Genomic DNA, 55,244 nt, shown 5'->3' with positions numbered 1-55,244 from the left:
AGCTGTCCCGGCAGGAGCTGGACAACCTGCGCCAGCCCTCCGCCGACAGCGAGACCGGCAAGCGCGACGCGCGCGACTTCGCCATGTGGAAGGCCGCCAAGCCCGGCGAGCCGACCTGGCCCACGCCGTGGGGCGAGGGGCGGCCGGGCTGGCACCTGGAGTGCTCGGCCATGGCGCACAAGTACCTGGGCAGCGCCTTCGACATCCACGGCGGCGGCCTGGACCTGATCTTCCCGCACCACGAGAACGAGATCGCCCAGTCCAAGGCCTACGGCGACGACTTCGCCCGGTACTGGGTGCACAACGCCTGGGTCACCATGAGCGGCGAGAAGATGTCGAAGTCGCTCGGCAACTCCGTGCTGGTCTCGGAGATGGTCAAGCAGTGGCGGCCGATCGTGCTCCGGTACTACCTCGGCACTCCGCACTACCGCTCGACCATCGAGTACAGCGAGGAGGCCCTGCGCGAGGCCGAGTCGGGGTTCGCCCGGATCGAGGGCTTCATCCAGCGCGTGGTGGAGAAGGCCGGCCCGGTGGAGCCCTCCGCCGAGGTGCCGCCCGCCTTCGCCGAGGCGATGGACGACGACCTCGGCGTCCCGCAGGCGCTGGCCGTCGTCCACACCACCGTCCGGCAGGGCAACAGCGCGCTCGCCGCCGACGACAAGGAGGCCGCCGTCGCCCGGCTCGCCGAGGTGCGGGCCATGCTCGGCGTCCTCGGCCTCGACCCGCTCGACGAGCACTGGGCGGGCGAGGGCGACGACCGCGGCGAAGACCTCCACGGTGTCGTGGACACCCTGGTCCGCATGGTCCTCGACCAGCGCGAGGCCGCCCGCGCCCGCAAGGACTGGGCCACCGCGGACGCCCTGCGCGACCAGCTCGGACAGTCCGGTCTGGTCATCGAGGACAGCCCCCAGGGTCCGCGCTGGAGCCTCGGCCCCCGCTGACCCGCCCCCCGGCGGCCCGGACCACGCTCCGGTCACCGGGGGCCCGCTGTGCCGTCCGGGCGTCCGGGCGGCACACTTCATAGACGTAACTTCATAGACGTAGGAGACGTACGCGGCAGGCGTACGCCGACGCTCTCGACAGAACAGACAGGTAGGTCATGGCCGCTAACAACCGCCGCATGTCCGGCAAGAAGGGCGCGCAGGTCGGCAGCGGCGGCAAGCGGCGCCGCGGCCTGGAGGGCAAGGGCCCCACGCCCCCCGCCGAGATGCGCAAGGGACACGTCAAGCAGCGCGCCGCCCAGGCGAAGGACCGCCGCTCGCAGGGCCGTCCGCCGCAGCGCCGCGGATCGGGCCGCTCCGCCTCCGAGCTGGTCGTCGGCCGCAACCCGGTCGTCGAGGCGCTGCGCGAGGGCGTGCCCGCCACCACGCTCTACGTCCAGCAGTTCATCGACAACGACGAGCGGGTCCGCGAGGCGCTCCAGCTCGCGGCCGAGCGCGGCCAGATCAACCTCATGGAGGCCCCGCGCCCCGAGCTGGACCGCATGACCAACGGCCTCAACCACCAGGGCCTGGTCCTCCAGGTCCCGCCGTACGAGTACGCGCACCCCGAGGACCTGGCCGACGCCGCCGCCGACGCGGGCGAGGACCCGCTGATCGTCGCCCTCGACGGGGTCACCGACCCGCGCAACCTCGGCGCCGTCGTCCGTTCCGTCTCCGCCTTCGGCGGGCACGGCGTGGTCGTCCCCGAGCGGCGCGCGGCCGGCATGACCGCCGGCGCCTGGAAGACGTCCGCGGGTACGGCGGCCCGTACGCCGGTCGCCCGCGCCACCAACCTGACGCGCGCCCTGGAGACGTACCAGAAGGCGGGCATCACCGTCGTCGGGCTGGCCGCGGACGGCGAGGCGGAACTCGGCGACCTGGACGCCCTGGAGGGGCCGGTCGTGATCGTCGTCGGCAGCGAGGGCAAGGGCCTGTCCCGGCTCGTCGGCGAGACCTGCGACGTCCGGGTGCGGATCCCGATGCCCGGCGGCGCGGAGTCGCTGAACGCCGGTGTCGCGGCCGGGATCGTCCTCTACGAGGCGGCGCGCAGGCGCGGGTGAGACGCCACCCGTCCGGCGGCGAGTGATCGTACGACTGTACGTACGGTCACTCGCTCGGGCAATTCCGGACGCCCGGCGCATCCTTGACGCTGTCCGGACAGATCCGACGGGTCAAGGCAGTGTCCTAACTCGCCGTCACTCGGTTAGATGAGTGTGGACACCAGAACACCCCGCACACCCACGGGGGACCGCTCGTCGGGATACGACGACGCTCCCGCGCTGAGCATGGTGAAGGTGCCGAGCGATCCGGCGCAGGTCATCGTCACGCACGCGAGTTTCCGCGTGCAGTTGGGCGCCGCCTCGCGGCGCACCCTGTCCCCGCGGGTCGCCCGTCATCCGAGCGTCACCGACCCCGCCCTCCGCGTGCCCGCGGGCACGGCGGGCAGGGCCGGAGCCGCAGCCCACCGCCGGCCGGTCGTCTGGAGCGGCCGGTCCGCCCCCGACGACACCGGCGCCCACCGGCTCCTCCAGGCCGTACGCAGCGGCAGCGTGCGCCACACCGAGGAACCGTCCGCCGACGCCGGGGCCACCCAGGTCCTCCCGCGCATCGACGCCCCCCCGGGGTACGGCGCGGCCGGCTACCACGACCTCGACCAGACCGTCGAGACGCCCGTCGTCGGCGCCCAGCGCACCCCGGAGCCCGGCGAGACCCGGCTGCTGCCGCAGATGCGCACCGCGGGCAGCGCCTACGAGGAGTCCGCGTACGACGACCGGGTGTACGGCGGCCACCCGCCCTACGGACGCACCGGACCCGCCCACGGCGGCTACGCCTACGACGACCACGCCTACGACGACCACGCCTACGACGACGACCCCGACGCACGCGACGTCACCGCACCCGGCGCCCGGCGCCGCCGGGGCAGGCGGCACGGCGAGGACCCGGCCCGCCACGCCTACTACCCGGGCCGCCGGATGAACCTCGGCGTCGTCCTCCTCCCGCTGCGCATCTTCCTCGGCTTCATCTCCCTCTACGCCGGGATGGGCAAGCTCTGCGACCCGCTCTACTTCGACGGCGGCAAGCGCGGCTCCATGGTCAAGTGGCTCAGCGCGCTGCACCCCTGGGAAGTCGCCGAGCCACTGCGCCAGTTCGCCCTCCAGCACCCGGTCGGCTCCGGCCTCTTCATCGCCTTCCTCCAGGTCATCGTCGGGGTCCTGACCGTCCTCGGCTGCTGGCAGCGCGTCGCCGCGGTCGTCGGCGGACTGCTGTCGGCCGCGCTGATCGTCACCGTCAGCTGGCGGACCGTCCCCGTCTACGACGCGCCGGACATCATCTACCTCGCCGCATGGTCCCCGCTGGTCATCGCCGGCGCCCCCGTCTACTCCGTCGACGGCCGGCTCGCGGCCTCCGCCTGGCGGCGGCTCGGCCCGCGCTCCGACATCTGGGCCCTGCGCCGGTACGTGCTGCGCCGCGGCGCGCTCCTCACCGTCGTCGTCACCGGCCTCACCCTGCTCGTCGGCTCGCTGCTGGGCGGCGCGGTGCGCGGCGCAGGCAACGTGGTCGTACCCGGCCCCGGCGAGGCCCCGCGCAACCAGCTGCCCGGCACGCCGCTCCCGCAGCGGTCCGGCACCGCCGAGCACCGCAGGTCCCCGTCGGCCTCCACCTCGCCCAGCCACCACGGCACGACCGCCGGCCCCACCGGCGGCCCCGCCACCACACCGGGCACCGCACGCGAGAGCGGAGCCGTCACCGGCGGGTCGCCCAGCCAGACCCAGGGCGCCGGCGGCCGGGTCCCGCCGCGCCACTCCGCCCCGGCCCAGCACGCGCCCAGCACCAGCTCGGGACCGACCTCCGGCGGGACCGCCACCGGCGGTACGGGCTCCGGCGGCTCGGGCTCCGGTGGCTCCGGCGGGGACACCCAGCCGTCCGGCTCCGGCGGCGGCAGCTCCTCCACCGGCCAGCCCGGGCTGGTGGGCGGCCTGCTGGGCTAGGACCGGGCGCCCCGGGACATCACCCGTACGCGCACACAGAAGGGCCCCGCACCACGCACGGTGCGGGGCCCTTCGGCGCGGGTGTCACCTGCCCGGTCCGGCCAGCTCCTTGGCGGCCTCCGTCAGGTCCTTCGCCGTGTCGATGGCACGCCAGTAGGACCCCTGCGGGAGCGGGAAGCCGGCCAGCCGCCGCTCCCGGGCCAGCCGCGGGAACGTGGTGCGCTCGTGGTCGCCGCGCTCGGGGAGCAGGGAGGCGAACTCGGGTGAGAAGACGTAGACGCCCGCGTTGATCTCGAAGGTCGAAGGCGGCGCCTCGATGAAGTCGGTGATGTGGCCGAAGCCGTCCGTCTGCACGGCACCCCACGGGATGCGCGGGCGGGCCAGCGCGAGGGTCGCGACCGCGTCCCGCTCGGTGTGGAAGTCCGCCATGTCGCGCAGCGAGAAACGGGTCCAGATGTCGCCGTTGGTGGCGTACCAGGACCGGTCGGGGTGGGGGAGGTGCGCGGCGGCGAACTTCAGGCCGCCGCCCCGGCCGAGGGGCTCCGACTCCACGACCGTGGTCACCTTGACGGGCAGCGCCGCCGACTTCAGCCACTCCTGGAGGACCTCGGCGAGGTGGCCGCAGGAGACCACCACGTCGGTGACGCCTTCCTCGGCGAGCCAGGCGAGCTGATGGCCGATGATCGGGGTGCCCGTGCCGGGGATCTCGACCATCGGCTTGGGCCGGTCGTCGGTGTAGGGGCGCAGCCGGGAGCCCTGGCCACCGGCCAGGACCACGGCTTGAGTGGGGCGGGACGCCGCATTCGGATGGGTCATGCCCGAACTGTACGTGGGACGCCGGCGGGGGCCGTGCGGCCGCGGCTGCGGTGGGCGCGGCCCGGCCCCGGCCCGGCCCGCCCGGTTCCGGCCCCAGGTCCTCTCAGGCGCTCAGGCGCTCGGCCTGCGGCGCCTGAGAGGACCTGGGGCACACCTGGGGTACCTGCGGCGGCGGGAGGCGGCGCGCTCAGCTGTGCGCCGCGAGGACCCCGGAGGCGAAGGACGTGTCGCAGACGGGGCGGGAGTAGGACTGGGCGCGGGCGGGACCGTAGATACGGACCGCGGCGCGGCCCAGGGTGCGGGCGATCGAGGCGCAGTGCCCGGCCAGCGACGGGCGGTCGTCGACCGCCTCCTGGAGATGGGTGAGCGCGACGCCCGGGTCCTTCTCCTGCAGCTCCGTCAGCAGCTGGTCGCGCAGCACGTCCTGCGGGGCGCGATGGCGGGCGGAGGCCCTGGGCGCGGACATGTCGGACGCGGTGAGCACCGAGTTCGAGGGGTTCCCCGACCAGTTGACTCGGGTGACCGCGAGGGTCCCGGAGAGCACCAGGACGACGGGCAGGACGAGGGCGAGGGAGCGGCCGATCCGGCGGGCGGGGCCCCGGCCGCGTCGCGTGGGTTGCGTGGTGGAGTGCTTCACGCGAGTGAGGGTAGCGCCCGGTGATGATTTGGCGACATTTAGTCACCTGATCGGGGGATGCGGCAGGGCCGTTCTCCGGGCGCCGTGTTGACGCACACGGCTCGAAATGTCCCCTGTGTCAGGGTGATGCCGAGAGCGGGCGGAGACGCCGAGAAGGGCCCCGCAGCAGTTCGCGGGGCCCTTCTCGTCAACTCGGGTGAATCTCCCGGGCCATGCCCGGGGTTTCAGCCGTAAGGCGTCAGGCGGTCAGCCCGCTAGGCGGTCAGCCCGTCAGGCGGTCAGCCCGTCAGGCGGTCAGTCCGTCAGGCGGTCAGCCCGTCAGGCGGTCAGTCCGTCAGGCGCTCGCCAGTCGAGGTGGAGAACACGTGGGTCTCGCCCGGCCGCGGCACGACGTGCACGGTGGCGCCCTTCTCCGGGACCGAACGGCTGCTGACGCGGACGACGAGGTCCTTCTTCTCGCCGCCGACCTCGACGGTGCCGTAGATGTAGCCGTCCGCGCCGGTCTCCTCCACCACGTTCACGGAGACGGCGAGACCGGCCGGGGCGTCGGCGCTGTCCTTGGACAGGGAGGCCGCCGCACCGCCGTCGTGCTCGACCACGTCGAAGTGCTCGGGCCGGACACCCACCGTGACCGTGCGGTCGCCCTTGTCGGCGGCGGCCTTGAGCGCGTCGCGGTTGACGGGCACGACGCTGTTGCCGAACTTCACACCGCCGTCCGTGATCGGCACCTCGACCAGGTTCATGGCGGGGGAGCCGATGAAGCCGGCGACGAAGAGGTTGGCGGGCTTGTCGTACATGTTGCGCGGCGAGTCGACCTGCTGGAGCAGACCGTCCTTGAGGACCGCGACCCGGTCGCCCATCGTCATGGCCTCGACCTGGTCGTGGGTGACGTAGACGGTGGTGATGCCCAGGCGGCGCTGGAGGGAGGCGATCTGCGTACGGGTGGACACACGCAGCTTGGCGTCCAGGTTGGACAGCGGCTCGTCCATGAGGAACACCTGCGGCTCACGCACGATCGCGCGGCCCATGGCGACACGCTGGCGCTGACCACCGGAGAGCGCCTTCGGCTTGCGGTCCAGGTACTCGGACAGGTCGAGGATCTTCGCGGCCTCCTCGACCTTCTGCCGGATCTCCGCCTTGTTGACACCGGCGATCTTGAGCGCGAAGCCCATGTTGTCGGCGACCGTCATGTGCGGGTACAGCGCGTAGTTCTGGAACACCATGGCGATGTCCCGGTCCTTCGGCGGCAGGTGGGTGACGTCACGGTCACCGATGCGGATGGCACCGCCGTTGACGTCCTCCAGCCCCGCGAGCATGCGCAGCGAGGTGGACTTGCCGCAGCCGGACGGGCCGACCAGGACGAGGAACTCGCCGTCCGCGATGTCGATCTCCAGGGCGTCGACGGCGGGCTTCTCGGAACCCGGGTAGATCCGGGTCGCCTTGTCGAACTGCACAGTGGCCATGGTGAATGGGCCCCCTTCTACCGGCAGGAACGTGCCGGACGATCCGAGTAGGAAGGCGGTTGCCACGACGGGGCCCCGCCGGGGGGAATACCCCACCGAACGGCCCGCCCTGGTGCTCGCGTGGTCCACAAGAGTGAACTGGCACAGGACGGTACCTGGCGTTCACCTGCTCTGTCAGTACTTGAAGGGGTGTGAACTTCGCGGAAATTTTCGACGGGCCGCGGCGGCGACCTGGGTACACTGCACGGGCACGACCCAGCGCGCCTCCTTAGCTCAGCTGGCCAGAGCAACGCACTTGTAATGCGTAGGTCGTCGGTTCGAATCCGACAGGGGGCTCCGGGAAAGGCCAGGTCAGACTCTGTCTGACCTGGCCTTTTGCATGCCCGCGGGGGTGAGGTCCCAATCCGGGTCAGCCGGTCCGCAGCACCGTCGCGAGGACTTCCCGCAGTGCGCCCTCCGGGTCCGGTACGGCGCCCGGGGCGCGCCAGGCGATGAAGCCGTCGGGGCGGATCAGGACGGCGCCGTCGGTGGTGGTGCCGTGGGTGCGGGCCCAGTCCGGGGGCGGGGTGTCCTGGTCGGTCCGGTCCGCGTAGGTGAGGTCGGTGCCGAAGCGGTAGGAGGCCAGGGGGGTGTCGCCCGTCTGTGTGATGCGCTGGGCCGCCGCGTGCCAGTCGGCCGTGGACCGGGCGTCGCTGAGCAGGACGAGGGTGCGTTCGTAGAGGTCGAGGGTGGAGATGCGGGTGCCGGAGCGGTTGACCCACAGGTGGGGTGCGCGGCTGCCGGGTTCGCCGGTCAGGCGCATCGCGTCGGGGACGACTTCCTGGTCGGGGGCGGTGCCGACGACGGCGCCGTGCGGGTAGTGGTAGCCGAGGACGACGTTGAGGATGCCGCCGCGTTTGCCGCCGCCGATGCCGGGCGCGGGTGCGAAGCCGGGGTGGCTGTGTTCGACGGAGCGGGCGGAGGCGCGGGCGCTGGTGGCGGTGGCGACGGGGCGGCGTTCGGTGTCGTAGGTGTCGAGGAGGCCGGGGCCGGCCCAGCCCTGGAGGACGGCGGCGAGTTTCCAGGCGAGGTTGTGGGCGTCCTGGATGCCGGTGTTGGAGCCGAAGGCGCCGGTGGGGGACATCTCGTGGGCGGAGTCGCCGGCGAGGAAGACGCGGCCGGTGCCGTAGTGGTCGGCGACGCGTTCCGCGGCGCGCCAGGAGGCCTTGCCGGTGATCTCGACGTCGAGGTCGGGGGCGCCGATGGCGCGGCGGATGTGCCGTTGGAGGCGTTCCTCGGTGAACTCGTCGAGGGTTTCGCCGTGTTCGGGGTGCCAGGGGGCGTGGAAGACCCAGTGCTCCTTGTTGTCGACGGGGAGCAGGGCGCCGTCGGCGTCCGGGTCGGTGAGGTAGCAGCAGATGAAGCGGCGTTCGCCCACGACGTCGGCGAGCAGTTTGGAGCGGAAGGTGACGCTGACGTTGGCGAACAGGTCGCCGGGGCCGGACTGGCCGATGCCGAGGCGGTGGCGGACGGGGCTGCGGGGGCCGTCGGCGGCGACGAGGTAGTCGGCGCGGACGGTGTAGTGCTGGTCGGTGGCGCGGTCGCGGACGGTGGCGGTGACGCCGTCGCTGTCCTGTTCGAACGTCTCCATCTCGTGGGAGTAGCGCAGGTCGCCGCCGAGGGAGCGGGCGCCTTCGAGGAGGACGGGTTCGAGGTCGTTCTGGCTGCACAGGCACCAGCCGGTGGGGCTGAACCTCGCCATGCCCCCGCCCGGGTCGATGTGCTTGAAGAGCCATTCGCCGGCGTCGCCGACGAGGGTGGGGGTCTGGAGGATGCCGTGGTTGTCGGCGAGGAGAGCTGCCGCGTCCTTGACGGCGTCTTCGATGCCGGCCACGCGGAACAGTTCCATGGTGCGCACGTTGTTGCCGCGTCCGCGGGGGTGGATGGAGGTGCCGGAGTGCCGTTCGACGAGCAGGTGCGGTACGCCGAGGCGGCCCAGGAAGAGTGAGGTGGACAGGCCCACCAGGGAGCCGCCGACGATGAGGACGGGTACCCGGTGGTCGGCTTCTTGGTGCATCGGTGTCTCCAGGGGCGGGGTGGGGCGGGGGGCTGCGCGAGGTGCGGGGCGGGGGGCTGCGCGAGGTGCGGGGCGGGAGAGTCCGTCGGTGTCTCCATGCCCGGTGCGGGGCGGGTCCGCGTGCGTTCGCGGGGGCAATCACCCGTGTGATCACCCGCGTGGTGCACACGAGTCGCGCACTGATCGCAACCGGCTCAGGATCGAGATCACGCTGACGTCGCGTCACCCGCGCCCGGCCGTCAGTTCCGCGAAGCCCTCTCGAGCCCCGTCAAGGAGACGTACGCAGATGACCGCCATCTCTGAGCGTGTTTCAGAACCCATCGAGCAGCAGGCCTCGAAACGTGTCTCCCAGTCCGTCTTCGACGGTTCCCGGCTCCGGGTCGTCCTGCTGGTGGACGTCTACGACGGCGCCCAGCAGCAGTTTCTGGAGGCGTACGAGGAGATGGGCAAGCAGGTCTCGTCCGTTCCCGGGCATGTCAGCGACCAGCTGTGCCAGTCGATCGAGAACCCTTCCCAGTGGCTGATCACGAGTGAGTGGGAGAGCGCCCCGCCGTTCCTCGCGTGGGTGAACAGCGAGGAGCACGTGCGGATGGTGCAGCCGATGCACAGCTGCATCCGGGACACCCGGTCGCTGCGTTTCCACATCGTCCGGGAGACCGGCGGGGAGGCGGCGCGTGCCGTGACGGGCGAGCGGCGGCTGCAGGCGTCGCCGCGGATCGGTGACGGTGTGATCCGGCATGCGCTGACGTTCACGGTGAAGCCGGGCAGTGAGAAGAAGGTGGCGGAGCTGCTGGCGAGCTACGAGTCGCCGCAGGCGCGGGTGGACGACACCACCCGGCTGTGCCGTACGTCGCTGTTCATGCACGGCAACCGGGTGGTGCGCGCCATCGAGGTGCGCGGTGATCTGCTCGCGGCGCTGCGGCACGTGGCGCGGCAGCCGGAGATCCGGGCGGTGGAGGAGGCCATCAACCCGTACCTGGAGCAGGAGCGGGACTTCGCCGACCAGGAGTCGGTGCGGGTGTTCTTCACCCGGGCGGCGCTGCCGGCCGTGCATCACGTGACCAGTGGCCAGGAGGACGGGGAGGCGGGCCGGCACGCGCTGTACTACCCGGCGCGGCCGGGCATGGGCATGCGGCTGGCGGAGCTGCTGGCCCAGCACGACGAGCAGGCCGCGGAGGACGCGGGCAGCCCGATCCTGCGCAGCACGGTCTTCGAGCGGGACGACGTGGTCGTCCGCCTGATCGACGTACGGGGTGCTCTGGAGGCGGACGTGGCCTCGGCGCTGGGGCTGGCGGACGCGGCGCAGGTGTCGGAGCTGACGACGCTGCTCGACGAGGGCGCCGCGAAGAAGGACTGCGACCTGGCGCGTCTGCTGACCCTCGCCCGGATGGACCTCGTCACCGACCGCCGGTCCGCGCCGGACGCCTGACGCCCCCCTTCAGCCGACGTACACACCACCGGAGGAACGACGTGATCAAGACCAGGCCCAAGATCGTGGACCTCAGCGACACCGAGCCCAACACCCGGCGCGGCGGCGATCTGCGCGCCATGCTCACCCCGGCCACGGTGGGCTCCACCAGCGGTTTCATGGGGGTGGCCATCGTGCAGCCCGGTGACCGCATCGGGGAGCACTACCACCCGTACTCGGAGGAGTTCGTGTACGTGGTCTGCGGTGATCTGGAGGTGGACCTGGACGGTGAGCCGCACCCGCTCAGGCCGGAGCAGGGGCTGATGATCCCGGCCTACATGCGGCACCGTTTCCGCAACGTGGGTGAGGCGGAGGCGCGGATCGTCTTCCATCTCGGTCCGCTGGCGCCGCGCCCGCAGCTGGGGCACGTGGACACGGAGGGCACGGACGCGGTGCCGGCCGGGGCGGGTGCCGAGGAGCCGGCCGACGTGGCCGAGGCCCGCTCATGACCAGGCGGGTGGCGGTCACCGGCATAGGCATCGTGGCGCCGGGCGGGATCGGCGCGCCGGCGTTCTGGGACCTGCTGGCGAACGGGCGGACGGCGACGCGGGGCATCACGTTCTTCGACCCGTCCGGCCTGCGCTCGCGTATCGCCGCGGAGTGCGACTTCGATCCGGTGGCCGCGGGGCTGTCCCAGGAGCAGGTCGAGCGCTGCGACCGCTACATCCAGTTCGCGCTGGCCGCCGGTCAGGAGGCGGTACGGGACTCGGGGCTCGACCTCGCCGGGGAGAACCCCTGGCGGGTCGGGGTCTCGCTGGGCACGGCGGTGGGCGGCACCACCCGGCTGGAGAGCGACTACGTCCTGGTCAGCCACGGCGGTGAGCGCTGGGAGGTGGACCACGAGCGGGCGCAGCCGCATCTGGAGCGGGCGTTCACGCCGAGCACGCTGGCCTCGACGGTGGCGGAGCGGTTCGGGGCGCGCGGGCCGGTGCAGACCGTCTCCACGGGCTGCACCTCGGGTCTCGACGCGGTCGGGTACGCGCTGCACACGGTGGAGGAGGGGCGGGCCGACATCTGCATAGCCGGTGCGTCGGACTCGCCGATATCGCCGATCACGATGGCGTGCTTCGACGCGATCAAGGCCACGTCGCCGAACAACGACGACCCGGCGCACGCCTCGCGGCCCTTCGACAACGACCGTGACGGGTTCGTCATGGGCGAGGGCGGCGCGGTGCTGGTGCTGGAGGAGCTGGAGCACGCCCGGGCGCGCGGTGCACACGTGTACTGCGAGCTGAGCGGCTACGCGACGTTCGGCAACGCCTACCACATGACGGGTCTGACCAGTGAGGGCCTGGAGATGGCGCGGGCGATCGAGACGGCGCTGGACCACGCCCGGCTGGACGCCACCGAGATCGGTTACGTGAACGCCCACGGTTCCGGGACCCGGCAGAACGACCGGCACGAGACGGCCGCGGTGAAGCGGGCGCTGGGCCCGCACGCCTATGACACGCCGATGAGTTCCATCAAGTCGATGGTGGGTCACTCGCTGGGCGCGATCGGGGCGATCGAGGTGGTGGCGTGCGTGCTCGCGCTGGCCCACCAGGCGGTGCCGCCGACCGCGAACTACACGACGCCGGATCCCGAGTGCGACCTGGACTACGTCCCGCGGACCGCCCGGGAGCGGAAGCTGGACAGCGTGCTCTCGGTGGGCAGCGGGTTCGGCGGTTTCCAGTCCGCGGTGATCCTGACCCGGCGAAGGGAGAGGGCACGATGAGCGCACCCGCGAAACGGCGGGCGGCCGTCACCGGCATCGGTGTCGTGGCGCCCAACGGAAACAGCACGGAGACCTTCTGGAAGTCCACGCAGGAGGGTGTGAGCGTCCTCGACCGGGTCACGCGTGAGGGCTGCGAGCAGTTGCCGCTGAAGGTGGCGGGCGAGGTGCGGTCCTTCGATCCGTCGGTGACGGTCGAGGAGCGCTACCTGGTGCAGACCGACCGGTTCACGCACTTCGCGATGGCGGCGGCCGACGCGGCGCTGGAGGACGCCCGGCTGGGCCGGGCCGACACGGAAGAGGACCCGTTCTCGGCGGGTGTGGTGACGGCGGCCGGTTCGGGCGGTGGCGAGTTCGGCCAGCGGGAGCTGCAGAAACTGTGGGGCAAGGGCAGCCGGTACGTGGGCCCCTGGCAGTCGATCGCCTGGTTCTACGCGGCCAGCACCGGCCAGATCTCCATCCGGCGCGGTTTCAAGGGGCCGTGTTCGGTGCTCGCCGCCGACGAGGCCGGCGGTCTGGACGCCCTCGCGCACGCGGCGCGGGCGGTGCGGCGCGGTACGGACGTGATCGTGGCCGGTTCGACGGAGGCGCCGCTGGCCCCGTACTCGATGGTCTGCCAGCTCGGTTACCGCGAGCTGAGTCCGGTGGCCGATCCGGAGCGGGCGTACCGGCCGTTCACCGAGGCGGCGTCGGGGTTCGTGCCCGCCGAGGGCGGCGCGATGCTCGTCGTGGAGGCGGTGGAGGCGGCCCGGGAGCGGGGCGTGCCGGTGCGGGCGACGGTGGCGGGGCACGCGGCGACCTTCACGGGCGCCTCCGGCTGGGAGCTGTCGCGGCAGGGGCTCGCGGAGGCGATCCGCGCGGCCCTGGTGGACGCGGACTGCGCGCCGGAGGAGGTCGACGTGGTCTTCGCGGACGCGCTCGGTGTCCCGGAGGCGGACCGGGCCGAGGCGCTGGCGATCGCGGACGCGCTCGGCGCGCACGGACGGCGGGTGCCGGTGACGGCGCCCAAGACCGGTACGGGCCGGGCGTACTGCGCGGCTCCGGTGCTGGACGCGGCGGCGGCGGTGCTCTCGATGGAGCACGGCCTGATCCCGCCGACCCCCAATGTCTTCGACATCTGCCATGACCTCGATCTGGTGACCGGCCGCGCGCGTGCCGCGCAGGTGCGCACGGCGCTGGTCCTCGGCCGGGGGCTCATGGGCTCGAACTCGGCGCTGGTGCTGCGGCACGGCACCGCCGGCGCTCCCTAGGTCCTGGTGCCAGGGCCTGGTGGCGCCGGGAGCCACACGCCGGGAGCAACAAGGAGAGGAACCCGCATGAGTGACCGAATCACCGTGGAAGAACTGTCCGAACTCATGAAGAAGGCCGCCGGTATCACCGTCAGCCCCGAGGAACTGGCGGACCGGGCCGACACCGGCTTCGACGAGCTCGGCATCGATTCGCTCGGCCTGCTCGGCATCGTGGGCGAACTGGAGAACCGGCACGGCATGCCGATGCCGGCCGACGCGGAGCGCTGCAAGACGCCCCGGAAGTTCCTCGACCTCGTCAACAGCACCCTTCTGGCAGGAGCCTGAGATGGCCGGACACACTCAGAACGAGATCACCATCGCCGCACCGGTGGACCTGGTGTGGGAGATGACCAACGACGTGGAGAAGTGGCCGCAGCTGTTCAGCGAGTACGCCTCCGCGGAGATCCTGAAGCAGGAGGGCGCCAAGTGCACCTTCCGGCTGACCATGCACCCCGACGAGAACGGCACGGTGTGGAGCTGGGTCTCCGAGCGGGAGCCGGACCGGGCCACGCTCACCGTGAAGGCGCGCCGCGTGGAGACCGGGCCGTTCGCCCACATGGACATCCACTGGCGCTACGAGGAGGTCCCGGGCGGCACCCGCATGGTCTGGACCCAGGACTTCGCGATGAAGCCGGAGGCCCCGGTCGACGACGACTGGATGACCGACAACATCAACAAGAACTCCAAGGTCCAGATGGCGCTCATCCGGGACAAGGTCGAGGCGGCGGCCGGGCGGCGGCCCGAGCCGGCCCTGACCACCGACTGAGCCGGACCGGACGACAGGAGCGGATCCATGCACCAGGCCCTGATCGTGGCCCGGATGGCGCCGGGCTCGGCCCCGGACATCGCGAAGATCTTCGAGGAGTCCGACCGGGGGGAGCTGCCGCACCTGGTCGGCGTCACCCGGCGCAGCCTCTTCCAGTTCGGCGACGTGTACATGCATCTCGTCGAGGCCGACCGGGACCCGGGCCCGGCCATCGCCAAGGTGGCCGGCCACCCCGAGTTCCGGGGCATCAGCGAGCGGCTGTCGTCGTACGTGAGCGCGTACGACCCCGAGACGTGGCGCTCGCCGAAGGACGCGATGGCGCGGCGTTTCTACCTCTGGGAGCGCGACGGCCGCGGCTGACGCCGCCGGCGTCGCCGGCTCGACACCAGGAGCGTCGTACGAGGACGTCGTGAGGAAGGCCGTACGGGGCGGCCGTACGGAGCGGCCGTACGGGAAGGTCGTACGGGGACGTCGTGCGACGGACGGACAACGGCCGCCGAGCCCGCGCTGTCGCGGGCCCGGCGGCCGTCGTCGCGGGCGGTTCGCCCGCGGGGTGGGTCAGGCGGGGACGGTGCAGTCGAAGGCGTGCAGGTAGGGGTTGACCGGGCTGATGTCGTCGATGACCAGGCCGGCCGCCTCCAGGCGGCTCTCCATCGACTTCGTGGTGTGCTTGGCGCCGCCGACGTTGAGCAGCAGCAGCAGGTCCATGGCGGTGCTGAACCGCATCGACGGGGTGTCGTCGACGAGGTTCTCGATGACCACGACCCGTGCCTTGGGGCCGCCCGCCTCCATGACGTTGCGCAGGCAGCGGGCGGTGGAGTCGTCGTCCCACTCCAGGATGTTCTTGATGATGTAGACGTCGGCCCGGACCGGGACGGCCTCGCGGCAGTCGCCGGGCACGATGTCCACCCGGTCCGCGAGCGAGCCGCCCTCGCGCAGTCGCGCGTCGGCGTTGTCCACGACCCGCGGCAGGTCCATCAGGGTGCCGTGCATCCGCGGGTACTTCTCCAGCAGGCTGGCCACCACGTGGCCCTGGCCGCCGCCGATGTCGGCGACCGAGGCGGCGCCGGACAGGTCGAGGAGTTCGGCGACGTCGCGGGCGGACTGCTTGCTGGAGGTCGTCATGGCCCGGTTGAAGACGTCCGCCGACTCGGGGGCGTCCTCGTTGAGGTAGACGAAGAACTCCTTGCCGTACAGGTCCTCGACGACGTTGCGGCCGGTGCGCACCGCCTCGTCGAGTTTCGGCCAGGCGTCCCAGGTCCACGGTTCGGTGCACCACAGGGAGATGTTGCGCAGGCTGTTCGGGTCGTCCTCGCGCAGCAGCCGGGACATGTCGGTGTGCGCGAAGGTCCCGTCGGGACGCTCTTCGAAGACGCCGTAGCAGGTCAGTGCCCGCAGCAGCCGGCGCAGCGGCTTGGGTTCGGTCTTCACCGCGGCGGCGAGGTCCTCCGCGGCCAGGGGGGTGTCGCCGAGCGCGTCGGCCACGCCGAGGCGGGCCGCGGCGCGGAGGGCGGCGGCACACGCCGCCCCGAACACGAGCTCCCTGAGCCGCATGGACGGCGGTGGGGCGGTCTGAGCGGTCGTCATGTGCCGCCTTTCTTCCTTCGGTGGTGTGCAGGTGGGGTACGGCTCAGCACAGCCCCGCGGGCCTGGAGGCCCGGCAGCTGTTGTGGGCGAAGGTGTTGCCGCGCTTGGCGCTCTCCTGGTTGACCAGGTCGGCGGGGGCGTTGCCGGACAGCGAGTTGTCGGCGATCCGGTTGCCGTCGCTGGTGGCGCCGACGAAGCTCTTGAACAGGACGATGCCGCCCGACAGCGGTGAGGTGCCCGCGTTCCCGGTGACCAGGTTGCCGGTGACCTCGGCCTTCTCGGCGCCGGTCAGGACGATCCCGGAACCCTGGAGGAAGGGCAGCCGGTCCGTCTTGGCGCAGTACTTGTTGTTCTTCACGACGCGGTTGTCGCGCACGGTCAGCGCGCCGGCCTTCGGCTTGTTCTCGTCGCCGACGACGAAGACGCCCGCGCAGTTGCCGGTGATGGCGTTGGCGGCGACGGTGAGGTTGCGCAGCCGGCGGACGGTGACGCCGACCCGGTTGCCCGCCACCAGGTTGTGCGCGATCAGCGTTTCCTTGCTGTCGGCGGCGCCCTGCTCGGCGGTGATGGTGTTGGCGAGGAAGATGCCCGCGTCGCCGTTGTTCCGCGCGGCGTCGCGCTCGTAGGTGCTGTGCTCGGAGTGTTCCTCGGCGAAGCCCCAGGCGCCGTTCTTGTCGGAGGTGACGTGCCGGACGATCAGCCCGTCGGCGCCCACGGAGATCATTCCGGCCCGGGAGTAGCCGGTCAGGACCAGGTTTGAGACGGTGACACCCATGAGGCGCTTGGCCTTGGTGCCCGCCACGCAGATGCCGTTGCCGCGCTTGCCGCAGACGTCCGTGGCCTTCGTGGCCGGTTCCAGGACGGTGGAGCTGCCGGAGCCGCGCAGGGTCAGGCCGGGCGTCGTGATCTTGACGCTCTGGTGGTAGGTGCCGGGCAGCACCCGCACGGTGTCGCCCGGCCGGGCGGCGTCCACCGCCTTCTGGATCGATTCCCCGGGGTGGACCAGGTGCGTCTTCGGCACCGAGACCGGTGCGGCTGCGGCGACGCCGGAGGCGACGAGCGCTGCGGCGCAGACCAGCAGGGAGATGTGGCGTTTCGTCATATTCTGTACGCTATGACCTGATGACCCTCTGGACTGCCCGATGGGCCGTCCGGCGGCGTGTCACACCCGTACGCCGGCCTTGCGTGCACGTCGGTCTTCCGTGCACGTCGGCTCTCCGCCCTCGTCGGCTCTCCGCCCGTGCCGGCCTTCCGGGCACGCCGGCTCTCCGTCCGCGCCGGCCTTGCGTGCACGTCGGCTCTCCGCCCGCGCCGGCCTTGCGTGCACGCCGGCCCGCCGCCCACGTCGGCCTTGCGTGCGCGCGGGTCCGTCCCCTCGTGCGGCGGCCGGTCCGGGCGCGCGGCGCGCCCGTTCCCCTCGGGGTCCGGTGTCGGGTTCAGGTACGCGGCGGGGCCCGCCGTCCCCGGCGCCCGGTTCAATCGCGCAGCGCGCGGCCGATCTCCAGTTGCACGGCCTCCAGCGGCCGGCCGTCCTCGATCTCCCACAGGCAGTTCTGGAGCACCCGCCCGAGCGTCCAGGCGCGGGCGCGCGCCCGGTCCAGGCCGAGCCGCGCGGTCAGCGCGTCGAAACGCCACAGGGTCTCGGCGGGGTCGTAGCGGTCGCCGAGCGCGGGCATCAGGTCGAATGCGGGGTCACCGGCGAGCGGTTTGGGGTCGATGGCGAGCCAGGGCGCGCGGTCGGCGGCGAGGACGTTGCCGTAGTGCAGGTCCCAGTGCAGCAGCCGGTCGCCGGGGTCACCGGCGACCTCGCGCACGGCCGCCGCGCAGTCGGCGAGCAGCCGCCGGTCGGCGGCGTCCGGCACCCGGGTCAGGGCCCACGGCGCCTGTTCCAGCATCGCCTGCGCGATGTCGCCCAGCCGCCGCACCCCCGCCGGGGCGGGCACGGAGGTGAGCTGCGCGAGGAGTGCGCCGATCACCCCGACGGCCGCGCGGCTGTCCGGCAGTCCCGACAGCGTCCGGGACTCGTCCAGCCGTTCGAGCAGCAGGGTGCAGGTGGGTTCGTCGTGCTCCAGCAGCCGTACGGCCCCTTCGCCGGCCCAGGCGCGCAGCGCGACCGGCTCGCCCGCGCTCTCCTCGTCCAGGGGCTGGAGCTTGAGCGCGGCCGGTGTCCCTCCCCCGAGCTCTGACGAGCAAGGGGCGCCCCCAGCCCGCACCACCGGGAGGACCAGCGCGCACACCCCGTACATCGGCGGGCCGTCCAGGCGCAGGTCCCAGCGCGTGAGGAAGCGGGCCGCCCGCCGCGGCAGCCCGGCGACGAACGCCCGGCCCGCCGCTCCGTTGAACTTCTCCTGCGTAGCGGCCAGCTCGGCGGGCACCTCGATCACGGTGCCGACCATACTGGCCGGTGTGAGCGGGGTCATCCGGTTTCGGCAGGGGCTTCGGGCGGTGACGGCGTACGTGCGCGCCGCGCCGGGGACGTACGTCTGGCTGCTGATCCTGTTCGTCACCACCGTCGCCCTGCACCGCATGTCGCCGGATTTCGAGGAGGACTTCCTGCGGCAGCGCTCGACGAACATCCACGAACTGTCCGACAACCCGGTACGGGTGCTGTTCGCCAGCGCCATGTGGATCCCGAGCGGGCGCTGGCTGCCGTACGCCGCCCTCTACTCGCTCTTCCACGCGCAGGCCGAGCGCTGGCTGGGCACCCTGCGCTGGATCGTGGTGTGCGTGGCCGCGCACGTGCTGGCCTCGCTGATCAGCGAGGGAGCGCTGCTGTGGGCGATCGGACGCGGTGTGGTCCCCGCATCCGCGGTCGACACCCTGGACGTCGGGGTCAGCTACGCGCTGGCCGGGACGGCCGCGGTGCTGACCTACCGGATCCGCAGGCCCTGGCGGTATCCGTACGCCGCCGCGGTGCTCTTCTTCTTCGGGGTGCCGCTGCTGGCCGGGCGCACCTTCACCGATCTCGGGCATTTCACCGCCGCGCTGATCGGTCTGGGGTGCCGGCCGCTGGCCAAAGGCGCCGGAAAAGCACGGAATCCGAAGGAGACACCGACGCCCACCAGGCGTTAACGTCCGGCCATGAGCAGCTCGGCGAGGAATGCCGCGGGCGGCGGCACAGGCAACGGCGGCGTCGTGAACGGCGGCATCTCCTTCTGGTTCGCGGACGACGGCGTCCCCGCCGTGCGCGAACCGCTCACCGGGGACGCGAGCGTCGACGTGGTGATCGTCGGCGGCGGGTACACGGGGCTGTGGACGGCGTACTACCTGAAGAAGGCCGCGCCGTCGCTGCGGATCACCGTCCTGGAACAGAAGTTCTGCGGCTACGGCGCCTCCGGCCGCAACGGCGGCTGGCTCTACAACGGCGTCGCCGGCCGCGACCGGTACGCGAAGCTGCACGGCCACGAGGCCGCCGTACGGCTCCAGCGCGCGATGAACGACACCGTGGACGAGGTGATCCGCGTCGCCGCCGAGGAGGGCATCGAGGCCGACGTCCACAAGGGCGGCGTCCTGGAGGTGGCCCGCACCCCCGCCCAGCTGGCCCGCCTGAAGGCCTTCCACGAGCACGAGCTGGCGTACGGCGAGAAGGACCGCGAGCTGTACGGCGCCCGCGAGACCTCCGAGCGGATCCGGGTCGCCGACGCCGTCGGCTCCACCTGGACCCCGCACGGCGCCCGCCTGAACCCGGCCAAGCTGGTCAAGGGCCTCGCATCGGTGGTGGCGGCGCTCGGCGTGACGATCCACGAGGCGACCCCGGTCACCGAGATCCGCCCCCGGCACGCGGTCACCCCCTACGGCACCGTCCGCGCCCCCTACGTGCTGCGCTGCACCGAGGGCTTCACCGCTTCCCTCAAGGGGCAGCGGCGCACCTGGCTGCCCATGAACTCCTCCATGATCGCCACCGAGCCGCTGAGCGCGGCGCAGTGGGCGGCGCTCGGCTGGGACGGCCGCGAGACCCTCGGCGACATGGCGCACGCCTACATGTACGCCCAGCGCACCGCCGACGACCGCATCGCGCTCGGCGGGCGCGGCGTGCCGTACCGCTTCGGCTCGCGCACCGACAACGACGGCCGCACCCAGCGGGAGACCGTCCGCGACCTGCGCGACATCCTCGTCGGCTTCTTCCCCTCCCTGGCCGGGCTGCGCATCGCGCACGCCTGGTCCGGTGTCCTCGGCGTCCCGCGCGACTGGTGCGCGACCGTCACCCTGGACCGCGGCAGCGGCCTGGGCTGGGCCGGCGGCTACGTCGGTTCGGGCGTCGCCACCACCAACCTGGCCGCCCGCACCCTGGCCGACCTGGTCCGGCTCGACTCCGGCCAGGCGGGCGCGACCCCGCTGACCGGCCTGCCCTGGGTGGGCCACAAGGTCCGCAAGTGGGAACCGGAGCCGCTGCGCTGGCTGGGCGTGCAGGGCATGTACGCCACCTACCGCACGGCGGACCGCCGCGAGACCCTCACCCACAGCGCCCGCTCCTCCGCACTGGCCCGGCTCGCGGACCGGGTGGCGGGACGGAGCTGAGGACGGCAGCGCGCGTTCGGGGCGTGGGACGGAGCTGAGGACGGCGGAGCGCGGCCGGGGCGTGGGACGGGACTGACGGGGCTGGAGGACGGGACTGAGGACGGCGGAGCGCGGCTGGGGCGTGGGACGGGACTGACGGGGCTGGAGGACGGGACTGACGGGGCTGGAGGACGGGACTGAGGACGGCGGAGCGCGGCCGGGTGCGGCCGGGCACCAATGCCCGCGTGCGCGGGGTCCCGCAGAGGGAGGGCCCCGGGTGCGACTCGGGACCCTCCCCGCCCCTCGCGGGTCTCGGCGGCCCCGTCCGGCGGGGCCGGCTCAGGCCACCGACTCCGGTACGGCGCCTTCCGCCGGGACGGTGTGCTTGGGCGCGCGGGCCGTCACCATCAGGCCCGCGGCCAGCGCGGCCAGGAGCATGACGGCCGCGGCCCACCAGATCGCGACCGTGTAGCCGTGCACGATGCCCTGCGGGACCACCCGGGCCCGGTCCGCCGGTGAGCGCAGGCGCGCGGTGATGTACGCCGTGCTGCTGGAGATGGCGACCGTGTTGAGCAGCGCGGTGCCGATCGAACCGCCCACCTGCTGGGCCGTGTTCACCGTCGCGGAGGTCACGCCCGCGTCCTGCGGGGCGACGCCCGCGGTGGCGGTGGCGAACACCGGCATGAAGGTCAGGCCCATGCCGAGGCCCATCAGCAGCAGCGCGGGCAGTACCTCGGTGGTGTACTGCGAGGCGACCGTGAGCCGGGTCAGCAGCAGCAGGCCGCCCGCCGCCAGCAGCATCCCCGGGACCATGAGCGCGCGGGGCGCCACGTGGTGCAGCAGCCGGGCCGAGACCTGGGTGGAGCCGACGATGATCGCGGCGGTCAGCGGCAGGAAGGCGAGTCCGGTCCGCAGCGGCGAGTAGCCGAGGATCTCCTGGAGGTAGTAGGTCATGAACAGGAACAGCCCGAACATGCCGATCACGGCCAGCAGCATGGTCAGCAGACAGCCCGCCCGGTTGCGCTCGCGCAGGATGCGCAGGGGCAGCAGCGGCACCGGCGCCCGCGTCTGCCACCACACGAACGCCGCCAGCACCGCGGCGCCCGCCGCGAACAGGGCGAGCACCAGCGGGTCCGTCCAGCCGCGCGGCTGCGCCTCGCTGAAGCCGTAGACCACGGCGACCAGGCCGCCGCAGCCCAGCACCACGCCCGGCACGTCCAGCCGGGCGCCCGCGTGCCCCGGCCGGTCGCGCAGCAGTACGAACGCGCCGAGCACGGCGACGACGGCGATGGGCACGTTCACGTACAGGCACCAGCGCCAGTCCAGGTACTCGGTCAGCAGACCGCCGAGGATGAAGCCGATCGCCGAGCCGCTGCCCGCCAGCGCGCCGTAGATCCCGAACGCCTTGCCGCGCTCGCGCGGATCGGTGAAGGCCGTGGTCAGCAGGGAGAGCGCGGAGGGGGCCAGGACCGCCGCGAAGCCGCCCTGGAGGGCCCGCGCGCCGAAGAGCATGCCGGAGGACGTGGCCGCGCCGCCGAACGCGGAGGCGGCGGCGAAGCCGACGAGTCCGATGACGAACGTGCGTTTGCGCCCCACCAGGTCGGCGACCCGCCCGCCCAGCAGGAGCAGCCCGCCGAACGCGAGGGTGTAGGCGGTGATCACCCACTGGCGGTTGGCGTCCGACATGTGCAGAGCGCGCTGGGCGGAGGGCAGGGCGATGTTCACGATGGTCGCGTCCAGCACCACCATCAGCTGCGCGATCGCGATCACCACCAGCGCCCACCAGCGGTGCGCGTCCGAGGGGTGGGCGTGGCGGGGCTGGTGCCCGGTGTGGTGATGCCGGGTGTGGTGCCGGTGTACGACGGAGGATTCACCTTTTCGGGTGATACTCATCCCGCCAGAACAGCACGAATCTGCGCATTCCGCATCCCCCGGGGCGCCGTGCCGGGCCGAGGCGGTCCGCCCGGCGGCGCTCCTTCGACTTGCGTCGGTACGGCCGTCCGGGCCCCCGGTTCGTGACATCGCCGGTGTCCGCGCAGGTCGGAAGGGCTGCCAGGGATTCTGTCGGGGGCGCTGTCAGTGGTGGGGTGCAGGATGGGGGCATGGCGAGGAGAGCGGTCGGCGGGACGGGCGGAGCCGGCGGGACGGGCGGGTCCGGCACCGGCCGGGGCCGGGTGAAGGCGGCGCGGCGGCCCGAGGTGCGGCTGCCCGCGCTTCAGGCGTACGACGGCGCGGGACTGGCGCCGGACGGCGACTACGACGGGGTGGAGTTCCGGGAGGCGGATCTCTCGGGGCAGGACGGCGCGGGCGCCCGGTTCATGGACTGCGCGCTGCGGGGCTGCGTCCTGGACGACGCGTCACTGCGCCACGCGCGCCTGCTCGACACGGTCCTCACCGGCGTGCGGGGCGTCGGTACGAGCCTCGCGGACGCGACCCTGCGCGACGCCGAGCTGGTCGACGCCCGGCTCGGCGGGGTGCAGCTGCACGGCGCGGTCCTGGAGCGGGTGTGGATCCGCGGCGGAAAGATCGACTACCTGAACCTGCGCAAGGCGAAGCTGCGGGACGTGGTCTTCGAGGGCTGCGTCCTGGTCGAGCCGGACTTCGGGGGAGCCCGGCTGGAGCGGGTCGAGTTCGTGGACTGCGCGCTCAAGGGCGTCGACTTCGGCGGGGCGACGCTCAGCGACGTCGACCTGCGCGGGGCCGCCTCGCTGGAGATCGCGCGGGGCGTGGACCGGCTGGCGGGGGCGGTGATCAGCACGGGCCAGCTGCTCGACCTGGCGCCGGTGCTGGCGGCGGAACTGGGGGTCAGGGTGGAGGACTGAGGGGCGGACGCGTGACGCCTGCGGCGGGGGCCGCCGGGCAGGCCTGGGCCGGACCGGCGCGCGGCGGACGGGGGCGCGGCAGGGGGAGGGCAGGAGGAGAGGACAGGCGGTCAGGACACGCGGGGGAAGCGGGCCTGGAGGGTCCACAGCGCGGGGTTCTCCGCGAGGTCCTCGTGCAGGTCGCACAGGTCGGCGATCAGGTCGTGCAGGAAGTCCCGTGCCTCGCGGCGCAGGTCGGCGTGGGAGAAGGACAGCGGGGGCTCCTCGGCCGGCATCCAGTCGGCCTCGATGTCCACCCACCCGAAACGGCGCTCGAACAGCATCCGGTCGGTGGACTCGGTGAAGTCCAGCTCGGCCCGCTGGGGCCGGGCCGCCCGGGAGCCGGCCGGGTCCCGGTCCACCTGTTCCACGATGTCGCACAGCGCCCACGCGAAGTCGAGAACCGGCACCCAGCCCCAGGCCGTGGCCAGCTCCCGGTCCGACTTGGTGTCCGCGAGGTAGACGTCGCCGCAGAACAGGTCGTGGCGCAGGGCGTGGACGTCCGCCCGGCGGTAGTCCGTCTGCGGGGGGTCGGGGAAGCGGTTGGAGAGGGCGTAGCCGATGTCGAGCACGTAGGGATGGTGCCACGGCCGCCGCATAGGATCGCACTCGTGTCCCGAACAGCGCTGTTTGTCCGAGCCGCCGGCGCGTTACTGCTGTGCGCCCTCCCGCTGACCGCCTGCGACGGCGGCGTCCACGGCCGTCCGGGCGGTTACGGTCTGCGCGACCCGTACTTCCCCAAGGCGGGCAACGGCGGGTACGACGTGACCCACTACGACCTCACCCTCGCCTACGACCCGGACCACCGCCGCCTCACCGGCACGGCCGTCGTCACCGCCCGCGCCACCGAGGACCTGTCCGCCTTCGACCTCGACCTCCAGGGAATGGACGTGGGGAGCGTGACCGTCGAGGGGAAGGACGCCCGTTTCCACCGGGCCGGCCAGGAGCTGACCGTCCGGCCGCACGACGAACTGGACAGGGGCGAGACCTTCAGCACCACCGTCCGCTACTCCGGCACCCCCCGGACGGTCACCGACGCCGACGGGGCGAAGGAGGGCTGGCTGCCCACGGCCGACGGCGCGCTGGCGCTCGGTCAGCCGGTCGGCTCGATGGCGTGGTTCCCCAGCAACAACCACCCCTCCGACAAGGCCACGTACGACATCTCCGTCGCCGTGCCCGCGAACCGGAAGCTGACCGCCGTCTCCAACGGCGAGCTGAGGAGCACGACGACCGGCGGGGGCCGTACGACGTACCGCTGGCACGTCGGCGAGCCGATGGCGACCTACCTCGCCACGGTCGCGATCGGCGAGTTCGAGGTGCGCCGCTCCACCCTGGAGAACGGCCTGCCGGTGTACACGGCCGTCGATCCCGCCCTGGCGCGGGCCGGCGACCCGGTGCTCGCGCAGATCCCCGAGATCATGGACTGGGCGGAGTACAACTTCGGCCCCTACCCCTTCTCCTCCACCGGCGCGATCGTCGACCGCGTTCCCGGTGTCGGCTACGCGCTGGAGACCCAGAACCGGCCCGCTTTCCCCAGCGCCCCCGACACCAGCACCCTCGTCCACGAACTGGCCCACCAGTGGTACGGCGACTCCGTCACCCCGAAGACCTGGCGGGACATGTGGCTCAACGAGTCGTTCGCCACGTACGCGGAGTGGCTGTGGAAGGAGGACCACGACGGCCCCAGCGCGCAGGAGACCTTCGACACCGTCTACCGCGGCGACGGCGACAACGGCACGGACATCTGGGCCTATCCGCCCGGCCGGCCGAGCAGCGCGGCGGTCATCTCGGACGCGCCGGTGTACGACCGCGGCGCGATGGTCCTGCACAGGATCCGCCAGACCGTCGGTGACGACGCCTTCTACGGCATCGCCCAGGGCTGGGCCGCGGCCCACCGCCACGGCAACGCCTCCACCGCCGACTTCACGTCCTACGTGGAGAAGAAGGTCCCCGGCAAGGACTTCAGCGCGATCTGGCGGGACTGGCTGTACGGGAAGGGCAAGCCCGCACGTCCGTGAGGAAGCTGCCGGGACCGGCCCGAGGGGTTCTCGCTTCCGCTGCCCGGTTCAGCCTGCCCGGTTCCCCTGTTCGCTTCGTCAGCCCGGTTCGTCAGCCCAGTTCCTTGCGCAGCACCGCGCAGGGACGGCCCCGGCCACGGTCCTCGCGGTGGTCGACGACGGTGTAGCCGAGGGCGGTCCAGAAGGCGAGGCCCGCGTGGTTGCCGTCCAGGACGGCGAGGCGCACGCCGGTGCGGCCCGCTTCGCGGAAACGGTCCTCCACCAGAGCCGCGAGCCGCCTGCCGTGGCCCTGGCGCCGGGCCGCCGCGTCCACCATCAGCAGACCGATCCACGGGTCCGGGTCGGCCGGGTCGGGGTGGCGGTCCAGGGTGATGGCAATTCCCACCAGGGTGCCCGCGCTGCGGGCCAGGAGCACCTGCGCGCCCGGGTGGGCCAGCTCGTCCGCGAGCGCGGCGGCGACCTGCTCGGGGCGGATGTCGTCCGGGTCGGGGAAGTCGCCGCTGAGGGCGTGGAAGTCGCGCTGGGAGGCGTAGAGCGCGGTGAGTTCGGTCAGCAGCCCGCCCGGCAGGCCGTGCTCGGGGGAGAGCGGCAGAGGCTGGAGGATCATGCGCGCACCGTAACGCGGCGGCGGTGTCCGGGCGTCGCCGGTGCGGGAGGGCGCCGGTGCGGGAGGGCACCGGAGCCCGGCCCCGCGACGGCTGACGCGCTGGGCCGGGCTCCGGGCGGGGTGCGACGGTCCGTCAGACGTTCACACCGAAGTCCTGGGCGATGCCGACCAGGCCCGAGGCGTAACCCTGGCCGACCGCGCGGAACTTCCACTCCGCGCCGTTGCGGTACAGCTCGCCGAAGACCATGGCGGTCTCGGTGGCGGCGTCCTCCGACAGGTCGTAGCGGGCGATCTCGGCGCCGCCGGCCTGGTTGACGATGCGGATGTAGGCGTTGCGGACCTGGCCGAAGTTCTGGCTGCGGTTCTCGGCGTCGTAGATGGAGACCGGGAAGACGATCTTGTCGACGTCGGCCGGGAGCCCGGCCAGGTTGACGTTGATCGCCTCGTCGTCGCCCGCGCCCTCGCCGGTGCGGTTGTCACCGGTGTGGACGATGGTGCTGTCCGGGGTCTGCTTGTTGTTGAAGAAGACGAAGTGGGCGTCGGAGTACACCTTGCCCTGGGTGTTGACCGCGATGGCGGAGGCGTCCAGGTCGAAGTCCGTGCCGGTGGTGGTGCGGACGTCCCAGCCGAGGCCCACGGTGACGGCGGTCAGGCCCGGGGCTTCCTTGGTGAGCGAGACGTTGCCGCCCTTGGAGAGGCTTACAGCCATTGTTGGGAGTCCCTTCCCTCGTTGCGTGTGCGGACGAAGCTACCGCCACCTCTAGGAACGCCGAGAGGGGTCCCCATGGTTCCGGATGTCTTTACCTTTTTTACCAAGCCGGGTTCGAACGGCCGGAACCGGTCGGACGGGACGCCGCCGCGCCGGTTCCGGGAAAACCCGGTGACGTGCCCGGACCGGCGCGGGACCATGGAGGACATGTCCGGTCCCTATGTCATCCGCGGCTCCGTCGCGCTCCCCGAGGCCGAGCTGGCCTGGCGCTTCTCGCGGTCCTCGGGACCCGGAGGCCAGCACGTCAACACCACCGACAGCCAGGTGGAGCTGCGCTTCGACCTGGCGCGCACCGAGGCGCTGCCCGAGGTGTGGAAGGAGCGCGCCCTGCGGCGGCTGGCGGGCAGGCTCGTCGACGGGGTCGTCACCGTCCGCGCCTCCGAGCACCGCTCCCAGTGGCGCAACCGCGAGACAGCCGCCGTCCGCCTCGCCTCCCTCCTCGCCGAGGCGACCGCGCCCCCGCCCAAGCCCCGCAGACCCACCCGTGTCCCCCGCGGCCTCAACGAACGCCGCCTGCGCGAGAAGAAGCAGCGCTCGCAGACGAAGCGGGGGCGGTCGGGGCGCGACTGGGGGTAGTACTGCGGCCGGGTCCGCGCCCCCTCAGCGCCTCGGTTCTGGCGTCAGGTCCAGGACGCCCACCGTCTGGCCGCCGCTCGTCTCGCCGTTCGTGCGGAAGCCGAGCCCGAGGTAGAAGCGCTCCGGGCCGTCGGGGCCCGGGTGCCAGGTGACGTACATCCGCGTGGCGCCCCGGCGGCGCAGTTCGGCGGCGACGGCGGTGACGGCGAACCGGCCGTAGCCGCGGCCCTGCTCGCCGGCCGCGATGTTCAGCCGCCACAGGCCCGAGCGGGTCACGCTGCCGTCCAGGCGCCAGTCGATGTCGAAGAAGGCCATCAGGAAGCCCACGGGCCGCCCCCCGTCGGTGATCAGCCGCGGCCAGGCGACGCCCGGATGGACGTAGGCCTCGGCGAGGGACTTCACGACCGGTGCGACCGCGTGCTCCTGGTCGGGGCGGACCCGGATGCCGAGCGCGGCGTCCAGGTTCGCGGGGGTGATCTCTTCGAGGCGGGGCGCGGCAGCGGCGGAGGCGGAGGCGGCGACCGGGGCCGGAACGGTGTCGGTGCCGGTGTCGATGCCGGTGTCAGGGATGGTCACCGGCGCACCGTAGGCGGCGCGGCCGCCGTCCGGCCACAGGATTACGCAACAGCCCAGGCGCTGGTGGCCACCCGGAGGTGCGGATCAGCCCAGGCGCTGGTGGCCGCCCGGAGGTGCGGATCAGCCCGGGTGCCGGCAGCGGCCCCGGAGGTGCGGATCAGCCCAGGTGCCGGTACCGCCCCCGGAAATACAGCAGCGGGCCGCCCTCCGCGCTCGGCAGCCGGGCGGACAGGACGCGGCCGACGACCAGCGTGTGGTCGCCCGCCGGAACCCGCTGCTCGGTGCGCAGCTCCAGGGTGGCCAGGGCGCCGCCCACCAGCGGGGCGCCGGACACCTCGCCGCGGACGTAGGGGATGTCCTCGAAGAGCAGGCGGTCGCTGATGCGGCCCTTCATGGCGAAGCGGCCGGCGATGTGCCGCTGGCTCTCGGTTAGCACGGACACCGCCCACAGCGGCTGCTCGGCGAGCAGGTCGTCCATGCGGGAACCCTCGCGCAGGCTGACCAGGGCCAGCGGCGGGTCGAGGGACACCGACAGGAACGCCGTCGCGGTCATCCCCACGTCCTCGCCGCGCGGCGCCAGCGGGTCCTCCGGGTCGAGCGGCGGCTCCTGCGCGGTCACCAGGACCACGCCCGCGGCCAGTCGGGACATCGCGGCTCGGAACTCGTCGTCGGTCACCCCCTCAGCATGCCCGGGGGAGGCGGCGGCGAGGGCGGAGGACAGGGCGTGGGAAGTGTTCAGCACACATCAACGCTAATGACCGCCCCGCGCCGCCCGCATCGGGCCTCGGCCCGAGCCCGGACCTAGGACCATGGGCCGACCAGGTGCCGGCGGAACCGGTGATTCCAGCCCGTTTCCCGGGCCCGCTCGTGCATCATGGCCGCACGTCGCGGAGTTTGCGTTCAGTCAACGCTTCGGAAAAAAGCAGAAACTCCACTCAATTGTTCACGTTCATCTGTGACTTGAGTCACAAGGAGCGTTAATTGTTGACCCTGTGTACCGAGTGGGCTTCACGCTGTGATTCAGTGGCGTAGACCGCACGGCACGATACGCCGAAGAGAACCCTTTGATTCACTGCGAGGTCTCGGGGGGAGGGCGAGCATGGAGACCGAGTCGGAGCCCTACGTCCGTCTTGCGGCCCTGCGGCAACTGCACCAGGTCATGGCGGACATGAACACCGCGCGGAGCCTGGCTGACACGCTGCAGACCGTCGCCGACGGCGTCGTGACCGGCCTCGGCTACGAACTGGCCTGCGTGAACCTCGTACGCTCCGACGGAGACCTCGTGGTCGCCGCCTTCTCCGGCAACCCCGCCGCCGAGGCCCTCATCACCGGCCGGGCCGGCTCCCGCGAGTCCTGGGAACGCAGGCTGACCATGGGCGAGGCCTGGGGCGACCTGGTCTTCATCCCGCACACCGAGGGCTGGGTCCTCGACGACGACGACGTCCCGCAGTGGTACACCGACGGGCCCGCTCCCCGCTTCGAGGACGAGTGGCACCCCTCCGACCGCCTCTTCGCCCCCATGTACTCGCCCGGCGCGCCCGGCGGCTCCCCGGGCGAACTGCTCGGCGTGCTCTCCGTGGACCGCCCGCGCAACGGCCGCCGCCCCGGCGCCTGGGGCCGCGAGGCCCTCCAGGTGTACGCGTTCCAGGCGGCCATCGCGATCAGCAACGCCCGGCTGCGCGCCAACATGCAGCGCGCCCTGCTCCGCCTGGAGCGCGAGCAGCAGGCGCTGCGCGCCAGCGAGGAGAGCTTCCGGCAGGCGTTCGAGTACGCGCCCTCCGGCATGGCGATCGCCGAGATGGGCGGCGACCAGCACGGCCGGATCCTGCGCACCAACGACGCCCTGTGCCGCCTGCTGGGCCGCCCCGCCTCCGCGATGCGCCGCTACTCCTTCTCCGACCTCGTCCACCCCGAGGACATAGGCACCCTGCTGCGCACCTCCGCCGAGGGCGGCCGGGCGGAGCTGAGGCTGGGCCGCCGCGACGGCAGCTACGTCTGGGTGTCCCTGCGCAACTCCGTCGTCGCCGACGCCGCCGACGGCCCACGCTTCCTGCTCACCCACGTCGAGGACATAGAGGAGCGCAAGCGCCGCGAGCTGCACCTCGCCCACCGCGCCTCCCACGACTCCCTCACCGGCCTGCCGAACTCCGCCGAACTGCGCTCCCGTCTCGCCGCGCGCCTGTGCCGGCGCCCCCACTCCGCGCTGAGCGGCGACCTCGACTCCCTGGACGCCGCGTACGGGCACCCGGCGTACGCCGCCGTCGACGCCGGCCACGACCACGGCTTCGACTTCGACTCCGGCCCGCAGGCCTACGACGCCTACGACCACCACGTGCACACCGTCGCCCCCGAGGACGACCGGGACGACGGCGCCAAGGGACTCGCCGTCCTCTTCTGCGACCTCGACGGCTTCAAGTCGATCAACGACCGGTTCGGGCACAACGCGGGCGACGCCGTCCTCATCGAGGTGGCCCGGCGGCTGTCCAACGGCGTGCGGGACGGCGACACCGTGGCCCGGCTCGGCGGCGACGAGTTCGTGATCCTCGCCGACGGCCTCGGCCGCGCCGACGCCCAGGACCTCGCCGTCCGGCTGCGCAACGAGATCATCCAGCCGATCCGCGCCGAGGGCCGGGCCGTCCGGGTCGGTGTCAGCTTCGGCATCGGATGGGCACATTGCGGGATGACGGCGGACGAAGTGCTGAAGTCCGCGGACGAGCGGATGTACGTCGAGAAACGATCTCGTCCCAAACAACATCGGCGGGCCGGATAAGCCGCTGGTCAGCGGCATGGTGCGGGGTGAGTCACCCGTTCGGTCCCCGGGGAGCGGGTAGGCTCGGTCCAATCTCACGACGTACTGCACCCGACCCGCATTGTTGAGGAGACCTCAGGATGACGCCCGGCGACAACGGCCCGAGCACGCCCGAGGACGACGACCCGTTCGGCTACCTGTATGCCGACGGGCAGGCCAACGGAGCCCAGCCGCCCTCCGGCGGTTATGGCTACCCCGGCTCGGTCAACCGGGTCCGTGCCGTCGGCCAGCGTCAGTACGGCCAGCAGACCCAGCAGACCCCCCAGGCCCCCACGGCGGCCTACGGCCAGGTCCCGCAGCAGGGCGTGTACGGCCAGCCGAACGCCCACTACGCCGCACCCGAGACCCTGCCCGGCGGCCAGCAGCCGCCCCGGCAGGGCGGCCACGGCGCTCCGGGTGGCGGCGGTGGCCGCCGGGGCCCCAACACGAAGGGTCTGCTGATCGGCGCCGTCGCGGTGGTCGCCGCCGTCGTCATCGGCATCAGCGTCGCCATGATCGGCGACAAGTCCGACGACAAGGGCGACGCCAAGGCGGGCGACTCCACCCCCACGGCCCCCCAGAGCACCGGGCCCAGCCCGTCGGCGAGCAGCAGCGTGGCCGCCGACGGCGAACTCCCGAAGATCGACGCGAAGGCGCTGCTGCTGGGCGGAGGCGCGACCACCGCCTCGGACGTCAAGGGCGCCCAGGCGGCCGGCGGCGTCTACGTCAACAACTTCAACAAGCCCGGCGCCTCCGTCACCTGGACGGTCAACGGCATCCCGGACGACGGCAAGTACAGCGTCTACATCGGCTACAGCGTCCCCGGCAAGGACGGCAAGGCCACCCTCACGGTCAACGGCACCCCGTCCACCACCGCCGTCAAGCTGAAGAACTGGACGAACGCCGGCGAGGGCGACTACGAGAAGGGCTGGACGAAGACCTACAACTGGATCCAGCTCAACAAGGGCACGAACACCCTCAAGATCTCGTGCGAGCAGGGCGACCAGTGCGACGCCTACCTCGACCAGCTGTGGCTGGTCAAGGACTGGGTCGGGTCGTGAGGCCGACGGCCCTCACGCCGCGCTGACCTCCCCCGTCACCTCCACCCGCCCCAGCAGCTTCTCGTACGCCGTGCGGTCGAACTCGCCCGCCGCCGGGGCCAGGACGGTGGCCGCCGAGAGGGCGACCGCGCGGGCCAGGCGGTCCGGCCAGGGCAGGTTCTCCACCAGGCCGGAGAGCAGGCCCGCGACCGCCGAGTCGCCCGCGCCGGTCGGGTTGCCCTGGACGCGGGCGGGCGGGGCGGCCCGCCACATGCCTTCGGGGGTGTGGGCGAGCAGGCCCTTGGCGCCGAGGGAGGCGATGACCGTGTGGGCGCCGCGCCTGCGGGCGTCCTGGGTGGCGCGCAGCGGCTCGTGGGAGCCGGTCAGCTCGGCCAGTTCGTCGGCGTTCGGCTTGATGACGTCGGGGCGGGCGGCCAGGCCGCGGCGCAGCGCCTCGCCGCTGGTGTCCAGCAGGACGGGCACGCGCGCGGCGCGCGCGGCGCGCACCAGGCCCGCGTACGCGCCCACCGGCAGGCCGGGCGGCAGGCTGCCGCACAGCGCCACCGCCGACACGGACGGGAGCAGGCCCTCGTAGGCGTCCTGGAAGGCGGCCCACTCGGCGGCGCTGACCAGCGGGCCCGGCTCGTTGAGCTGGGTGGTGTCGCCGGTGTGCTCGTCGGCCACCGCCACCGTGCGCCGGGTCGCGCCGGCCACCGGGACCAGCGCGTCCGTCAGGCCGGGCTCGGCCGCGAGCCCGGCGTGCACCTCGCGTCCGGTGGCGCCGCCCGCGAAACCGGTGACCGTCACCTCGTGGCCGAGGGCCGCGAGGACCCGGGCCACGTTGATGCCCTTGCCGCCGGGCCGCTCGCTCACCTGCGACACCCGGTGCGAGGTGTGGGGCCGCAGGGACGGCACCCGGTAGGTGATGTCGAGAGCGGTGTTCAGCGTGACCGTGAGGATCACGTGGGCCGGCCTCCCCCAATAGGTGCGCTAGTCACGCAAGTACGCCTGTCACGAAGCTCCGGCCGTCCGCCGGAGCTTCGATCATGCCAAACGGACGGCGTGCCGCCCACCCCCCGTACCGGTCACCGCGTCGGGCCGGGCGGTCGCGGGGCGGACGGATCAGCCCAGTTGGGGATCGACCACCCATTCGCCGCGCCGCATCACGCCCTTGAGGACGAAGTCCTCGTCGAGCAGCACCAGGTCGGCGTCCTTGCCGGGCTCCAGGGAGCCGACGCGGTCGTCCATGCCGAGCAGCCGGGCCGGGTTGGCGGACAGAGCCCGTACGACGTCCTCGACCGGCAGCCGGTCGACGGTGACCGCGCGCCTGAACGCACGGTCCAGGGTGAGTGTGGAGCCCGCGATCGAGCCGCCCTCGACCAGCCGGGCCACTCCGTCGGTGACCTCGACCTCCAGCGGGCCGAGCAGGTAGCGGCCGTCGCCGGAGCCGGCGGCGTCCATGGCGTCGGTGATGAAGGCGACCCGGGCCGCGCCCGCGTGGTGGAAGGCCAGTTCCAGGGCGGCGGGGTGCAGGTGGACGCCGTCGTTGATCAGCTCGACGGTGACCCGCTCGTCCTCCAGGAGGGCGGTGATCGGGCCGGGGGCGCGGTGGCCGAGCGTCGGCATCGCGTTGAACAGGTGGGTGGCGACGGTGGCTCCGGCGTCGATCGCCTCCACGGTCTGCTCGTAGGTGGCGTCGGTGTGCCCGATCGCCGCGATCACGCCGTGCTCGGCGAGCATCCGTACGGAGTCGAGGCCGCCGGGCAGTTCGGTGGCGAGCGTGACCATCTTGGCGTGGCCGCGGGCCGCGTCGACCAGCTTGCGCACGTCGGCCGGGTCGGGCTCGCGCAGCAGCGCCTCGGAGTGGGCGCCCTTGCGGCACGGGGAGATGAACGGTCCCTCGAAGTGGATGCCCGCGATCTCGCCCTGTTCGGCCAACTCGGAGAGGAGCCCGGCCTGCTGGGTGAGGATCTTCATGTCGTCGGTGACCGTGGAGGTGACGACGGTGGTGGTGCCGTGGGCGCGGTGGGCGCGGACGGCGGTCATGACGTCGTCGGCCGAGCCGGAGAAGGCCGCGCCGCCGCCGCCGTGGTTGTGGAGGTCGACGAAGCCGGGGACGAGCCAGTGCCCGGTGACGTCGACGGTCTCGGCGTCCTCGGGGGCGGCGCCGGTGATCCGTGTGCCGGCGACGATCACGCGACCGCCGTCCGCGATCCCGGTGGGCAGCACCACCCGGGCTCCGTCGAGAACCTTGCTGGGGGCCATCTGGTGGCTACCTCCGGTCAGTCGTGGAAGGAGAAGAGGAAGAGGGGGCGGGGGCCGGGGCGGCCGCGGCGAGGAGGTCCCAGGCGAGCAGGCCCGCGCCCAGGCATCCGGCGGTGTCCCCGAGGGCCGCGGGGACGATCGTGGGCAGCTTCTGGAAGGTGACCCGGCGGCGGACGGCCTCCCGCAGCGGGCGGAAGAGCGTCTCCCCGGCCTCGGCGAGTCCGCCACCGATGATCAGCGTGCGCGGGTCCAGCAGGGTGAGCGCGGTGACCAGGCCGTCGGCGAGGGCGTCCACGGCCTCCTGCCACACCGCCTGTGCCCGTGCGTCGCCAAACTCCACGGCCTTGGCGCAGTCCGCCGCGTCGGCGCCGGTCTCGCCGCAGGCCTCGGCCCAGGCCAGGCTGACCGCGGAGGCGGACGCGAACCGTTCCAGGCAGCCGTGCTGTCCGCAGGGGCAGGGGATGCCGCCGGGCCGGACGACGATGTGCCCGATCTCGCCGGCGAAGCCGTGCGCGCCCGCCTCCACCCGGCCGTCGATGCCGATGGCGCCGGCGATCCCGGTGCCCAGCGGGACGAACAGGAACCGGTCGGCGCCCTTGCCCGCGCCGATCCGGCCCTCGCCGAGTCCGCCGGTGCGCACGTCGTGGCCGAGGGCGACGGGGGTGCCGAGCCGCTTCGCGAGCAGGTCGCGCAGGGGTACGTCGCGCCAGCCGAGGTTGGCCGAGTAGGCGGCGACGCCCTGCTCCTCGTCGACGATGCCGGGGACGGCGACGCCTGCGGCCGCGGCCGGTTCGCCGAAGCGCCCGGCGCCGTACGCGCGCAGTTCGGCGGCGAAGCCGAGGATGCCCTCGACGACGGCGTCGGGGCCGCGCTCGCGGCCGGTGGGCCGGCGCGCCTGGTGGAGCAGCGCGCCGTTCTCGTCGACCAGTGCGGCCTTCATGCCGGTGCCGCCCACATCGAGCGCGATGACGTGTCTCACAGGGGACAGTGTGGCCCTTCGACCCGCGAGAGGTCTAGTCCACTGCGCTGGTGTAGACCTATCTTGTCCGCATGGTGAACACGAGACGGTTGGGGCGGGAAAACGGTGCAGCGGCGTAGGACAGGAATGATCGCGGCGGCGTCCGCACTGGGGATGACCTCGGTTCTCGGCGGCTGCGGGAGCACCGGATCCTCCGACGTCACCCTCCACCTGGTCGCCGCGGACTACGGCGACTCCTCGGCCAACGGCTCGCAGAAGTACTGGGACGGACTGGCCCGGGCCTACGAGGCCCAGCACTCCGGCGTGAAGGTCGACGTCAAGGTCTACTCCTGGACCGACGTGGACCGCAAGGTCAAGGAGATGGTCGACGCCGGCGACCCGCCGGACATGGCCCAGATCGGCGCGTACGCCGACTACGCGGCCCAGGACCTGCTCTACAAGGCCGACGACCTGCTCTCCATAGCCGTGCAGGCCGATTTCCTCGACCAGCTCTCCGAGGCCGGCCAGGTACGGCACCTGCAGTACGGCATCCCGTTCGCCGCCTCCACCCGCGTGCTCTTCTACAACAAGACGCTCTTCTCCCAGGCGAACCTCACCCCGCCCAAGACGTGGAACGACCTCGCCGCCGACGCCGAGGCCCTGAAGGCCAAGGGCGTGAAGTACCCGTACGCGCTGCCGCTCGGCCCCGAGGAGGCGCAGGCCGAGACCATGCAGTGGCTGCTCAGCGGCGGCGCCGGCTACACCGACGACATCGGTACGTACACCATCAACTCACCGCAGAACGCCGAGACGTTCACCTGGCTCAGGGACGAGCTGGTCGGCAAGGGGCTGACCGGTCCCGTCGCGCCCGGCAAGCTCAACCGAGCCGACGCCTTCGACGCCTTCGCCAAGGGCCAGGTCGGCATGCTCAACGGCCACCCCACGCTGATGAAGAAGGCCACGCAGGCGGGCGTGAAGTTCGGCATGGTGCCGGTGCCGGGCAGGAACGGCACGCCCAAGGCCACCATGGGCGTCACCGACTGGATGATGGCCTTCAAGAAGAACGGCCACCGCAAGGAGGTCGGCGACTTCCTCGACTTCGTCTACAGCGAGAAGAACGTCCTTGACTTCTCCCGCGAGTACGACCTGCTGCCCGTCACCACCTCCGCGTCCGAGGCGATGGCCGCGGCCCCGCAGGACAAGAACCTGTGGCCCTTCCTCCAGGAACTGTCACTCGCCCAGCTCTACCCGGCGGGCAAGACGTCCTGGGCCCAGGTCAGCGCCGAGATCAAGAAGCGCATCGGCGGCACGGTCACCCCGGGCGGCGACCCCACGGGCGTCCTCAACCAACTGCAGACCCAGGCCTCACAGGCGGAGGCGAAGGAGAACGCGGGGTGAGCCTCAGGGGCGGGGGCCGGCCCGAGGGGCTCCCGGGCCACTGTCGGTGGTGAGGGTTACGGTGCCCGTATGGACGTGAGCGACGAGCCGGACGGGATGCGGGAGCCGGGCCTCGCGGGACGGGAGCGGGACATCCTCGCCCTGGAGCGGCGCGGCTTCACGGGCCCCGGCGCCAAGGAACGCGCGATACGCGAGGAACTCGGCCTCTCCCCCGTCCGCTACTACCAGCTCCTCAACGCCCTGCTCGACGACACGCGCGCCCTGGCGCACGACCCGGTGACGGTCAACCGGCTGCGCCGGGTGCGCGACGCGCGGCGGTCCGAGCGCTGAGCCGCCCGGCCACCGCTGAGCGGAGGCCGCCGCCGAGGAGCGGGCGCGGCCGAGGAGTGGGCCCGGCCGTGTGTGGATAGGTTCGGCGTATGGGCCACGACACGGATCCGACCAACCCCGCCCCCGACGCCCCCGCCCTGCCGACCCCGGTCACCCGGGCCGGGCGGGACGGGCTCGCCGCGCTGCTCGCACGCCCGGAGCGCGCGGTGATCGCGCTCGACTTCGACGGCACGCTCGCGCCGATCGTGCCCGACCCGGACCGGGCCAGGGCCCACCCGGACGCGGTGCCGGCCCTGGCCGCACTCGCCCCGAAGGTGGCCGCCGTGGTCGTGGTCACCGGCCGCCCCGCCGGGGTCGCGGTGCGCCACGGCGGCTTCGCCGGCGTGGCCGGCCTCGACCACCTCGTCGTCCTCGGCCACTACGGCGCCGAACGCTGGGACGCGGCCACCGCGACGGTCACCGCCCCGGCCCCGCACCCCGGCGTCGCCGCCGTCCGCGCGGAACTGCCCGGCTTCCTCGACCGGATCGGCGCCTGGCACGGCACCTGGATCGAGGAGAAGGGCCGCTCCCTGGCCGTCCACACCCGCCGCGCCCAGGACCCCCAGGCCGCCTTCGACGCGTTGCGCGGCCCGCTCGCCGACCTGGCCGCCCAACACGGCCTGATCGTCGAACCGGGCCGTATGGTCCTCGAACTGCGCCCGCCGGGCATGGACAAGGGCGTCGCCCTCCTGGAGTACGTCCGCGACCTCGGCGCCGGCTCCGTCCTCTACGCCGGTGACGACCTCGGCGACCTGCCCGCCTTCACCGCTCTGGACAAACTCCGCTCCGACGGCCTGCCGGGCGTCCTCGTGTGCAGCGGCAGCACGGAGGTGACCGAACTGTCGGACCGCGCGGACCTGGTGGTACCGGGCCCGGCGGGAGTGGTGGAACTCCTCGGGGCCCTGGCGGCCCGCATGTGACCCCCGGGGCCCACGGCGAGTTCCGGGGGTTCCGGCCCCGGCGTCGGAACCCGGGGCACGGCGGCGCCGCCGGTTCAGCCCGCGTTCAGTTCATGCAACTGGTCCAGGAACCACTGGGCCGGGGGGAGTGCGGTGGCCGCCGCGGCCAGGCGGTTCGTGCGTTCGGAGCGTTCCGTCCCGGGCATGTTCAGGGCCTCGTGCAGCGCCGCCGCCGTGCCCGCAACGTCGTACGGGTTCACCACCAGCGCGTCCTCGCCCAGCTCGGCGTACGCGCCCGCCTCCCGCGACAGCACCAGCGCGCACCCCGAGTCGGAGATCACCGGGACCTCCTTGGCGACCAGGTTCATCCCGTCCCGGATGGGGTTGACCAGTGCCACGTCGGCGATCCGGTAGGCCGCGAGGGAACGGGCGAAGTCGTCCTTGACGTGCAGGACGACCGGCGTCCACCCGGGCGTGCCGAACCGCTGGTTGATCTCCTCCGCCAGCCGCCGCACCTCGGCCGTGTACTCCCGGTAGACGGCGAGGTCCTGCCGTGAGGGGTAGGCGAAGGCGATGTGCACCACCCGTTCGCGCCACTCGGGGCGGTCCTGGAGCAGTTGCCGGTACGCCAGCAGCCCGCGCACGATGTTCTTCGACAGCTCGGTGCGGTCCACCCGGACGATCGTCCTGCGCGCGCCGCCGTCCGGAGCGGCGCCGATCTCCTCGCGCAGCGCCGCCATCCGCTCCTTCACGTCGGCCCGGTGCGAGCGCTCGCGCAGGAACTCCGCGTCCGCGCCCAGGCCGTGCACCCCCACGCGGGTGCCGCCGAGCCCGCCGGCCAGCGTCTCGCAGCACTGGGCGAAGGCGTCCGCCCACCGCTGGGTGAGGAAGCCCAGCCGGTCCGCGCCCAGCATGCCGCGCAGCACCTGCTCGGCGATGTCGTCGGGGAGCATCCGGAAGTAGTCCACCGGCGCCCACGGCGTGTGCGAGAAGTGCCCGATCCGCAGATCCGGCCGGAAATCGCGCAGCATACCCGGGACGAGCGTCAGGTGGTAGTCCTGCACGACCACGGCCGCGCCCTCGGCGGCCTCCTCGGCCAGCGCCTCGGCGAACGCCCGGTTGTAGGCCTCGTACGACGCCCACTGCCGCCGGAACTCCGTATCGAAGACGGGTTCCAGCGGGGTCTGGTAGAGCATGTGGTGGACGAACCACAGCACCGAGTTGGCGATGCCGTTGTAGGCGTCGGAGAAGACGTCCGGGGCGATGTCGAGCATCCGGACCCGCTGGCCGCCGGTGTCCTCGGGCGGCAGCCGCCGGCCGTCCTCGAAGCGCCGTACGGCCTCCCGGTCGGCGTCGTCGAGCGCGGCGCACACCCACACCGCGCCCGCGTCCGGGCCGATCGCGGAAAGCCCGGAGACCAGCCCTCCGCCACCGCGTTTCGCGTGCAGGGAACCGTCCTCGTCCAGGTCGTACGAAACCGGCCCGCGATTGGAAGCGACCAGCACCTCGGCACCGTGCGTTGCAGCCATGGTCCTCAACCTAGCCCGGGTCTCGAACGCTCAAACGTACGCGGGAGCGGGCCGGGGGGTACTTCCGGCCGTCCGCCCCGGGCCCATCGGGGCCGCACCAGGCCCGCTCAGGCCACCCGCCGTGCCGCGTACTCCGCGATCTCCGTCATCGGGGGCCGTTCCTCCGTGTCGACGGAGTACGTCCGTGGCTCGAAGCCGTCCTCGCCCCGTTCGAACTGGGTGAGCGTGGGGCGGATCAGGTGGCCGCGGGCCAGGCGGAGCTGGGCGGTGCGGTAGATCGCGGCGGACATCCGGCCGAGGGCCTGCCCGTCCTGGTGGCGGTGGATGCGCTCGCCCACGTCCACCTGGGCGAGCGCGTCCAGGCCGACCAGGTGCAGCGCGTCGACGAGCATGCCCAGCTCCACGCCGTAGCCGACGGGGAAGGGCAGCTGTTCGAGCAGGGCGCGGCGGGCCGCGTACTCGCCGCCGAGCGGCTGTACGAATCCGGCCAGCTGCGGCCAGTGCATGTTGAGCAGCGGGCGGGCCATCAGTTCGGTGACCCGGCCGCCCTGCCCGGCGGCGGTGCCCAGGGGCCGGTCGTACATGGCTTTGACCAGCTGCACCTCCGGGTCGGTGAGCAGCGGGCCGACGATGCCGGTGACGAAGTCGGCGGAGAACTCCCGCAGGTCGGCGTCCACGAAGCAGACGACGTCCCCGCGGGTCACCAGCAGCGAGCGCCACAGCACCTCGCCCTTGCCGGGCACCGCGGGGATGCGGGGGAGGATCGCGTCGCGGTGCACGACCCGGGCGCCCGCCGCGGCGGCCACCTGGGAGGTGCGGTCGGTGGAGCCGGAGTCGACCACGACGAGCTCGTCGACCAGCGGGGCTCGCGCCATCAGGTCGCGGCGGATCACGGCGACGATGTCGCCGACCGTCTCCTCCTCGTTCAGCGCGGGCAGCACGACGCTGACGGCGGAGCCGCTCGCCCGTTTGGCGGCCAGGACGCCGTCGAGCGGCCGATCGGCGACGGACCAGGACCGTGTCCTCAGCCAGCGCTCGACTTCTTCCAGCACGGTCGGTGACTCCTCACTCCTGCTCGTCTCGCCGCGGCCCGCTGCCCGTCCGGGATCACATCATCGTGTGATCTGTCTCGCGGTTCGGACGACCATCTCTCACCGTCCGGGCCGTCGGTTACAGTCTTGAACAACGCGGACGACGCTCGCATGCCGGGGTCGCCGCGACCCGTCGCCGCATGACCACAACCGCGTGACCACAACCGAATACCGCTCATCCAGAGGGGCAGAGGGACACGGCCCGATGAAGCCCCGGCAACCCTCCAGCCGGTCTCGTACCGACGGATCGCCGCACGACGGCGCTCCGGTCGCCACCGCGAGGCTCCCGGCTAGGGAAGGTGCCAAATCCGTCTCACGGCGAGATGCGTCGTGAGGAAGATGAGGAGAAAGGGCCTCGCCTCACATGGCTGTGCAGACAGTTGCAAGCAGCACCGACTCCACCGTCGACCTCGGTCCCGCCGCGGCGCTCAGCTGCCGCGAGTGCGGCCACCGCGTGCCCCTCGGCCCGGTCTTCGCCTGCGAGGAGTGTTTCGGCCCGCTGGAGATCGCCTACGACTTCTCGGCCTACGACACCGAGGAGCTGCGGGGGCGGATCGAGGCCGGCCCGGCGAACATCTGGCGCTACGCCCCGCTGCTGCCCGTCCCCGCCGACGTGGCCGGCAAGCCGAACCTCAACCCCGGCTGGACCAAGCTCGTCCAGGCCGACCGCCTCGCCGCCGAACTCGGCGTCGACACCGGCAAGCTCTTCGTCAAGGACGACTCCGGCAACCCGACGCACTCCTTCAAGGACCGCGTCGTCGCCCAGGCCCTGGAGGCCGCCCGCGCCTTCGGCTTCACCACCCTGTCCTGCTCCTCCACCGGCAACCTCGCCGGTGCCGTCGGCGCCGCCGCCGCCCGCGCCGGCCTGCGCTCGTGCGTGTTCATCCCGCACGACCTGGAGCAGGGCAAGGTCGTCATGGCCGCGATCTACGGCGGCGAACTCGTCGGCATCGAGGGCAACTACGACGACGTGAACCGCTTCTGCTCCGAGCTGATCGGCGACCCGGCCGGTGAGGGCTGGGGCTTCGTCAACGTCAACCTGCGGCCGTACTACGCCGAGGGCTCCAAGACGCTGGCGTACGAGATCTGCGAGCAGCTCGGCTGGCGGCTGCCCGACCAGATCGTCGTCCCCATCGCCTCCGGCTCGCAGCTCACCAAGGTCGACAAGGGCCTGCGCGAGCTGATCCGGCTCGGCCTGGTCGAGGACAAGCCGTACAAGGTCTTCGGCGCGCAGGCCGAGGGCTGCTCGCCGGTGTCCACCGCCTTCAAGGCCGGGCACGACGTCGTCCGGCCGCAGAAGCCGAACACCATCGCCAAGTCCCTCGCCATCGGCAACCCCGCCGACGGCCCGTACGTCCTGGACATCGCGCGCCGCACCGGGGGAGCGGTGGAGGATGTGACGGACGATCAGGTCGTCGACGCGATCAAGCTGCTCGCCCGCACCGAGGGCATCTTCGCGGAGACCGCGGGCGGCGTGACGGTCGGCGTCACGAAGAAGCTGATCGAAGCCGGCGTCCTCGACCCGACGAAGACCACCGTCGTCCTGAACACGGGTGACGGCCTGAAGACCCTGGACGCGGTGGCCGGCACCGGCCTGACCGCCACCATCCGCCCGACCCTGGACTCCTTCCGAGAGGCTGGCCTCGCATCATGAGCGTGACCGTTCGCATCCCCACCATCCTGCGCACCTACACCGGCGGACAGGCCGAGGTGAGCGCCGAGGGCACCACCCTCGCCGATGTCATCTCCGACCTGGAGAAGAACCACACGGGCATCGCCGCGCGCGTCCTGGACGACCAGGGCAAGCTGCGCCGCTTCGTCAACGTCTACGTCAACGACGACGACGTCCGCTTCGAGCAGGGCCTTCAGACGGTGACCCCGGACGGCGCGGGCGTCTCGATCATTCCGGCGGTCGCCGGCGGCTGATCATTACCTTCGGTAATGGCAGTGACCGAGCGTGCCGGGAATTGCCCCCTCCGCAAGAGAAGCGGAGGGGGCAATTCCATGGGATTGAGCACGGTAGAGTTGGGGAACGCGCCCCTGGATCTCCGGGGTGAGCGCCTGGTGATTCCTGCCGTCCGCCGATGAGAAACAGCCAAAATCCGCGGGTATTCTGCGGCATTTGTCTTGATTTATGGGGCCCGACTTGCCCTGAGTTCGGCTGAATTCTCGTCACATTCCGGACCGCTCCCGCCCAGAATTCTCGTCCGATTGACCTGTTGCAGACGGCAGTTGGACAGATACATTCAGCCGCGGTCGACGCGTTCCGGCGCACGCCCCCGATCCACGGGGGGTGAGGTCTGACCCGGATCCGCGAAGTGCGGATCTGTGCAAGGGCCAGTAATAGGGGAGTTAGGCATGGCTCAGGGCACCGTCAAGTGGTTCAACGCGGAGAAGGGGTACGGCTTCATCGCGGTCGACGGTGGTGCGGACGTCTTCGTCCACTACAGCGCGATCCAGATGGACGGCTACCGCACGCTGGAAGAGGGCCAGCGGGTCGAGTTCGAGATCTCGCAGGGTCAGAAGGGCCCGCAGGCCGACATGGTTCGCGTCACCGCCTGAACGTACTTCACGCGAAGGGCCCGCACCTCCCTTGGGGGTGCGGGCCCTTCGTCCGTCCCCGCCCCGCCCCGCCTCGCCGGGCCGTGCCGGTACGCCTCCGTTCGCCCCCGGCTGATCCACTGCGGGTCACCCCCCAGGCGCTTGCACTCGACCATGCCGAGTGCTAATCATTGCGTTAGCACTCTGAAGGTGAGAGTGACAACGAAGGACCGGGTCGGTGAGGCCCGCAGGCCGTGTGGGGCAAGGAACCACAAGGCCGGCGAGCCGTCCGTCGCGGGCGCGGGCGCGGTCCGAAGGAATCACCCCCAGTCCTGGAGGGACCACTTCACATGGCCAAGATCATCGCGTTCGACGAGGAGGCGCGGCGCGGCCTCGAGCGCGGCATGAACCAGCTCGCGGACGCCGTCAAGGTGACGCTCGGCCCCAAGGGCCGCAACGTCGTCCTCGAGAAGAAGTGGGGCGCCCCCACGATCACCAACGATGGTGTCTCCATCGCCAAGGAGATCGAGCTCGAGGACCCGTACGAGAAGATCGGCGCCGAGCTGGTCAAGGAAGTCGCCAAGAAGACGGACGACGTCGCCGGTGACGGTACGACCACCGCGACCGTGCTCGCCCAGGCCCTGGTCCGCGAGGGCCTGCGCAACGTGGCCGCCGGCGCCAACCCGATGGCCCTGAAGCGCGGTATCGAGAAGGCCGTCGAGGCCGTCTCCGCCGCCCTGCTCGACCAGGCCAAGGAGGTCGAGACCAAGGAGCAGATCGCCTCCACCGCCTCCATCTCCGCCGCCGACACCCAGATCGGCGAGCTGATCGCCGAGGCCATGGACAAGGTCGGCAAGGAAGGCGTCATCACCGTCGAGGAGTCGCAGACCTTCGGTCTGGAGCTCGAGCTCACCGAGGGCATGCGCTTCGACAAGGGCTACATCTCCGCCTACTTCGCGACCGACATGGAGCGCATGGAGGCGGTGCTCGAGGACCCGTACATCCTCATCGCCAACTCCAAGATCTCCTCGGTCAAGGACCTGCTCCCGCTCCTGGAGAAGGTCATGCAGTCGGGCAAGCCGCTGCTGATCATCGCCGAGGACGTCGAGGGCGAGGCCCTGTCGACCCTGGTCGTCAACAAGATCCGCGGCACCTTCAAGTCCGTCGCCGTCAAGGCCCCGGGCTTCGGCGACCGCCGCAAGGCCATGCTCGGCGACATCGCCATCCTCACGGGCGGCGAGGTCATCTCCGAGGAGGTCGGCCTCAAGCTGGAGAACGCCACCCTCGACCTGCTGGGCAAGGCCCGCAAGGTGGTCATCACCAAGGACGAGACCACCATCGTCGACGGTGCCGGCTCCTCGGAGCAGGTCGGCGGCCGGGTGAACCAGATCCGCGCCGAGATCGAGAACAGCGACTCCGACTACGACCGCGAGAAGCTCCAGGAGCGCCTGGCGAAGCTCGCGGGCGGCGTGGCCGTCATCAAGGCCGGTGCCGCCACCGAGGTCGAGCTGAAGGAGCGCAAGCACCGCATCGAGGACGCCGTGCGCAACGCCAAGGCGGCCGTCGAGGAGGGCATCGTCGCCGGTGGTGGCGTGGCCCTGCTGCAGGCCTCCCAGGTGTTCGAGAAGCTGGAGCTGGACGGCGACGAGGCCACCGGTGCCGCCGCCGTCAAGCTGGCGCTCGAGGCTCCGCTGAAGCAGATCGCCGTCAACGCCGGCCTCGAGGGCGGCGTCGTGGTGGAGAAGGTGCGCAACCTGACCCCGGGTCACGGCCTGAACGCCGCGACCGGCGAGTACGTCGACCTGGTCGCCGAGGGCATCATCGACCCGGCGAAGGTGACGCGCTCCGCGCTGCAGAACGCCGCGTCGATCGCCGCGCTGTTCCTCACCACCGAGGCCGTCATCGCCGACAAGCCGGAGAAGGCCGCCGCGGCCGCTCCGGGCGGCATGCCGGGCGGTGACATGGACTTCTGATCCGCACGGATCGGGCTCGTCCTTTCCGAGGGCGGCACTCCCTGGCGACAGGGGGTGCCGCCCTCGGGCGTGTCCAGGGCACACCGTGGAGGGGCACGCCCTGGAAGAGGGGGCGGGCACACGTCCACATACCATGCGGTATGCAGTTGGCAGGTCTTCGCCGTCCCTCCGAGGAGCCCCTCGTATGACCCACACCACCACCCCCGGTACCGTCCCCGGGGCGCAGTCCATCTCCCGCGCGGCCCGCATCCTCTCCCGGCCCGTCACCCTGAACGGCCTGACCGTCCCCAACCGGATAGCGATGGCCCCGATGACCCGCCAGTTCTCGCCCGGTGGCGTCCCGGGTGAGGACGTGTGCTCCTACTACGCCCGCCGGGCCGCCGCCGGGGTGGGGCTGGTCATCACCGAGGGCACGTACGTCGGGCACCCTTCGGCCGGGGCGAGCAGCAGGGTGCCGCGCTTCCACGGGCAGGAGCAGCTCGCGGGCTGGGCGCGCGTCGCCGGGGCCGTGCACGCGGCGGGTGGCACGATCGTGCCGCAGCTGTGGCACGTCGGCATGGTCCGCCAGGAGGGCCGGCCCCCGTTCCCGGACGCGCCGCCGGTCGGCCCCTCCGGGCTGCGCCTGGACGGCACCGGGGACGGCCGGGCGATGACGCGGACCGACCTGGACGACGTGATCGGGGCCTTCGCCGAGGCGGCGGGCGCGGCGGAGCGCATCGGTTTCGACGGCGTGGAGATCCACGGCGCCCACGGCTACCTGCTGGACCAGTTCCTGTGGGCCGGCACCAACCGCCGTACGGACGCCTACGGCGGCGACCCGGTGGTGCGGACGAAGTTCGCGGCGGAGGTCGTCGCGGCGGTCCGCGCGGCCGTCTCGCCCGGCTTCCCGGTCCTCTTCCGCTACTCGCAGTGGAAGCAGGAGGCCTACGACGCCCGGCTCGCCGGGACACCGCAGGAGCTGGAGGCGATCCTGGCCCCGCTGGCGGCGGCCGGGGTGGACGCCTTCCACGCCTCCACCCGCCGGTACTGGCTCCCGGAGTTCGAGGGCTCGGACCTCAACCTCGCGGGCTGGACGAAGAAGCTCACCGGCAGGCCGGTCGTCACCGTCGGCTCGGTCGGCCTGGACGGCGGCGACTTCCTCCGCGGGCTCCAGGGGGAGGGCGCCGCGGTCGGCGGCATCGACAACCTGCTGGACCGGCTGGAGCGCGACGAGTTCGACCTGGTGGCCGTGGGGCGGGCGCTGCTCCAGGACCCCGAGTGGGCGGCGAAGGTGCTCGGTGACCGTTTCGCGGAGCTGAAGCCGTTCGACGCGGCGGCGCTGGCCACCCTGAGCTGAGCCGGCCCGGCCGGGCGTCAAGGCAGGCCGTCCCTCCTGGACGCGGGGGCGGCCTGCCGTGGTGCGCCGCTTTTAGCTTGCTTAAGTCAATCAAATTGAATTATGGTTGCTTGAGTCAAGTACACCTGCGCGCGACGGAGACCTCTTCCATGTCCGACGGACCCGCCCGGCCCACCGCGGCCGCGGCCCTGCCCAGACCCAACGCCATCGTGGCCGTCCTGGCCTTCGGCGGCATCGTGGTCTCGCTGATGCAGACCCTGGTGATCCCGATCGTCTCGGAGCTGCCGAAGCTGCTGCACGCCTCCGCGTCGGACGCCGCCTGGGTCGTCACCGCCACCCTGCTCGCCGCCGCCATCGCGACCCCCGTGATGGGCCGCCTCGGCGACATGTACGGCAAGCGCCGCATCCTGCTGCTCAGCCTGGGCATGCTGGTGATCGGCTCGATCACCGCCGCGCTCAGCGACTCGCTCACCCCGATGATCGTCGGGCGCGCCCTCCAGGGCCTCGCCTCCGGCGTGATCCCGCTCGGCATCAGCATCATGCGCGACGAACTGCCCGCCGAGCGGCTCGGCTCGGCGACCGCGATGATGAGCGCCTCCCTCGGCGTCGGCGGCGCCCTCGGCCTGCCCGCCGCCGCAATCATCGCCGAGAACTTCGACTGGCACGTGCTGTTCTGGGCCTCGGCGGCCCTGGGCGCCGTCGCGGCTGTCCTCGTACTGGTGCTCGTACCGGAGTCGCAGGTGCGCTCCGGCGGCCGGTTCGACGCCGTGGGCGCCGCCGGTATGGCGGCGGGCCTGATGTGTCTGCTCCTGGCGGTCTCCAAGGGGGCCGACTGGGGGTGGGGCAGCGGACTGACCCTGGGCCTGTTCGCCGCGGCGGTCGTGATCCTGCTCGCCTGGGGCGTCTACGAACTGCGCGTGCCGGCCCCGCTGGTCGACCTGCGCACCACCGCCCGCCGCCAGGTGCTGATGACCAACCTCGCCTCCATCGCGATCGGCTTCGGGATGTTCTCGATGTCCCTGGTCATCCCGCAGCTGCTCCAGCTGCCCGCGCAGACCGGTTACGGCCTCGGCAAGTCGCTGCTCACCACCGGCCTGGTGATGGCGCCCTCCGGCCTGGTGATGATGGCGGTCGCCCCGTTCTCGGCGTCCCTGTCGCGGGCACGGGGACCGAAGGTGACCCTGATGACCGGCGCCCTCGTCGTGGCCGCCGGGTACGGCCTGAACATCGTCCTCATGGACCAGGTGTGGCACTTCGTGCTGGCGCCCTGCGTCATCAGCGCGGGCATCGGCTTCACCTACGGGGCGATGCCCACGCTCATCATGGGCGCCGTGCCCGCCTCCGAGACGGGTGCCGCCAACAGCCTCAACACGCTGATGCGTTCCATCGGCACGTCCACCGCCAGCGCGGTCGCCGGTGTGGTCCTCGCCCACCTCACCACGCGGTTCGGCCCCTACGCGCTGCCCTCGGAGAACGGCTTCCGCACCGTCCTGGCGCTGGGCGCGGGCGCCGCCCTGCTCGGCTTCCTCATCGCCGCCTTCATCCCCGGCCGGGGCGCCGCGGCGGCGGGCACGCCGGTGGCGGCCGCCGGGGAGGCGATGGCGCCCCAGGTCAAGGCGTAGTCCGCACCGGCCCGGCGAGGGGGCGGGCGGCTACACGTTGCCCATCGGCTCGACATCCACGCGCACGGGCGTGCCCCACATCCGTACCACCTCGTAGTCGGTGAACTCGTGCACGAGCCGGTAGGCCATCGCCGCGCGGGGCGCGCGCAGCTGCGCCGCGATGAACAGCTCCGCCTCGCGCCGCTCGCGGCGCGGGGTGCCGCACAGCTGCCACTCCCGGCCGTTCCACAGCTCCGGCAGCCAGCGCTGCTGGGGCTGCGGCCGGTCCTCGCGCACGCCGTAGCGGGTGGGGGCGGGTTCGTCGGCGGGCAGGGGCGGGCGCCGGGGGCCGCCGTCGTACTGGGCCCGGCGGGCGGCGCGGCGCCGGGTCTCGCACAGCAGGCACAGGTCGGGCGCGTCCTGGTCGACGGGACCGCCGGGATGCTCGGCGCACCGGGTGGCGGGCCGCTCCTGCGAGACGCTCTCCTCCAGCAGGTCCAGGGCCCGCCTCAGGTCGGCCTTGACCTCGTGCAGCCGGGCGTCGGGGGTCTCGGCGGTCAGCTCCTCGCCGTGCTCCCCGACCACCCGCAGGGCCCGCCCGAGCGCGGTGAGCTGTGCGTGGTTCATACCGGCCAGCGTCGCACACGCCACCGCCCGGGCGGCGGCCCCCGGGGCGGTCAGCCCATGCTCTTCGCGCCGTCCAGCGCCTCGCGGATGATGTCGGCGTGGCCGGTGTGCTGGGCGGTCTCGGCGATGATGTGCAGCAGGACCCGGCGGGCCGACCAGCGCGCCCCGGCCTCGAACCACGGGGCCGAGGGCAGCGGCTGGTCGGCGTCCAGGTCGGGCAGGGAGACGACCAGCTCGTCGGTACGGCGTGCCACCTGCGCGTACGCGGCCCGTACGCCCTCCAGCGTGTCGCCGGGCAGCATGCGGAACTCGTCGGCCCGGCGCGCGAAGTCCTCCTTGGTCATGGCCGAGAAGTCGGGCATCGCGGAGGGGCCCCGCACGATGAATTCCGCCCAGTTCCGCTCCACCGACGTGACGTGCTTGATCAGGCCGCCCAGGCACAGCTCGCTCGCGGTGGTGCGCCGGCCGGCCTGCTCGTCGGTGAGGTCGCGCGTGGTGAAGTCCAGGAAGTGACGCTGCTTGGCCAGCGCCTCCAGCAGCTCCGCGCGCTCCCCGGTGACGGCCTGCGCGTCGGTGCTCACGGTGTCGTTGTGCGTGGTCTCGTTCATGGTCCCAGCCCTTCGCCGCGTTCCGTGTCCCCCGAGGTTCCTCGGTGTCCCTCGGTGTCCCTCGGTGTCCCTCGGTGTCCCTCGGTGTCCCTCGGTGTCCCTCGGTGTCCCTCGGTCGAGGACCACGGTAGAGGCGATAGAGGTCAGATCCTGACCTACAGCGGGATCTGCCGCGGTCTCCACAGCGGGAGCTGCAGCGCAACCTACAGCGGACTGGGCGTGCCGCCGGTTTCCGGCCGCAGCGCCTCGCTCGCCGTCAGCGCGGCGCGCAGGTGGCCGCCCGACTCCGTGAGCAGCCGGGCCGCCTCCGGGCCGTCGACCCCGGCGAGCAGGACCAGGACGGCGTCCTTCACCTCGCCGTCGGCGGCGGTCAGCGCCCGCTCGATCTCCTCGTCCGGGGCGCCCGTCGCGAGGGCCACGATCCGGCGGGAGCGGGCGCGCAGCTTCTCGTTGGAGGCGCGGACGTCGACCATCAGGTTCCCGTACGTCTTGCCCAGCCGGATCATGGTGATCGTCGAGATCATGTTCAGGACGAGCTTCTGGGCGGTGCCCGCCTTCAACCGGGTGGAGCCGGTGAGGAGTTCGGGGCCGGTGACGATCTCGATGCCGTGCTCGGCGGCGGCGGCCAGCGCGCTGTGCGCGTTGCAGGCCAGGCCGATGGTCAGCGCGCCGCGCGCGCGGGCGTGCTCGACTGCACCGATCGCGTACGGGGTGCGGCCGGAGGCCGAGATGCCGACCACGGTGTCGTCGGGGGTGAGGCCGAGGGCGCCGAGCGCCTCGACGGCCAGCTCCCGCGAGTCCTCGGCGCCCTCGACGGAGGTCACCATCGCCTCCGGCCCGCCCGCGATCACGCCGACGACCTGGCCCGGCTCGGTGTTGAAGGTCGGCGGGCACTCGGAGGCGTCCAGCACCCCGAGCCGTCCCGCGGTGCCCGCGCCCGCGTAGATGAGCCGGCCGCCGCGCGCCATCCGCTCGGCCACCGCGTCGATCGCGGCGGCGATCTGCGGCAGCCGCTCGGCGACGGCGGCGGGCACGGCCGTGTCCTCGGCGTTCATCAGCCGCGCGATCTCCGCCGTGGGCAGCCGGTCGATCTCGGACAGTTCGGGGCGGAACGCCTCGGTCGTCAGCGACTCCAGCTCGGTGCGCAGCTGACGGTAGGGGGAGGGGGAGGTCATGAGGGGCGGCTCTCTCCGTGCGGTGCGGTGCGGGTGCGGTGGGGCTGGGGCTTGAAGAGGTGGGGCCGGCCCGGGCCCGGGGAGCTCGCCGGGCCCGGGCCGGGCGGTCACGAACGCTGCGAGCCGCCGCGTGGGCTGTGCCGGTGGGCCAGTGCCTCGTACGACGCGGAGAGCGCCGGTGCCGCCGTCTCGTACGTCCGCTGGGCCACTCCGACGAACAGGCAGTCCACCACGAGCAGTTGGCTGGTCCGGGAGGACATCGCGGCCGGGCGCAGCTCGCTCTCCCGGGACGTGGCGGTGGTCAGGACGTGGTCGGCGTACTGGGTCACGGGCGCGTCGGGGCGGCCGGTGATGGCGACGGTGGTCGCGCCGCGCTCGAAGGCCGCCCGCAGCGGCTCGATCACGTCCCCCGTCGAGCCCGAATGGGTGATCGCGATCGCCACGTCGCCCGTGCGCAGCTGCACCGCGTTGGTGACGGCCAGGTGCGGGTCGCTGTGCCCGTGCGCTATCAGCCCTATGCGCAGCAGCTTCTGGGTGAGGTCCTGGGCGACCAGGCCGGAGGCGCCGATGCCGTACACGTCCGTGCGGCGGGCGGCGGCCAGGGCGGCGACAGCCGCGCCGAGCTGGACCGTGTCCAGTCCGGCGGCGGTGTCGGCGAGGGTCTGCTGCTCCTCGTAGGCGAGTTTGGCGACGACGTCGGCGATGGGGTCGTCCACCGCGATGTCGGTGGTGATGGCGGGGGCGCGGCCGGACTGCTGCTGGGCGGCGAGGCCCGCGAGCGCGAGGCGCAGGTCGCGGTAGCCGGGGTAGCCGAGCAGCCGGGCGGTCCGTACGACGGTGGCCTCGCTGGTGCCGGTCAGCTCGGCGAGGCCGGTGACCGTCAGGGCCGCGCAGCCGGCCGGGTCGTTCGCCACGGCCTCGGCGACGCGCTGCATGGAGCGGGTCATGGACGGCGCGAGCGTGCGTACCTTGGCCGCGAGGGCGGCGGGCGCGGGAGGCGTGAGGCCTGCGGCGGTGCCCGAGCCTGCGAAAATTTCCTTCACGTCCTGGGTCACGTATGAAAGATATTTTCTGTCCGGGTCCGCGGTCAAGGGTGCGCACATGCGCACCTCGGGCGCAGGCGTGCGCGCAGCGCGGGCGTGCGCACAATGGAGCCATGGAATCCCTCAGCCCCCTGGAGCAGGCCCTGCACGCCGCGCGCGCCCTCGTGCTCGCCGATCTCGTCGCCGGCGACGTCGCCGAGGCCGACGTGGTCTCGCTCGTGGAGGACTCCGTCGTCCAGCGCCGCTGGTGGGTGGAGCAGTGGCCGGACGGGGCGCGGTACGTGGCCGGGCTGGTCGCGCAGGACGTCCAGGACGCCCTGCTGGAGCGGTACGGCCGCTGGCCGCTGTGCCCGGTGTGCGGCTACGGCGACCCGCACGCCCTCGACGTCGAGCCCGAACTCGGCCCCGATCCGCACTGGGTGTGCGCGCAGGCGGGCGTGAAGGTGGCGCCGGTGGGCGCGCTGGCGCAGGCGATCGGCGGGAAGACGTCGTCGTGAGGGCCGCCCGTGGCACGGTGGCGCCGTGACCGTCTACATCGACCCGCCGACCTGGCCCGGACACGGCCGCATGTGGTCGCACCTGGTCAGCGACGACTCCTACGGCGAACTGCACGGTTTCGCCGCCGCGTTGGGGGTGCCGGCGCGGGCCTTCGAACGCGACCACTACGACCTGCCCGCGCACCGCTACCCGGACGCGGTGGCGGCCGGCGCGGTCGAGGTCAGCAGCCGCGAGGTGGTGCGGCTGCTGCACGCGGCGGGGCTGCGCCGCCGCAAACGCCGTCTGCGGGAAAGCAGTTCGTAGCGGTGCCCCTTCGGGTGGGTTTTCAGGGCCGCAGTTCGTAGGCGAGCAGGTCCCCGACGTCGGCCACCCGGACGTAACCGGCGCGGGTCACCACCCGCTGCGAGGGGCCGTTGTCCCGCTCCACCGTCGCGAACAGCCGCCGTACGCCGTCGCGGGCCAGCGCCCACGCCGACAGGGCGCGCAGCGCCTCGGTGGCGTAGCCGTGGCCGCGGGCGGAAGGGGCCAGGTCGTAGCCGACCTCCGCGCAGCCGTCCTCGTCGGGCGCGCCGTGGAAGCCCATGCCGCCGACCGCCCGTCCGTCCTCGCGCCGCACCAGCGCGAACATGCCCCATTCGGGCCGGTGCACCCCGCTCTCGTACGCCTTCACGAGCATCCCGGCGGCCTCCCGCGTGCCGTCGAAGGGCCCGCCCGCCACCCACCGGAACCCGCCGTCCCCACCACCGGCCAGGTCCCGCGCGGCGGCGGGGGTGACACCTTCCAGGGTGAGGCGGCCTGCGGGTATGCGGATCGTGCTCTGGTGCGCGTCAGGGCTGTTCATCCTCGTCCCCCGTGTCGTCCGGTACCACCGACACGATGGCACAGGTCGGCGGAGCCGGGTGGGGGAGATGCACGTAAGAGATTCCACGGGTGGAGGACAAGGCGTCATGGCCGGCGGGCCGGCCGTGTGTCCCAGTGTTGGCTGGTCCAGGCTTCGCGGATGAGGCGTCGGATCACGATGATCTCGGTCATCGACGCGAGCAGTGCGTTGATGACGACCGCTCGACGTTCCGTGCAGGACAGGGTGAGGTCGAAGCCGCGGCTGTACCAGGAGTTGGTGCGCTCGACGACCCAGCGGCGAGTGTGGTTGATCGGGACCACGACGCCCTTGGACTGGATCCGCCACTCGCGGCCGAGACCGGTCAGCGTGGCCCTGCTGCCGGCCGCGGTGGCGGGCATCCTGCTCACCGCGCCCGCGGGCAGCGCGCGGATCATGCAGTTGCGCGCGACCGCCCGCAAGCACCGCCGGGCCGACCACAGGACTGTGCAGGCCGGGGCCGAGGACTCGTCGAAGGCCCGGCGGGAGCCCGGACTACCGGGAGCCCGCCACAGGCCGCTGCTTGTAGAAGGACTCCTCCAGGTAGGCGGCCGCGTGCGGCTGGTAGGGCTCCTCCAGGTAGGCGGCCTCGTCGTCGTCGAGTTCGACGTCCACCGCGGCGACCGCGTCGGCCAGCTGGGCCGGCTTGGTGACCCCGACGATGGGCGAGGTCACCGCCGGGTTGCGCATGACCCAGGCCAGGGCGACCTGGGCCGGGGACAGACCCCGCTTGCCCGCGATCTCGTGGACACGCTCGGCCACTGCCTGGTCCCCGTCGCGGTAGAGGATCTTGCCGCCCTCGTCGGTCTCGGCACGCGCCGTGGCGATGTCCCGGACCCGCGTCAGCCTGCCCCGCGCCAGCGGGCTCCACGGGATCACGCCGATGCCCTGGTCGGCGCAGAGCGGGAGCATCTCCCGCTCTGCTTCTCGGTGGATGAGGTTGTAGTGGTCCTGCATCGACACGAACCGGGTCCAGCCGTTCAGGTCAGCCAGGTACAGGGCCTTGGCGAACTGCCAGGCGTACATGGAAGAGGCTCCGATGTAGCGGACCTTCCCGGACTTGACCGCGTCGTGCAGCGCCTCGAGGGTTTCCTCGATCGGGGTGTCGTAGTCCCAGCGGTGGATCTGGTACAGGTCGATGTAGTCGGTCCCCAGTCGCTTCAGGGAGGCGTCGAGCTCGGCGAAGATCGCCTTGCGGGACAGCCCGGCGCCGTTCGGGCCGGGGCGCATCCGCATCCAGACCTTGGTGGCGAGAACGACCTCCTCGCGCCGGGTGAAGTCCTTGACCGCCTGGCCGACGATCTCCTCGCTGCTTCCGGCGCTGTACCCATTGGCCGTGTCGAGGAAGTTGACGCCGCTCTCGAGGGCCTGCTTGATGATGTCCCGGCTGGCGTCCGCGCCCAGCGACCAGGGCTCGCCGCCCCGGTCCGGCTCGCCGAAGCTCATGCAGCCGAGGGTGATGGCGGAGACTTCCAGCCCGGTCGTTCCGAGTTTGATGTATCGCATGCGTCGGAACCTAGGAGTTGGAGTGCGCTCTAACGCAAATACGTCTCGGTCCGGAATCCGGAGGCGGGTGTGCGCCCTGTCAGGTTTCGACCGTTTCGGCCGGACGTCAGCGAACCCAGTGGTAGCGAGTACGGCCTCGGGCAACATCGGTACAGCGGTCGGCGCTGAGATTGATCATGGTCGGCCAGCACACCGGCTGGAGGCTCCGCTGGGGTTCGCGGAAAGATCGCCGGGCGGGCGCCGGGGCTGGCTACGGTCCGCTCGTGCCAGTGGAGTTTCTGACTGATGAGCAGGCTGAGGCGTACGGGAAGTTCGCCGAGGAGCCGACCCGCCCCGAGCTGGAGCGGTTCTTCTTCCTGGACGACGTCGACCGCGATCTGATCGCCCGGCGACGCTCCACGCACGTCTTCGCCTCGCCCTCGCACCGCTGGTCAAACCCGCGGGCCCGCCTGCTGGACGGGCCCGACTGGGACGCGGTCGAGGAGGACGTCTTGACGGCCCTGAGCCCCTCCGCCTGGACTGTTGCCCCGGGGACGTTTCTCGGCGTTGACGCGGCGGGCGTCACTTCTCGTCCGCACCGGGTTCCGCGCTGTCGAAGATCGGCATCAGGTTGCCGCGGGTTAAGTTCCCATAGGGGAAGAGGTGGGCGATGATCTGTACGGCCCCTGCGCCCGAGCCGCCGCCGGAAGGGGAACGAGCTCTTCGCTGGGCACTCCCGGGCGACTTCGCCCGGCCTGAGCCAACGTCACCCGGCTGCGTCCCGCGCGTCCCCGGCAATACCGCCCGGGGTGGCGTTTGGCAGGAGGACGACCTTGCCCAACGGGTGGTCGTGTTCCAGGTGGGCGAAGGCCGCCCGGACCTCGGTCAGCGGGTAGGTCCGGCTGATCGGCGCCTCGATCCTGCCGACCGCCGCCAGCCCGGCCAGTTCGGCCAGGACCGCCCGGTCGGTGCCCTCGGCGCTGCCGTGCGACCGGGTGCCGAGCGCGGCGGCGGCGCCGTAGTCGAGCGTGTTGACCCGGCCGGGCGGCACCCCCAGGGACAGCGCGATGCGCGGGTAGTCGCCGCCGTGGAAGTCGAGGAAGGCGTGCGCTGTGCCGCCGCCGTCGCCTTCGATCGCCCGGCGAAGGCGTTCGTCGACCCTGCTTCCATAGCCGACGAGGGCGGCGCCTTGGGACTCCAGCCAGTCCTGGTGCCGTGCCGAGGCGACCGCCACCACGCGCGCCCTGCGCAGGCGCAGGAGTTGAACGGCGAAGCTGCCGACCCCACCCGTGGCCCCGCTGACCACGACCGTCTCCCCGGCCTGCGGGGCGACCGCAGCGACGGCTGCCCAGGCGGTGCTGCCCGCGACGTAGAGGGCGCCTGCAGCGGCCCAGGGGAGCGTCTCGGGCTTGCGGACGAGCTGGTCCGCCGGGACGACGACGTACTCGGCGTGGCTGGACCGCTCCCAGGACCAGC

At 72.5% G+C, this 55,244-nt stretch carries 53 protein-coding genes, 1 tRNA gene, 2 pseudogenes and 1 riboswitch (2 of these 57 cut by a window edge); of the genes and pseudogenes, 30 read left to right on the top strand and 26 right to left on the bottom strand.

Annotation, left to right across the window (positions count from 1 at the left end):
• The 3 genes from cysS to AB0G56_RS11845 all read left to right on the top strand — a co-directional run.
• Positions 1–941 carry the 3' portion of a cysteine--tRNA ligase gene (gene cysS / locus AB0G56_RS11855; RefSeq protein ID WP_360967376.1) on the top strand. Its footprint begins 460 nt before the window's first position, so only the last 941 of its 1,401 coding nucleotides appear in the window; its start codon lies beyond the left edge, outside the window; the stop codon is at positions 939–941.
• Positions 942–1,099: 158 nt separating this feature from the next.
• The gene (rlmB, locus tag AB0G56_RS11850; protein WP_360967374.1) at positions 1,100–2,041 is read left to right on the top strand and encodes a 23S rRNA (guanosine(2251)-2'-O)-methyltransferase RlmB; all 942 of its coding nucleotides are present in this window, start codon (positions 1,100–1,102) and stop codon (positions 2,039–2,041) included.
• Positions 2,042–2,188: 147 nt separating this feature from the next.
• Positions 2,189–3,970, top strand: coding sequence for a DoxX family protein (locus AB0G56_RS11845; protein WP_360967371.1), 1,782 nt, complete (start codon positions 2,189–2,191; stop codon positions 3,968–3,970).
• Positions 3,971–4,054: 84 nt separating this feature from the next.
• Here AB0G56_RS11845 and AB0G56_RS11840 read toward each other — a convergent pair whose 3' ends face one another.
• The 3 genes from AB0G56_RS11840 to msiK all read right to left on the bottom strand — a co-directional run bounded on the left by AB0G56_RS11840 (position 4,055) and on the right by msiK (position 6,886).
• Positions 4,055–4,786: a nucleotidyltransferase family protein gene (locus AB0G56_RS11840; protein WP_360967368.1), complete on the bottom strand. Its 732-nt coding sequence runs from the start codon at positions 4,784–4,786 to the stop codon at positions 4,055–4,057.
• A 187-nt stretch (positions 4,787–4,973) separates the two neighbouring features.
• The gene (locus AB0G56_RS11835) at positions 4,974–5,423 is read right to left on the bottom strand and encodes a hypothetical protein (protein WP_360967365.1); all 450 of its coding nucleotides are present in this window, start codon (positions 5,421–5,423) and stop codon (positions 4,974–4,976) included.
• A gap of 326 nt (positions 5,424–5,749) precedes the next feature.
• Entirely contained in the window at positions 5,750–6,886 is a 1,137-nt protein-coding gene (gene msiK / locus AB0G56_RS11830) for a diacetylchitobiose ABC transporter ATP-binding protein MsiK (protein WP_360967362.1), read from the bottom strand.
• A gap of 262 nt (positions 6,887–7,148) precedes the next feature.
• Between msiK and AB0G56_RS11825 the strand changes: the two genes are divergently transcribed.
• Positions 7,149–7,222: transfer RNA gene (locus AB0G56_RS11825), tRNA-Thr, on the top strand.
• 73 nt (positions 7,223–7,295) lie between these two features.
• Here AB0G56_RS11825 and AB0G56_RS11820 read toward each other — a convergent pair.
• Complete coding sequence (locus AB0G56_RS11820) at positions 7,296–8,942, bottom strand: FAD-dependent monooxygenase (protein WP_360967360.1); 1,647 nt, start codon at positions 8,940–8,942, stop codon at positions 7,296–7,298.
• Between the two features lie 286 nt (positions 8,943–9,228).
• Here AB0G56_RS11820 and AB0G56_RS11815 point away from each other — a divergent pair, with 286 nt between their 5' ends.
• The 7 genes from AB0G56_RS11815 (at position 9,229) to AB0G56_RS11785 (ending at position 14,536) form a co-directional block, all read left to right on the top strand.
• Positions 9,229–10,371, top strand: a complete 1,143-nt coding sequence (locus tag AB0G56_RS11815; protein ID WP_360967357.1) for a SchA/CurD-like domain-containing protein — start codon at positions 9,229–9,231, stop codon at positions 10,369–10,371.
• Between the two features lie 41 nt (positions 10,372–10,412).
• Positions 10,413–10,859 carry a cupin domain-containing protein gene (locus AB0G56_RS11810; protein WP_360967354.1) on the top strand — a complete coding sequence of 149 codons (447 nt, stop codon included), beginning with the start codon at positions 10,413–10,415 and terminating at the stop codon, positions 10,857–10,859.
• Complete coding sequence (locus AB0G56_RS11805) at positions 10,856–12,124, top strand: beta-ketoacyl-[acyl-carrier-protein] synthase family protein (RefSeq protein ID WP_360967351.1); 1,269 nt, start codon at positions 10,856–10,858, stop codon at positions 12,122–12,124. Before AB0G56_RS11810 ends, AB0G56_RS11805 begins: the two co-directional genes overlap by 4 nt.
• Positions 12,121–13,371, top strand: a complete 1,251-nt coding sequence (locus tag AB0G56_RS11800; RefSeq protein ID WP_360967348.1) for a ketosynthase chain-length factor — start codon at positions 12,121–12,123, stop codon at positions 13,369–13,371. Before AB0G56_RS11805 ends, AB0G56_RS11800 begins: the two co-directional genes overlap by 4 nt.
• 66 nt (positions 13,372–13,437) lie before the next feature.
• Positions 13,438–13,695 carry an acyl carrier protein gene (locus tag AB0G56_RS11795; protein WP_360967345.1) on the top strand — a complete coding sequence of 86 codons (258 nt, stop codon included), beginning with the start codon at positions 13,438–13,440 and terminating at the stop codon, positions 13,693–13,695.
• A gap of 1 nt (position 13,696) precedes the next feature.
• On the top strand, positions 13,697–14,176 hold the full coding sequence (locus AB0G56_RS11790; protein ID WP_360967342.1) for an SRPBCC family protein: 480 nt from the start codon (positions 13,697–13,699) through the stop codon (positions 14,174–14,176).
• Positions 14,177–14,203: 27 nt separating this feature from the next.
• Positions 14,204–14,536, top strand: a complete 333-nt coding sequence (locus AB0G56_RS11785) for a TcmI family type II polyketide cyclase (protein WP_360967339.1) — start codon at positions 14,204–14,206, stop codon at positions 14,534–14,536.
• Between the two features lie 198 nt (positions 14,537–14,734).
• Here the strand turns inward: AB0G56_RS11785 and AB0G56_RS11780 are convergent, their stop codons facing one another.
• The 3 genes from AB0G56_RS11780 to AB0G56_RS11770 all read right to left on the bottom strand — a co-directional run bounded on the left by AB0G56_RS11780 (position 14,735) and on the right by AB0G56_RS11770 (position 18,159).
• The gene (locus AB0G56_RS11780; protein ID WP_360967336.1) at positions 14,735–15,763 is read right to left on the bottom strand and encodes a methyltransferase; all 1,029 of its coding nucleotides are present in this window, start codon (positions 15,761–15,763) and stop codon (positions 14,735–14,737) included.
• Positions 15,764–15,806: 43 nt separating this feature from the next.
• Positions 15,807–16,865, bottom strand: coding sequence for a right-handed parallel beta-helix repeat-containing protein (locus AB0G56_RS11775; RefSeq protein WP_360967334.1), 1,059 nt, complete (start codon positions 16,863–16,865; stop codon positions 15,807–15,809).
• Positions 16,866–17,238: 373 nt separating this feature from the next.
• Entirely contained in the window at positions 17,239–18,159 is a 921-nt protein-coding gene (locus tag AB0G56_RS11770; RefSeq protein WP_360967331.1) for an aminoglycoside phosphotransferase family protein, read from the bottom strand.
• Positions 18,160–18,169: 10 nt separating this feature from the next.
• Here AB0G56_RS11770 and AB0G56_RS11765 point away from each other — a divergent pair, with 10 nt between their 5' ends.
• Positions 18,170–18,835: a rhomboid-like protein gene (locus tag AB0G56_RS11765; RefSeq protein WP_360967328.1), complete on the top strand. Its 666-nt coding sequence runs from the start codon at positions 18,170–18,172 to the stop codon at positions 18,833–18,835.
• Positions 18,836–18,844: 9 nt separating this feature from the next.
• Positions 18,845–20,281 carry an FAD-dependent oxidoreductase gene (locus tag AB0G56_RS11760; RefSeq protein WP_360967325.1) on the top strand — a complete coding sequence of 479 codons (1,437 nt, stop codon included), beginning with the start codon at positions 18,845–18,847 and terminating at the stop codon, positions 20,279–20,281.
• Positions 20,282–20,599: 318 nt separating this feature from the next.
• On the opposite strand, the gene AB0G56_RS11755 is transcribed toward AB0G56_RS11760, so the two are convergent.
• Positions 20,600–22,153 carry an MFS transporter gene (locus AB0G56_RS11755; protein ID WP_360967322.1) on the bottom strand — a complete coding sequence of 518 codons (1,554 nt, stop codon included), beginning with the start codon at positions 22,151–22,153 and terminating at the stop codon, positions 20,600–20,602.
• Positions 22,154–22,362: 209 nt separating this feature from the next.
• On the opposite strand from AB0G56_RS11755, the gene AB0G56_RS11750 reads away from it, so the two are divergent.
• A complete protein-coding gene (locus tag AB0G56_RS11750) occupies positions 22,363–23,082 on the top strand; it encodes a pentapeptide repeat-containing protein (RefSeq protein ID WP_360967319.1) in 720 nt (239 codons plus the stop codon).
• A gap of 110 nt (positions 23,083–23,192) precedes the next feature.
• Here AB0G56_RS11750 and AB0G56_RS11745 read toward each other — a convergent pair whose 3' ends face one another.
• A complete protein-coding gene (locus AB0G56_RS11745) occupies positions 23,193–23,693 on the bottom strand; it encodes a hypothetical protein (protein WP_360967316.1) in 501 nt (166 codons plus the stop codon).
• Positions 23,694–23,732: 39 nt separating this feature from the next.
• Here AB0G56_RS11745 and AB0G56_RS11740 point away from each other — a divergent pair, with 39 nt between their 5' ends.
• The gene (locus AB0G56_RS11740; RefSeq protein ID WP_360967313.1) at positions 23,733–25,139 is read left to right on the top strand and encodes a M1 family metallopeptidase; all 1,407 of its coding nucleotides are present in this window, start codon (positions 23,733–23,735) and stop codon (positions 25,137–25,139) included.
• Between the two features lie 91 nt (positions 25,140–25,230).
• On the opposite strand, the gene AB0G56_RS11735 is transcribed toward AB0G56_RS11740, so the two are convergent.
• Together AB0G56_RS11735 and AB0G56_RS11730 are read right to left on the bottom strand one after the other, a co-directional pair.
• Positions 25,231–25,746 carry a GNAT family N-acetyltransferase gene (locus AB0G56_RS11735; protein ID WP_360967310.1) on the bottom strand — a complete coding sequence of 172 codons (516 nt, stop codon included), beginning with the start codon at positions 25,744–25,746 and terminating at the stop codon, positions 25,231–25,233.
• Between the two features lie 133 nt (positions 25,747–25,879).
• A complete protein-coding gene (locus tag AB0G56_RS11730) occupies positions 25,880–26,455 on the bottom strand; it encodes a TerD family protein (protein WP_279539912.1) in 576 nt (191 codons plus the stop codon).
• Positions 26,456–26,653: 198 nt separating this feature from the next.
• On the opposite strand from AB0G56_RS11730, the gene arfB reads away from it, so the two are divergent.
• Entirely contained in the window at positions 26,654–27,091 is a 438-nt protein-coding gene (gene arfB, locus AB0G56_RS11725; RefSeq protein WP_360967660.1) for an alternative ribosome rescue aminoacyl-tRNA hydrolase ArfB, read from the top strand.
• Between the two features lie 24 nt (positions 27,092–27,115).
• Here the strand turns inward: arfB and AB0G56_RS11720 are convergent, their stop codons facing one another.
• Both AB0G56_RS11720 and AB0G56_RS11715 read right to left on the bottom strand, forming a co-directional pair.
• The gene (locus AB0G56_RS11720; RefSeq protein ID WP_360967657.1) at positions 27,116–27,568 is read right to left on the bottom strand and encodes a GNAT family N-acetyltransferase; all 453 of its coding nucleotides are present in this window, start codon (positions 27,566–27,568) and stop codon (positions 27,116–27,118) included.
• Between the two features lie 256 nt (positions 27,569–27,824).
• Entirely contained in the window at positions 27,825–28,409 is a 585-nt protein-coding gene (locus AB0G56_RS11715; protein WP_360967306.1) for a flavin reductase family protein, read from the bottom strand.
• 357 nt (positions 28,410–28,766) lie between these two features.
• Here AB0G56_RS11715 and cdgB point away from each other — a divergent pair, with 357 nt between their 5' ends.
• Both cdgB and AB0G56_RS11705 read left to right on the top strand, forming a co-directional pair.
• The gene (gene cdgB / locus AB0G56_RS11710) at positions 28,767–30,437 is read left to right on the top strand and encodes a diguanylate cyclase CdgB (protein WP_360967304.1); all 1,671 of its coding nucleotides are present in this window, start codon (positions 28,767–28,769) and stop codon (positions 30,435–30,437) included.
• A 119-nt stretch (positions 30,438–30,556) separates the two neighbouring features.
• Positions 30,557–31,516, top strand: coding sequence for a carbohydrate-binding protein (locus tag AB0G56_RS11705; protein ID WP_360967301.1), 960 nt, complete (start codon positions 30,557–30,559; stop codon positions 31,514–31,516).
• 12 nt (positions 31,517–31,528) lie between these two features.
• Here AB0G56_RS11705 and AB0G56_RS11700 read toward each other — a convergent pair whose 3' ends face one another.
• The 3 genes from AB0G56_RS11700 to AB0G56_RS11690 form a co-directional block, all read right to left on the bottom strand.
• Positions 31,529–32,458, bottom strand: coding sequence for a 1-phosphofructokinase family hexose kinase (locus AB0G56_RS11700; protein WP_360967299.1), 930 nt, complete (start codon positions 32,456–32,458; stop codon positions 31,529–31,531).
• Positions 32,459–32,617: 159 nt separating this feature from the next.
• On the bottom strand, positions 32,618–33,760 hold the full coding sequence (gene nagA, locus AB0G56_RS11695) for an N-acetylglucosamine-6-phosphate deacetylase (protein ID WP_360967296.1): 1,143 nt from the start codon (positions 33,758–33,760) through the stop codon (positions 32,618–32,620).
• Positions 33,761–33,767: 7 nt separating this feature from the next.
• Positions 33,768–34,739 (bottom strand): ROK family protein, encoded by a 972-nt coding sequence (locus AB0G56_RS11690; RefSeq protein ID WP_360967294.1) that lies wholly within the window; start codon positions 34,737–34,739, stop codon positions 33,768–33,770.
• Between the two features lie 105 nt (positions 34,740–34,844).
• On the opposite strand from AB0G56_RS11690, the gene AB0G56_RS11685 reads away from it, so the two are divergent.
• The 3 genes from AB0G56_RS11685 to otsB all read left to right on the top strand — a co-directional run bounded on the left by AB0G56_RS11685 (position 34,845) and on the right by otsB (position 37,405).
• Complete coding sequence (locus tag AB0G56_RS11685; protein WP_360967291.1) at positions 34,845–36,116, top strand: extracellular solute-binding protein; 1,272 nt, start codon at positions 34,845–34,847, stop codon at positions 36,114–36,116.
• Between the two features lie 69 nt (positions 36,117–36,185).
• Complete coding sequence (locus AB0G56_RS11680; RefSeq protein ID WP_360967288.1) at positions 36,186–36,446, top strand: DUF3263 domain-containing protein; 261 nt, start codon at positions 36,186–36,188, stop codon at positions 36,444–36,446.
• 89 nt (positions 36,447–36,535) lie between these two features.
• Positions 36,536–37,405: a trehalose-phosphatase gene (gene otsB / locus AB0G56_RS11675; protein WP_360967286.1), complete on the top strand. Its 870-nt coding sequence runs from the start codon at positions 36,536–36,538 to the stop codon at positions 37,403–37,405.
• A 74-nt stretch (positions 37,406–37,479) separates the two neighbouring features.
• Here otsB and AB0G56_RS11670 read toward each other — a convergent pair whose 3' ends face one another.
• Together AB0G56_RS11670 and AB0G56_RS11665 are read right to left on the bottom strand one after the other, a co-directional pair.
• On the bottom strand, positions 37,480–38,913 hold the full coding sequence (locus AB0G56_RS11670; RefSeq protein WP_360967283.1) for a trehalose-6-phosphate synthase: 1,434 nt from the start codon (positions 38,911–38,913) through the stop codon (positions 37,480–37,482).
• 107 nt (positions 38,914–39,020) lie between these two features.
• A complete protein-coding gene (locus AB0G56_RS11665) occupies positions 39,021–39,965 on the bottom strand; it encodes a glucosyl-3-phosphoglycerate synthase (protein ID WP_360967281.1) in 945 nt (314 codons plus the stop codon).
• Positions 39,966–40,176: 211 nt separating this feature from the next.
• Positions 40,177–40,350: riboswitch (SAM riboswitch) on the top strand.
• 18 nt (positions 40,351–40,368) lie between these two features.
• On the opposite strand from AB0G56_RS11665, the gene thrC reads away from it, so the two are divergent.
• From thrC to AB0G56_RS11635, 6 genes are all read left to right on the top strand, one after another.
• Positions 40,369–41,658, top strand: coding sequence for a threonine synthase (gene thrC / locus AB0G56_RS11660; RefSeq protein ID WP_360967279.1), 1,290 nt, complete (start codon positions 40,369–40,371; stop codon positions 41,656–41,658).
• Positions 41,655–41,930, top strand: a complete 276-nt coding sequence (locus AB0G56_RS11655) for a MoaD/ThiS family protein (RefSeq protein WP_360967276.1) — start codon at positions 41,655–41,657, stop codon at positions 41,928–41,930. Before thrC ends, AB0G56_RS11655 begins: the two co-directional genes overlap by 4 nt.
• 432 nt (positions 41,931–42,362) lie before the next feature.
• Complete coding sequence (locus tag AB0G56_RS11650) at positions 42,363–42,566, top strand: cold-shock protein (protein WP_004986573.1); 204 nt, start codon at positions 42,363–42,365, stop codon at positions 42,564–42,566.
• A 329-nt stretch (positions 42,567–42,895) separates the two neighbouring features.
• Entirely contained in the window at positions 42,896–44,518 is a 1,623-nt protein-coding gene (gene groL / locus AB0G56_RS11645; RefSeq protein WP_360967270.1) for a chaperonin GroEL, read from the top strand.
• Positions 44,519–44,702: 184 nt separating this feature from the next.
• Positions 44,703–45,854 carry an NADH:flavin oxidoreductase gene (locus AB0G56_RS11640; RefSeq protein WP_360967267.1) on the top strand — a complete coding sequence of 384 codons (1,152 nt, stop codon included), beginning with the start codon at positions 44,703–44,705 and terminating at the stop codon, positions 45,852–45,854.
• A gap of 149 nt (positions 45,855–46,003) precedes the next feature.
• The gene (locus tag AB0G56_RS11635; RefSeq protein ID WP_360967264.1) at positions 46,004–47,476 is read left to right on the top strand and encodes an MFS transporter; all 1,473 of its coding nucleotides are present in this window, start codon (positions 46,004–46,006) and stop codon (positions 47,474–47,476) included.
• Positions 47,477–47,506: 30 nt separating this feature from the next.
• Here AB0G56_RS11635 and AB0G56_RS11630 read toward each other — a convergent pair whose 3' ends face one another.
• From AB0G56_RS11630 to AB0G56_RS11615, 4 genes are all read right to left on the bottom strand, one after another.
• Entirely contained in the window at positions 47,507–48,082 is a 576-nt protein-coding gene (locus tag AB0G56_RS11630) for a hypothetical protein (RefSeq protein WP_360967261.1), read from the bottom strand.
• Between the two features lie 50 nt (positions 48,083–48,132).
• A complete protein-coding gene (locus tag AB0G56_RS11625) occupies positions 48,133–48,690 on the bottom strand; it encodes a DinB family protein (protein ID WP_360967258.1) in 558 nt (185 codons plus the stop codon).
• Positions 48,691–48,893: 203 nt separating this feature from the next.
• The gene (murQ, locus tag AB0G56_RS11620) at positions 48,894–49,865 is read right to left on the bottom strand and encodes an N-acetylmuramic acid 6-phosphate etherase (RefSeq protein WP_360967255.1); all 972 of its coding nucleotides are present in this window, start codon (positions 49,863–49,865) and stop codon (positions 48,894–48,896) included.
• Between the two features lie 107 nt (positions 49,866–49,972).
• Positions 49,973–50,920, bottom strand: a complete 948-nt coding sequence (locus tag AB0G56_RS11615; protein WP_360967252.1) for a MurR/RpiR family transcriptional regulator — start codon at positions 50,918–50,920, stop codon at positions 49,973–49,975.
• Between the two features lie 101 nt (positions 50,921–51,021).
• On the opposite strand from AB0G56_RS11615, the gene AB0G56_RS11610 reads away from it, so the two are divergent.
• A complete protein-coding gene (locus AB0G56_RS11610; RefSeq protein WP_360967250.1) occupies positions 51,022–51,405 on the top strand; it encodes a hypothetical protein in 384 nt (127 codons plus the stop codon).
• A 25-nt stretch (positions 51,406–51,430) separates the two neighbouring features.
• Positions 51,431–51,709 carry a DUF4031 domain-containing protein gene (locus AB0G56_RS11605; RefSeq protein WP_360967247.1) on the top strand — a complete coding sequence of 93 codons (279 nt, stop codon included), beginning with the start codon at positions 51,431–51,433 and terminating at the stop codon, positions 51,707–51,709.
• A gap of 22 nt (positions 51,710–51,731) precedes the next feature.
• Here the strand turns inward: AB0G56_RS11605 and AB0G56_RS11600 are convergent.
• From AB0G56_RS11600 to AB0G56_RS11590, 3 genes and pseudogenes are all read right to left on the bottom strand, one after another.
• A pseudogene (locus AB0G56_RS11600) lies at positions 51,732–52,223 on the bottom strand (GNAT family N-acetyltransferase); the annotation flags it as partial.
• A 128-nt stretch (positions 52,224–52,351) separates the two neighbouring features.
• On the bottom strand, positions 52,352–52,645 hold the full coding sequence (locus tag AB0G56_RS11595) for a hypothetical protein (protein ID WP_360967244.1): 294 nt from the start codon (positions 52,643–52,645) through the stop codon (positions 52,352–52,354).
• A 133-nt stretch (positions 52,646–52,778) separates the two neighbouring features.
• Positions 52,779–53,789: an aldo/keto reductase gene (locus tag AB0G56_RS11590; protein ID WP_360967242.1), complete on the bottom strand. Its 1,011-nt coding sequence runs from the start codon at positions 53,787–53,789 to the stop codon at positions 52,779–52,781.
• Positions 53,790–54,052: 263 nt separating this feature from the next.
• Between AB0G56_RS11590 and AB0G56_RS11585 the strand changes: the two are divergent.
• Positions 54,053–54,184, top strand: a pseudogene (locus AB0G56_RS11585) (DUF4158 domain-containing protein); the annotation flags it as partial.
• 350 nt (positions 54,185–54,534) lie between these two features.
• Here AB0G56_RS11585 and AB0G56_RS11580 read toward each other — a convergent pair.
• Positions 54,535–55,244, bottom strand: partial view of an NADP-dependent oxidoreductase gene (locus tag AB0G56_RS11580; protein ID WP_360967240.1) — the 3' portion only. The gene runs 265 nt beyond the window's last position; only the last 710 of its 975 coding nucleotides appear in the window; its start codon lies beyond the right edge, outside the window; the stop codon is at positions 54,535–54,537.

It is taken from the genome of Streptomyces sp. NPDC021356 (assembly GCF_040641015.1).
Classification (GTDB): domain Bacteria; phylum Actinomycetota; class Actinomycetes; order Streptomycetales; family Streptomycetaceae; genus Streptomyces.
Note: the sequence above shows the minus strand (reverse complement) of the source record. Positions and strands in the feature narration are given on the sequence as shown.

Coding starts and splice junctions, on each gene's coding strand:
- AB0G56_RS11735 (WP_360967310.1), bottom strand. CDS start 25,746: ATGATCCTCCAGCCTCTGCCGCTCTCCCCCGAGCACGGCCTGCCGGGC.
- AB0G56_RS11635 (WP_360967264.1), top strand. CDS start 46,004: ATGTCCGACGGACCCGCCCGGCCCACCGCGGCCGCGGCCCTGCCCAGA.
- AB0G56_RS11815 (WP_360967357.1), top strand. CDS start 9,229: ATGACCGCCATCTCTGAGCGTGTTTCAGAACCCATCGAGCAGCAGGCC.
- rlmB (WP_360967374.1), top strand. CDS start 1,100: ATGGCCGCTAACAACCGCCGCATGTCCGGCAAGAAGGGCGCGCAGGTC.
- AB0G56_RS11790 (WP_360967342.1), top strand. CDS start 13,697: ATGGCCGGACACACTCAGAACGAGATCACCATCGCCGCACCGGTGGAC.
- AB0G56_RS11770 (WP_360967331.1), bottom strand. CDS start 18,159: ATGGTCGGCACCGTGATCGAGGTGCCCGCCGAGCTGGCCGCTACGCAG.
- AB0G56_RS11730 (WP_279539912.1), bottom strand. CDS start 26,455: ATGGCTGTAAGCCTCTCCAAGGGCGGCAACGTCTCGCTCACCAAGGAA.
- AB0G56_RS11820 (WP_360967360.1), bottom strand. CDS start 8,942: ATGCACCAAGAAGCCGACCACCGGGTACCCGTCCTCATCGTCGGCGGC.
- AB0G56_RS11805 (WP_360967351.1), top strand. CDS start 10,856: ATGACCAGGCGGGTGGCGGTCACCGGCATAGGCATCGTGGCGCCGGGC.
- AB0G56_RS11750 (WP_360967319.1), top strand. CDS start 22,363: ATGGCGAGGAGAGCGGTCGGCGGGACGGGCGGAGCCGGCGGGACGGGC.
- groL (WP_360967270.1), top strand. CDS start 42,896: ATGGCCAAGATCATCGCGTTCGACGAGGAGGCGCGGCGCGGCCTCGAG.
- nagA (WP_360967296.1), bottom strand. CDS start 33,760: ATGGCCCCCAGCAAGGTTCTCGACGGAGCCCGGGTGGTGCTGCCCACC.
- AB0G56_RS11610 (WP_360967250.1), top strand. CDS start 51,022: ATGGAATCCCTCAGCCCCCTGGAGCAGGCCCTGCACGCCGCGCGCGCC.
- AB0G56_RS11780 (WP_360967336.1), bottom strand. CDS start 15,763: ATGACGACCGCTCAGACCGCCCCACCGCCGTCCATGCGGCTCAGGGAG.
- AB0G56_RS11670 (WP_360967283.1), bottom strand. CDS start 38,913: ATGGCTGCAACGCACGGTGCCGAGGTGCTGGTCGCTTCCAATCGCGGG.
- arfB (WP_360967660.1), top strand. CDS start 26,654: ATGGAGGACATGTCCGGTCCCTATGTCATCCGCGGCTCCGTCGCGCTC.
- AB0G56_RS11760 (WP_360967325.1), top strand. CDS start 18,845: ATGAGCAGCTCGGCGAGGAATGCCGCGGGCGGCGGCACAGGCAACGGC.
- AB0G56_RS11775 (WP_360967334.1), bottom strand. CDS start 16,865: ATGACGAAACGCCACATCTCCCTGCTGGTCTGCGCCGCAGCGCTCGTC.
- thrC (WP_360967279.1), top strand. CDS start 40,369: ATGGCTGTGCAGACAGTTGCAAGCAGCACCGACTCCACCGTCGACCTC.
- AB0G56_RS11680 (WP_360967288.1), top strand. CDS start 36,186: ATGGACGTGAGCGACGAGCCGGACGGGATGCGGGAGCCGGGCCTCGCG.
- AB0G56_RS11625 (WP_360967258.1), bottom strand. CDS start 48,690: ATGAACGAGACCACGCACAACGACACCGTGAGCACCGACGCGCAGGCC.
- otsB (WP_360967286.1), top strand. CDS start 36,536: ATGGGCCACGACACGGATCCGACCAACCCCGCCCCCGACGCCCCCGCC.
- AB0G56_RS11785 (WP_360967339.1), top strand. CDS start 14,204: ATGCACCAGGCCCTGATCGTGGCCCGGATGGCGCCGGGCTCGGCCCCG.
- AB0G56_RS11755 (WP_360967322.1), bottom strand. CDS start 22,153: ATGAGTATCACCCGAAAAGGTGAATCCTCCGTCGTACACCGGCACCAC.
- AB0G56_RS11640 (WP_360967267.1), top strand. CDS start 44,703: ATGACCCACACCACCACCCCCGGTACCGTCCCCGGGGCGCAGTCCATC.
- cdgB (WP_360967304.1), top strand. CDS start 28,767: ATGGAGACCGAGTCGGAGCCCTACGTCCGTCTTGCGGCCCTGCGGCAA.
- AB0G56_RS11845 (WP_360967371.1), top strand. CDS start 2,189: ATGAGTGTGGACACCAGAACACCCCGCACACCCACGGGGGACCGCTCG.
- AB0G56_RS11595 (WP_360967244.1), bottom strand. CDS start 52,645: ATGCCCGCCACCGCGGCCGGCAGCAGGGCCACGCTGACCGGTCTCGGC.
- AB0G56_RS11795 (WP_360967345.1), top strand. CDS start 13,438: ATGAGTGACCGAATCACCGTGGAAGAACTGTCCGAACTCATGAAGAAG.
- AB0G56_RS11705 (WP_360967301.1), top strand. CDS start 30,557: ATGACGCCCGGCGACAACGGCCCGAGCACGCCCGAGGACGACGACCCG.
- murQ (WP_360967255.1), bottom strand. CDS start 49,865: ATGACCTCCCCCTCCCCCTACCGTCAGCTGCGCACCGAGCTGGAGTCG.
- AB0G56_RS11650 (WP_004986573.1), top strand. CDS start 42,363: ATGGCTCAGGGCACCGTCAAGTGGTTCAACGCGGAGAAGGGGTACGGC.
- AB0G56_RS11840 (WP_360967368.1), bottom strand. CDS start 4,786: ATGACCCATCCGAATGCGGCGTCCCGCCCCACTCAAGCCGTGGTCCTG.
- AB0G56_RS11590 (WP_360967242.1), bottom strand. CDS start 53,789: ATGCGATACATCAAACTCGGAACGACCGGGCTGGAAGTCTCCGCCATC.
- AB0G56_RS11630 (WP_360967261.1), bottom strand. CDS start 48,082: ATGAACCACGCACAGCTCACCGCGCTCGGGCGGGCCCTGCGGGTGGTC.
- AB0G56_RS11800 (WP_360967348.1), top strand. CDS start 12,121: ATGAGCGCACCCGCGAAACGGCGGGCGGCCGTCACCGGCATCGGTGTC.
- msiK (WP_360967362.1), bottom strand. CDS start 6,886: ATGGCCACTGTGCAGTTCGACAAGGCGACCCGGATCTACCCGGGTTCC.
- AB0G56_RS11655 (WP_360967276.1), top strand. CDS start 41,655: ATGAGCGTGACCGTTCGCATCCCCACCATCCTGCGCACCTACACCGGC.